The sequence below is a fragment of the Fictibacillus sp. B-59209 genome, from assembly GCF_036216745.1.
GTDB classification, from domain to species: Bacteria; Bacillota; Bacilli; order Bacillales; family Fictibacillaceae; genus Fictibacillus_C; species Fictibacillus_C marinisediminis.
Genome location: NZ_JARMMC010000008.1, coordinates 57,672 through 115,342, shown reverse-complemented (window position 1 = coordinate 115,342; position 57,671 = coordinate 57,672). Strand labels below are relative to the sequence as shown.

General features: G+C 41.3%; 56 protein-coding genes and 3 pseudogenes (1 of these 59 only partly in view). 20 read left to right on the top strand and 39 right to left on the bottom strand.

The features are described from left to right. The 3 genes from P4361_RS05860 to P4361_RS05850 all read right to left on the bottom strand — a co-directional run. A protein-coding gene (locus P4361_RS05860) for a hypothetical protein (protein ID WP_328088596.1) crosses the window boundary here: on the bottom strand, positions 1–404 show its beginning. The gene continues 1,144 nt to the left of window position 1, outside the view; the window shows 404 of its 1,548 coding nt (coding positions 1–404); it begins with the start codon at positions 402–404; its stop codon lies off the left edge, out of view. Between the two features lie 11 nt (positions 405–415). After that, positions 416–2,101, bottom strand: a complete 1,686-nt coding sequence (locus tag P4361_RS05855) for an ATP-binding protein (protein ID WP_328088595.1) — start codon at positions 2,099–2,101, stop codon at positions 416–418. A gap of 207 nt (positions 2,102–2,308) precedes the next feature. Then, positions 2,309–3,910: a hypothetical protein gene (locus P4361_RS05850; RefSeq protein ID WP_328088594.1), complete on the bottom strand. Its 1,602-nt coding sequence runs from the start codon at positions 3,908–3,910 to the stop codon at positions 2,309–2,311. Positions 3,911–4,311: 401 nt separating this feature from the next. Here P4361_RS05850 and P4361_RS05845 point away from each other — a divergent pair, with 401 nt between their 5' ends. Continuing rightward, positions 4,312–4,614: an MBL fold metallo-hydrolase gene (locus P4361_RS05845; protein ID WP_328088593.1), complete on the top strand. Its 303-nt coding sequence runs from the start codon at positions 4,312–4,314 to the stop codon at positions 4,612–4,614. Between the two features lie 118 nt (positions 4,615–4,732). Continuing rightward, positions 4,733–5,674, top strand: a complete 942-nt coding sequence (locus tag P4361_RS05840) for an aldose 1-epimerase (protein ID WP_328088592.1) — start codon at positions 4,733–4,735, stop codon at positions 5,672–5,674. 73 nt (positions 5,675–5,747) lie between these two features. Here P4361_RS05840 and P4361_RS05835 read toward each other — a convergent pair whose 3' ends face one another. Beyond that, the gene (locus tag P4361_RS05835) at positions 5,748–6,431 is read right to left on the bottom strand and encodes a general stress protein (protein WP_328088591.1); all 684 of its coding nucleotides are present in this window, start codon (positions 6,429–6,431) and stop codon (positions 5,748–5,750) included. A 165-nt stretch (positions 6,432–6,596) separates the two neighbouring features. Continuing rightward, positions 6,597–8,405 carry an ABC transporter substrate-binding protein gene (locus P4361_RS05830; protein WP_328088590.1) on the bottom strand — a complete coding sequence of 603 codons (1,809 nt, stop codon included), beginning with the start codon at positions 8,403–8,405 and terminating at the stop codon, positions 6,597–6,599. 104 nt (positions 8,406–8,509) lie between these two features. On the opposite strand from P4361_RS05830, the gene P4361_RS05825 reads away from it, so the two are divergent. Further along, on the top strand, positions 8,510–9,736 hold the full coding sequence (locus tag P4361_RS05825; RefSeq protein WP_328088589.1) for an MFS transporter: 1,227 nt from the start codon (positions 8,510–8,512) through the stop codon (positions 9,734–9,736). Between the two features lie 74 nt (positions 9,737–9,810). Here P4361_RS05825 and P4361_RS05820 read toward each other — a convergent pair whose 3' ends face one another. From P4361_RS05820 to P4361_RS05795, 6 genes are all read right to left on the bottom strand, one after another. Then, positions 9,811–9,966, bottom strand: a complete 156-nt coding sequence (locus P4361_RS05820) for a hypothetical protein (protein ID WP_328088588.1) — start codon at positions 9,964–9,966, stop codon at positions 9,811–9,813. Positions 9,967–10,110: 144 nt separating this feature from the next. Further along, positions 10,111–10,962, bottom strand: coding sequence for a DUF2785 domain-containing protein (locus P4361_RS05815; RefSeq protein ID WP_328088587.1), 852 nt, complete (start codon positions 10,960–10,962; stop codon positions 10,111–10,113). Positions 10,963–11,087: 125 nt separating this feature from the next. After that, the gene (locus tag P4361_RS05810) at positions 11,088–11,771 is read right to left on the bottom strand and encodes an ABC transporter ATP-binding protein (protein ID WP_328088586.1); all 684 of its coding nucleotides are present in this window, start codon (positions 11,769–11,771) and stop codon (positions 11,088–11,090) included. Then, positions 11,768–12,868: an ABC transporter permease gene (locus P4361_RS05805; protein WP_328088585.1), complete on the bottom strand. Its 1,101-nt coding sequence runs from the start codon at positions 12,866–12,868 to the stop codon at positions 11,768–11,770. Before P4361_RS05805 ends, P4361_RS05810 begins: the two co-directional genes overlap by 4 nt. A gap of 105 nt (positions 12,869–12,973) precedes the next feature. Continuing rightward, positions 12,974–14,353 carry a HAMP domain-containing sensor histidine kinase gene (locus tag P4361_RS05800; protein WP_328088584.1) on the bottom strand — a complete coding sequence of 460 codons (1,380 nt, stop codon included), beginning with the start codon at positions 14,351–14,353 and terminating at the stop codon, positions 12,974–12,976. After that, on the bottom strand, positions 14,350–15,027 hold the full coding sequence (locus tag P4361_RS05795) for a response regulator transcription factor (protein WP_328088583.1): 678 nt from the start codon (positions 15,025–15,027) through the stop codon (positions 14,350–14,352). Before P4361_RS05795 ends, P4361_RS05800 begins: the two co-directional genes overlap by 4 nt. Positions 15,028–15,139: 112 nt before the next feature. Here P4361_RS05795 and P4361_RS23205 point away from each other — a divergent pair, with 112 nt between their 5' ends. Further along, complete coding sequence (locus tag P4361_RS23205) at positions 15,140–15,388, top strand: Ger(x)C family spore germination C-terminal domain-containing protein (protein WP_425590231.1); 249 nt, start codon at positions 15,140–15,142, stop codon at positions 15,386–15,388. A gap of 88 nt (positions 15,389–15,476) precedes the next feature. Here the strand turns inward: P4361_RS23205 and P4361_RS05790 are convergent, their stop codons facing one another. The 8 genes from P4361_RS05790 to P4361_RS05755 form a co-directional block, all read right to left on the bottom strand. Then, positions 15,477–15,899, bottom strand: coding sequence for a VOC family protein (locus P4361_RS05790; RefSeq protein WP_328088582.1), 423 nt, complete (start codon positions 15,897–15,899; stop codon positions 15,477–15,479). Between the two features lie 86 nt (positions 15,900–15,985). Beyond that, positions 15,986–16,519, bottom strand: a complete 534-nt coding sequence (locus P4361_RS05785) for a histidine phosphatase family protein (protein ID WP_328088581.1) — start codon at positions 16,517–16,519, stop codon at positions 15,986–15,988. Positions 16,520–16,552: 33 nt separating this feature from the next. Then, positions 16,553–16,717 carry a hypothetical protein gene (locus P4361_RS05780; protein ID WP_328088580.1) on the bottom strand — a complete coding sequence of 55 codons (165 nt, stop codon included), beginning with the start codon at positions 16,715–16,717 and terminating at the stop codon, positions 16,553–16,555. Positions 16,718–16,935: 218 nt separating this feature from the next. After that, a complete protein-coding gene (locus tag P4361_RS05775; RefSeq protein WP_328088579.1) occupies positions 16,936–17,109 on the bottom strand; it encodes a hypothetical protein in 174 nt (57 codons plus the stop codon). 12 nt (positions 17,110–17,121) lie between these two features. Next, positions 17,122–17,331 carry a hypothetical protein gene (locus P4361_RS05770; RefSeq protein ID WP_328088578.1) on the bottom strand — a complete coding sequence of 70 codons (210 nt, stop codon included), beginning with the start codon at positions 17,329–17,331 and terminating at the stop codon, positions 17,122–17,124. A gap of 62 nt (positions 17,332–17,393) precedes the next feature. After that, positions 17,394–17,981: an MFS transporter gene (locus tag P4361_RS05765; RefSeq protein WP_328088577.1), complete on the bottom strand. Its 588-nt coding sequence runs from the start codon at positions 17,979–17,981 to the stop codon at positions 17,394–17,396. 16 nt (positions 17,982–17,997) lie between these two features. Further along, positions 17,998–18,477, bottom strand: coding sequence for an MFS transporter (locus tag P4361_RS05760; protein ID WP_328088576.1), 480 nt, complete (start codon positions 18,475–18,477; stop codon positions 17,998–18,000). Positions 18,478–18,600: 123 nt separating this feature from the next. Next, on the bottom strand, positions 18,601–19,062 hold the full coding sequence (locus tag P4361_RS05755) for a hypothetical protein (protein WP_328088575.1): 462 nt from the start codon (positions 19,060–19,062) through the stop codon (positions 18,601–18,603). Between the two features lie 238 nt (positions 19,063–19,300). On the opposite strand from P4361_RS05755, the gene P4361_RS05750 reads away from it, so the two are divergent. Continuing rightward, entirely contained in the window at positions 19,301–19,726 is a 426-nt protein-coding gene (locus P4361_RS05750; RefSeq protein WP_328088574.1) for a GNAT family N-acetyltransferase, read from the top strand. Between the two features lie 38 nt (positions 19,727–19,764). Continuing rightward, on the top strand, positions 19,765–20,361 hold the full coding sequence (locus tag P4361_RS05745) for a YitT family protein (protein WP_328088573.1): 597 nt from the start codon (positions 19,765–19,767) through the stop codon (positions 20,359–20,361). A 194-nt stretch (positions 20,362–20,555) separates the two neighbouring features. Here the strand turns inward: P4361_RS05745 and P4361_RS05740 are convergent, their stop codons facing one another. The 3 genes and pseudogenes from P4361_RS05740 to P4361_RS05730 form a co-directional block, all read right to left on the bottom strand. Continuing rightward, complete coding sequence (locus tag P4361_RS05740) at positions 20,556–21,506, bottom strand: nucleoside hydrolase (protein ID WP_328088572.1); 951 nt, start codon at positions 21,504–21,506, stop codon at positions 20,556–20,558. A gap of 178 nt (positions 21,507–21,684) precedes the next feature. Then, positions 21,685–21,889 (bottom strand): annotated as a pseudogene (locus P4361_RS05735) (VOC family protein); the annotation flags it as partial. A gap of 142 nt (positions 21,890–22,031) precedes the next feature. After that, positions 22,032–22,298, bottom strand: a complete 267-nt coding sequence (locus tag P4361_RS05730; RefSeq protein WP_265408102.1) for a hypothetical protein — start codon at positions 22,296–22,298, stop codon at positions 22,032–22,034. A 120-nt stretch (positions 22,299–22,418) separates the two neighbouring features. Between P4361_RS05730 and P4361_RS05725 the strand changes: the two genes are divergently transcribed. The 3 genes from P4361_RS05725 (at position 22,419) to P4361_RS05715 (ending at position 25,551) form a co-directional block, all read left to right on the top strand. Next, positions 22,419–23,708 (top strand): phytoene desaturase family protein, encoded by a 1,290-nt coding sequence (locus P4361_RS05725; protein ID WP_328088571.1) that lies wholly within the window; start codon positions 22,419–22,421, stop codon positions 23,706–23,708. A 10-nt stretch (positions 23,709–23,718) separates the two neighbouring features. Beyond that, positions 23,719–24,585, top strand: coding sequence for an RNA polymerase sigma-70 factor (locus P4361_RS05720; RefSeq protein ID WP_328088781.1), 867 nt, complete (start codon positions 23,719–23,721; stop codon positions 24,583–24,585). Positions 24,586–24,807: 222 nt separating this feature from the next. Beyond that, the gene (locus P4361_RS05715; RefSeq protein WP_328088570.1) at positions 24,808–25,551 is read left to right on the top strand and encodes an alpha/beta fold hydrolase; all 744 of its coding nucleotides are present in this window, start codon (positions 24,808–24,810) and stop codon (positions 25,549–25,551) included. Here the strand turns inward: P4361_RS05715 and P4361_RS05710 are convergent, their stop codons facing one another. The 3 genes and pseudogenes from P4361_RS05710 to P4361_RS05705 form a co-directional block, all read right to left on the bottom strand. Then, positions 25,552–26,163 (bottom strand): kinase, encoded by a 612-nt coding sequence (locus tag P4361_RS05710; protein WP_425590230.1) that lies wholly within the window; start codon positions 26,161–26,163, stop codon positions 25,552–25,554. A gap of 11 nt (positions 26,164–26,174) precedes the next feature. Next, positions 26,175–26,342 (bottom strand): annotated as a pseudogene (locus P4361_RS23200) (SMI1/KNR4 family protein); the annotation flags it as partial. Positions 26,343–26,496: 154 nt separating this feature from the next. After that, positions 26,497–26,889: a VOC family protein gene (locus tag P4361_RS05705; protein ID WP_091008916.1), complete on the bottom strand. Its 393-nt coding sequence runs from the start codon at positions 26,887–26,889 to the stop codon at positions 26,497–26,499. 112 nt (positions 26,890–27,001) lie between these two features. Between P4361_RS05705 and P4361_RS05700 the strand changes: the two genes are divergently transcribed. Continuing rightward, positions 27,002–27,526: a YfiT family bacillithiol transferase gene (locus tag P4361_RS05700; protein ID WP_328088568.1), complete on the top strand. Its 525-nt coding sequence runs from the start codon at positions 27,002–27,004 to the stop codon at positions 27,524–27,526. A 112-nt stretch (positions 27,527–27,638) separates the two neighbouring features. Here P4361_RS05700 and P4361_RS05695 read toward each other — a convergent pair whose 3' ends face one another. From P4361_RS05695 to P4361_RS05680, 5 genes are all read right to left on the bottom strand, one after another. After that, on the bottom strand, positions 27,639–28,304 hold the full coding sequence (locus tag P4361_RS05695; protein WP_328088567.1) for an O-methyltransferase: 666 nt from the start codon (positions 28,302–28,304) through the stop codon (positions 27,639–27,641). A 365-nt stretch (positions 28,305–28,669) separates the two neighbouring features. Further along, on the bottom strand, positions 28,670–29,014 hold the full coding sequence (locus P4361_RS05690) for a helix-turn-helix domain-containing protein (RefSeq protein ID WP_062239339.1): 345 nt from the start codon (positions 29,012–29,014) through the stop codon (positions 28,670–28,672). 92 nt (positions 29,015–29,106) lie between these two features. Beyond that, on the bottom strand, positions 29,107–29,223 hold the full coding sequence (locus P4361_RS23195) for an alpha/beta fold hydrolase (protein ID WP_425590226.1): 117 nt from the start codon (positions 29,221–29,223) through the stop codon (positions 29,107–29,109). A 265-nt stretch (positions 29,224–29,488) separates the two neighbouring features. After that, entirely contained in the window at positions 29,489–32,704 is a 3,216-nt protein-coding gene (locus tag P4361_RS05685; RefSeq protein WP_328088566.1) for an SNF2 helicase associated domain-containing protein, read from the bottom strand. Positions 32,705–32,927: 223 nt separating this feature from the next. After that, positions 32,928–33,524: a GNAT family N-acetyltransferase gene (locus P4361_RS05680; RefSeq protein WP_328088565.1), complete on the bottom strand. Its 597-nt coding sequence runs from the start codon at positions 33,522–33,524 to the stop codon at positions 32,928–32,930. A 273-nt stretch (positions 33,525–33,797) separates the two neighbouring features. Here P4361_RS05680 and P4361_RS05675 point away from each other — a divergent pair, with 273 nt between their 5' ends. Both P4361_RS05675 and P4361_RS05670 read left to right on the top strand, forming a co-directional pair. Continuing rightward, on the top strand, positions 33,798–35,324 hold the full coding sequence (locus P4361_RS05675) for an FAD-dependent monooxygenase (protein ID WP_328088564.1): 1,527 nt from the start codon (positions 33,798–33,800) through the stop codon (positions 35,322–35,324). Between the two features lie 169 nt (positions 35,325–35,493). Next, positions 35,494–36,357 carry a phosphotransferase family protein gene (locus tag P4361_RS05670; protein WP_328088563.1) on the top strand — a complete coding sequence of 288 codons (864 nt, stop codon included), beginning with the start codon at positions 35,494–35,496 and terminating at the stop codon, positions 36,355–36,357. 28 nt (positions 36,358–36,385) lie between these two features. On the opposite strand, the gene P4361_RS05665 is transcribed toward P4361_RS05670, so the two are convergent. Further along, a complete protein-coding gene (locus P4361_RS05665) occupies positions 36,386–37,108 on the bottom strand; it encodes an SGNH/GDSL hydrolase family protein (protein WP_328088562.1) in 723 nt (240 codons plus the stop codon). Positions 37,109–37,353: 245 nt separating this feature from the next. Here P4361_RS05665 and P4361_RS05660 point away from each other — a divergent pair, with 245 nt between their 5' ends. Further along, a complete protein-coding gene (locus P4361_RS05660) occupies positions 37,354–38,304 on the top strand; it encodes a nucleoside hydrolase (protein ID WP_328088561.1) in 951 nt (316 codons plus the stop codon). 211 nt (positions 38,305–38,515) lie between these two features. On the opposite strand, the gene P4361_RS05655 is transcribed toward P4361_RS05660, so the two are convergent. Further along, the gene (locus P4361_RS05655) at positions 38,516–40,573 is read right to left on the bottom strand and encodes an Ig-like domain-containing protein (protein WP_328088560.1); all 2,058 of its coding nucleotides are present in this window, start codon (positions 40,571–40,573) and stop codon (positions 38,516–38,518) included. A 372-nt stretch (positions 40,574–40,945) separates the two neighbouring features. Here P4361_RS05655 and P4361_RS05650 point away from each other — a divergent pair, with 372 nt between their 5' ends. The 3 genes from P4361_RS05650 (at position 40,946) to P4361_RS05640 (ending at position 43,957) form a co-directional block, all read left to right on the top strand. Beyond that, complete coding sequence (locus P4361_RS05650; protein ID WP_328088559.1) at positions 40,946–41,710, top strand: MerR family transcriptional regulator; 765 nt, start codon at positions 40,946–40,948, stop codon at positions 41,708–41,710. Positions 41,711–41,919: 209 nt separating this feature from the next. Beyond that, positions 41,920–43,272, top strand: coding sequence for a TrkH family potassium uptake protein (locus P4361_RS05645; protein WP_328088558.1), 1,353 nt, complete (start codon positions 41,920–41,922; stop codon positions 43,270–43,272). A 22-nt stretch (positions 43,273–43,294) separates the two neighbouring features. Further along, positions 43,295–43,957: a potassium channel family protein gene (locus P4361_RS05640; protein WP_256225223.1), complete on the top strand. Its 663-nt coding sequence runs from the start codon at positions 43,295–43,297 to the stop codon at positions 43,955–43,957. 51 nt (positions 43,958–44,008) lie between these two features. Here the strand turns inward: P4361_RS05640 and abc-f are convergent, their stop codons facing one another. Continuing rightward, positions 44,009–45,736, bottom strand: coding sequence for a ribosomal protection-like ABC-F family protein (gene abc-f, locus P4361_RS05635; RefSeq protein ID WP_328088557.1), 1,728 nt, complete (start codon positions 45,734–45,736; stop codon positions 44,009–44,011). Positions 45,737–46,114: 378 nt separating this feature from the next. Then, a complete protein-coding gene (locus P4361_RS05630; protein WP_062235610.1) occupies positions 46,115–47,185 on the bottom strand; it encodes a permease in 1,071 nt (356 codons plus the stop codon). 170 nt (positions 47,186–47,355) lie between these two features. On the opposite strand from P4361_RS05630, the gene mnmH reads away from it, so the two are divergent. After that, a complete protein-coding gene (gene mnmH, locus P4361_RS05625; protein WP_328088556.1) occupies positions 47,356–48,408 on the top strand; it encodes a tRNA 2-selenouridine(34) synthase MnmH in 1,053 nt (350 codons plus the stop codon). Between the two features lie 218 nt (positions 48,409–48,626). Continuing rightward, a complete protein-coding gene (gene pepF / locus P4361_RS05620) occupies positions 48,627–50,414 on the top strand; it encodes an oligoendopeptidase F (protein ID WP_328088555.1) in 1,788 nt (595 codons plus the stop codon). 59 nt (positions 50,415–50,473) lie between these two features. Here the strand turns inward: pepF and P4361_RS05615 are convergent, their stop codons facing one another. The 4 genes from P4361_RS05615 to P4361_RS05600 all read right to left on the bottom strand — a co-directional run bounded on the left by P4361_RS05615 (position 50,474) and on the right by P4361_RS05600 (position 53,759). After that, positions 50,474–52,153 (bottom strand): alpha-keto acid decarboxylase family protein, encoded by a 1,680-nt coding sequence (locus tag P4361_RS05615; RefSeq protein ID WP_328088554.1) that lies wholly within the window; start codon positions 52,151–52,153, stop codon positions 50,474–50,476. A 275-nt stretch (positions 52,154–52,428) separates the two neighbouring features. Further along, on the bottom strand, positions 52,429–53,103 hold the full coding sequence (locus P4361_RS05610; RefSeq protein ID WP_328088553.1) for an AlkZ-related protein: 675 nt from the start codon (positions 53,101–53,103) through the stop codon (positions 52,429–52,431). A gap of 47 nt (positions 53,104–53,150) precedes the next feature. Further along, entirely contained in the window at positions 53,151–53,477 is a 327-nt protein-coding gene (locus tag P4361_RS05605) for a hypothetical protein (RefSeq protein ID WP_328088552.1), read from the bottom strand. A gap of 174 nt (positions 53,478–53,651) precedes the next feature. Further along, a complete protein-coding gene (locus tag P4361_RS05600; RefSeq protein WP_328088551.1) occupies positions 53,652–53,759 on the bottom strand; it encodes a winged helix-turn-helix transcriptional regulator in 108 nt (35 codons plus the stop codon). Positions 53,760–53,873: 114 nt separating this feature from the next. Here P4361_RS05600 and P4361_RS05595 point away from each other — a divergent pair, with 114 nt between their 5' ends. After that, a complete protein-coding gene (locus P4361_RS05595; RefSeq protein ID WP_328088550.1) occupies positions 53,874–54,422 on the top strand; it encodes a GNAT family N-acetyltransferase in 549 nt (182 codons plus the stop codon). 341 nt (positions 54,423–54,763) lie between these two features. Further along, a pseudogene (locus tag P4361_RS05590) lies at positions 54,764–55,143 on the top strand (MerR family transcriptional regulator). 34 nt (positions 55,144–55,177) lie between these two features. On the opposite strand, the gene P4361_RS05585 reads toward P4361_RS05590, so the two are convergent. Next, entirely contained in the window at positions 55,178–57,604 is a 2,427-nt protein-coding gene (locus P4361_RS05585) for a PBP1A family penicillin-binding protein (RefSeq protein ID WP_328088549.1), read from the bottom strand. Positions 57,605–57,671 lie beyond the last annotated feature (67 nt).

Below are 57,671 nucleotides of genomic sequence, written 5' to 3'. Positions count from 1 at the left end.
AAAAGAGATTCGTGAATTGGATATAAGGATTTTGCATACCAAGAGCGATTTGCTTCTTTTCCTCTTCCATCATAAAGCGGAACTTCAAGATTCCGAAAAAATTCCCTTACTACATCTATTTTTTCTTTTTCATTTTCCATAAGTGAATACAAAATCTCTTTTTGTTCGCCATTCAATGAAACAATATCATTCTTGCTGCCCTCTTTATCTCCCTCAAAAACAAATTGTCTGAAATTCGCTGTTTTTTTTCTATAATACCCATCAGAATTCAAATCATAATGTGTACCAACTAATACATTTAAAAATTCAAGCACATATTCAGGACCTTTCTGTCCGTCCATAAATCTATGTCCCCAAACATTTCTTGCTAATTGTGCTGAAAAACTCTCAACTCCTGAAGCCATTATATCCTCTCCTAGGGAATCATAATTGTATCTTCTATAAACAACCCTTTATTTCTATCTAATCTTAAAATATTTAATTCATAGTCGTTTGGATCACTAATTTGAATCAACTCGTTTTTAAAGGTATCAATAAGAATGTCAACTTCTTGCTGTAATATATTAAGTGTCGAACCGCCATTTAGCCTCATTAAAAATTCAAATAAAAACAAATTAACAGTCAGTTCTACTTCATCATCTACTATTAACTTAAAAATCGAAGGTCTTCTATCTAGATCTTTTCTTTCTGCCTCTTCGATAAAACTGATTCTTTTATTTTGGAAACTTTCGTGAATAAGCAAATTTTCACTAGTTGCTAATATTTGGGCGGTTTTATTGTTCTCTACTAATTTTTTGGAAAAAGCTCGATTTAAACCATTGGATAAATCTTTTCGGATTAGATTTTGTTTTTGTCTATCATTAAAGAGCTTTTCATAATCTTCAACATATTCAAATGGCAATAAAGCCTTTATATTTATTTGTTCTAAATCTCCAAGTTCAAAAAATAACTTACGTCTTAATTGTGGGATCCATTTGGCGATCAGACTATGATCGCTTGTTTTATTATGGTCCCTATAAAGTTTAAGTTGTTTTAAAAAGTAACCAAATTGGAGATCAATTGAATTATCAAATATCTCCTTATGTTTTGCTTCTAATTGATCATTACCTGATATATCACCATTAATAATAAAATCATCTACAACTGAATGAGAGTATTCACCAGGATCAAGTGACTTAAAAACCTTCATTGCCTTCATTTCAGAAAAAGCTTCATGACTCACACCATGGCCATAAAAGTTTTGGTAATAAACTTTTTTCGTCTGCTCTGCTAATTCTTTATAATCTGCATCATATATATCTGAACAAGTATACCCACCAGTCAAAACATAGCTATTATGTATTAACATTTCTCTCATTGTTATATGAGTATTCAAGTAATCCAAAGTTCGATATTGGTTCACCATTGAATTTTGCACGGTATCTTCTGAAGACTTCCTATGATTATGATAGATAATACATCTTTTATTCATAGGACATTCCTTACAAATGTCCCAGTTCTCTTCTTTGTTCCATTCTTTTAAAACCTTCTCTACATATACAGAGGAGGTAACATCAAGCAGGTTAATAATACTAAGGTTATTATCATTATTCTCAAATGACTGGAACCTGCTTTTTACCATTTCTCTAAGATTCCCCAATTCATCATATTGGCTCAGAAATTTTGTTAGTTTTCCTTCATTAGCAGCAATAAGATAATATATTTTTTCTTTATGGGTTGAACCAATATATTTGTCCAACTCTTTTAATTCTTGATAAATAACTTCATCCTTTAGTTCTGATAAATCTTTTACAATTCGGACTACACCCTTTGAAAAGGTTAAATTTATAATCCCTGATTCAGGCCATTCCATTAAATTTTCCTTCCCAAGTGAATTATAAATCTGACGACAAAGTCTAGTTTTACCGTCTCCGGCATTTCCCGTTAAAATTACACTGCGAGGATTTTCCAAAAAGATTCGTTCTAAATAATCTTCTACTTTTGTATCTATTGTAAAAGCAAATTTTTCTGCTGAATTAGTATATTCATCATAAATTTTCGCATGATTAGGTGATAAAACATTAAATTGATCTAGATAATAAACAAAATCATTTTTTATCACAGTATCTCTCCTTAACATAAAGTCCATTAGTTATTTTACTATAATCTGGAGGTACTTGGTATTTTTTTTAATACATAACCCATTTAATTTATCGAAACCGACCGAATAATATAGTTTTTCTCTTAAAAAAACCTTATAAATTCAAATACACTATCAGGGTTATATCAAAACATTAATTTAGCTAGATATTTTTTTAAAAATAAATTGTTAATTTAATCTCGGCCATACAAAGTCATTTTTATAGTACTTTTTCTTTAATCTATCTAAATCAAATTCCCATTCCCCAATACTGTATGAATTTTTAATTAATCCATTTTTTTGTTTTTTTCGCAGTCTAACATTATAGGCAATAATATTAGCAACCCTTTTAAGTCCTAATTTAGGCACTGCATTTTGAAGAATATACCATCTTTTTTCGCGATTGAGTCCTGTTATTTTATACCCTAATTTCGCCAATTCACTTGTTGTATTTAGAAATTCATTTGAACTATTTTGCTCTACAACAGGATCAAGTTTAACATCCGTGGTTGGCCATTTAAATGAAGACGCACTAACATTTTTATTTTTTAAATTTGAATTCATGATGTTTACTTGTTTTCTATTTATTAGTTTTGATAATGGATATTCCTCAATAATTGCCCATCCGCCCATTCTAAGTTTCTTGATTTTCTGAACCTGTCCTCTATTAACGTAGGCCTTAGAATCACCATTTTTTATAAATACATTTGTTTTAAAAAATTCCTTTCTTGCGTTTCGATCAGGCTTATGATAAATAGCCAGTAGAATCTCTTTCTCTCTATAACCATCGTTGAGATTAATATTTTCGAGGAAATACACGCTATGGTATTGAGGTGTTTTACAGATCAAATTTGTATTAATTTCAAATTGGTTAATTTGAGTTTGACTTGAAAGTTTATCAATTAAAAAGCTAAAAATGATTTCCTTTTCTATCGGATCTAGAACAGTTATTTCTTTAATAAGATTTTGAACTCTAATTTTATTGCTTAAAAATGACTCTTTATTATTAAGAATGTTTCTAGTCAATTGATATAATTGAAATTCTGATTTGTGTTCATTTAGGTATTCTGAAATAAATTCAAAACGCTCTATAAAATCGATTTCATTTTCCACGAAAACTCCATACCATAATAATTTCGCGAAAATTTCACGATCAATTTCATCTAAATTAAAATACTCAAAATCTGTAATTGAATCAGAATATATGTCTACTAATTCATTCTTTTTTCCAAATAAAATATAGGATTTAAATAGCTCTAAAGATAATTTTAAAGAAAACCTTTCATAAATATTTCCTTCAAACGAACTATGTTTATATCTAAAAAACTCTTCAACTTGTGATTTTACATTAGAGTTATAAAAAGAATTGATAATTTTTAAAGATAAAAAATAGCATTCATCCGTAACAAATCCTTTTCCCGTCTCTAATATTTCATTTATTAGCTCTAACACTGAACTGATGGTAACCTCGTTTATCTTATTTAAGTTAGGATTATGAGCTAATAATCTAAGTGCTTGCTCTAGTTGAATAACACTACCATTTCTAAAAAAACGGTAAATTTCCGTTATATTATAATTAATTTGATCGCCTTTATCATTTATTAATTCAGTTAAAAACTTGTTATGCTCCTTTTGAATTTTTAATTCCTTATTTATTTTATCTAGTTCAATTTGTTTATTTTCAAGTATTAATTTACATTCAACTAAATCTGCATGATATTTATCAATTTCTTTATACAATTTATCTATCTCGGTAGAAAAATTCTTCAGAAAAAGCTCCTTCGTCATCATATTTTTGTCACTCCTGTAAATAAATAGAACTAATATATAAAGATTATATTACTTTTCTAAGAGACATAATAGGTAATTTTCCCTTTCCTTATAGTTAATATAGTTAATCATGATGAACGCGTTATTCTCGTAATTTACTGATCTGGACTATTTATACAACTGTGAGTATGTCCATTGCAGTTGTGAGTATATAATAGAAGGATTATTGCCTTCGCTGAAAGGATTTACCAATTTACTTAAAGAATTTAACAGATTCCAGTTTTAAAAGAAAAGATAACCTCCATGCGCTATACCTTTTTTAAATTAAACGAATAGCAGAAGGAATTTACATAGCCATTTCCAAAGAAGGAACCGGCTCACTCGGCAACGCCGGCTTTGCAGATTTAGGCTGAGAGACCGTGGTGTTTGATACGTTTTTACCTCCTGCTGCAGGTGAGGAATTGAAGCAGGCGGCTGAAGCATTGACAGACAACAAGGTGAAATATGTGATGAACTCGCACTGGCATGAAGATCATGTGTATGGCAACCAGGCTTTTGAGGATGCTGTGTTTATTGGAACGGAAAAGCTGTGCAGTGGTTTTTGGGAGAAGCATTCCATTGATGTGGAAAAGGATCTGGAAGGTTTCACCGGTTATCTTAACAGCCAAAAGGAGCTGTTAGCTGCTGAACTGTTATCCCAAACGAAAGCAGCACAATCGGTTTAATTTTTAAAGCATCGGCTTCTGCTGATGCCTTTTCATTCGCAACCAAAATTACAAGGCTTGCATTGAACAACGTAAGGGAATACTTATAACCGACACTGAACGCGATGGAGGTTTTGAAATGAGCGTAAAAAAGATTCAATTCTTGGATGAAGAGGCGTATGCCATTGAAAACGATGAGATAAAGGCCATTGTCCTCCCGTCTCAAGGGAGCAATTTGATTTCTATTGTGGATAAAAAAACAAACACTGAAATACTGAGAACGCCTAAAACCAGGGTAGAGTATGAAACGCGAAGGATGGTGTTCGGGACACCTGTACTGTTCCCGCCCAACCGCATAGAAGATGCAACATTTGAGTATAATAGCCGGAAATACGAATTGGAGATGAACCGGCCGAAAGAGAATGTTCATATCCATGGGTTTGTTCATGATAAGGAATGGAGCGTTCTTGAGATCGAAGAAACCATCCCTAGAATGAAAACACAGCTCCGATCGGCTGAACATCCAGACATCCTCAATCAATTCCCTCATGATTTTACAATCACGATGACGATTGAGATTGAGGGAAACGAAGTGATACAAACCACTGAAATCACAAATAACGGCGAATCCCCTATGCCCTGTGGAATCGGCTACCATACCACCTTTCAATTTCCCAGTGAAGCCAAATTATTTCTTGATGTTCAGGAAAAATGGCTGTTAAATGAACGGCATCTTCCTACAGGGGAGCTTGAAAATATCGCAAACAGGAAAGAGTTTTCAGGTGGAACTTCCTTGTCTGGCATGGCAATAGATGATGTTTTCTTAATGACCGAAAATAAAACGGCAGCCATCGAACGTCCCGAACAAGGCATCAAAATTTCCTACTCCCTTTCTGATGATTTTACCCAATGGGTTTTATTCACAGCCAGCGGTAATGAAAACCTGCTTGCTGTTGAACCATATTCCTGGGTGACCAATGCGCCGAATTTGAAGCTCCCAAGAACTTTAACGGGGTTTGACGACATTAAGCCGAAAGACACAAAAGAATATGTCTCAAGATTTAAAGTCGAGCGTGACTAAGGCACAACAAAGGGAGTCCTTCATTAAAGAAGGGCTCTCTTTGTTGTCCATTAGGGGTGCCTTTACTCTTTACTTAAAACAATTTATCTTCGTCCGAGTTTCTTGGTGTCCGTCTTGTCCGGTCTCTAAAGTCGCGGTCTGCCTCATTCCTTACATCTTCATCTGGGTATAACTCCCGGTCTGTATCATCCGTAAGATCCGAGTTTGCCCGGAGAGGCCGCTCAGTGTTATCCATTACATCAGCATCTCTTCGAAAGTCTCTGTCACGATGGTTATTGTCAGTAGTGTTCCCTGCAGTGTATCCATCTCTGGTATCTTCCACATCCGTAGCTATCCTAAATGTTCCATAATCGATCCCAGCATTCGTAGGATTTAAGGCATCTGATTCATCCGTTGCAAGATCACGGTCTGAATCAACCATCAACAAAATTTTGCCTGATTCTACGTCAGAAGCATAGGATGCAGCTTCCCGGTCGGGTATCCCATAATCCGATAGTCTTTCGCCCAGGCTATTCTTGCTGTTCGTGTACTCATCATCCATAAATGCAGCTTTCAGTTTATCCAAGAAAGATTCTTTATTAGGTTCTTCCACATTGTCGACCGTTGCACCGGTTATCGTTTCGACGGTATCCGTATAATGATCATGATTCGTTACTACGGAGATCTCATCTGTGTCATATCCTCTCAATTGCAATTGCTGTACAGCACTTACGACCGCTTCTTCAGATTCATATACACCTATGACATGCTTGCCCATAATGAATTCCTCCTTTATAAATGGTCTTTCTACTGTGGTTAAGTACCCGGATCTACACTTTGCAAACAAAAATAAGGAAAATATACAGGTTTCATTTTTTGAAGCATGAAAAAGCCCGTTTATCCCAGTTTCGATAAACAGGCTTTTATTCGAACCTTGCAGATACTATACTTTTACTCTCTCAATCCATAGATCTTTATAATCCGCCCAACCCAATGTGTTGAGCGTTACACCCTGCAATGATTGATGGTGGAGAATGCTCTGTTTTGAATGGTAGAGGAATAGGAGAGCATGGCGCTGTTTCAGCAAATCTTCCAATTCGTAAAATCGCTGCATTCTTTCATCCATTGTAGTGGCTTTAAATACTTGCTGGATCATCTGGTCCTTTTCTGCACGAAGGTCGTCATCCATCAAAGAGCTGATAAAGGAATTGCCCACTTCATACATATCGAGCAGAGCTAATTCCACAGGATCGGCAAGGACCTCACCTGACAGGATAAGATCGGCCTCCCGCATCACTACTTCTTTTTTCAATTCCTCGATGGGTACAACCACAATCTCTATCTCCACTCCCACACTGGCAAGCTGCTCTTTTACCCACTCTGCGTTTAATTCGTTGGTTCTCATTTCATAGGTATATAGCTTTAAAGGTTCACCTTTGTATTCGGTATCAATAAGGAGGCGTTTCGCTTCAGACTCTGAATGTGTTCTCTGCGATTCTATTGAACGTGCTGGGAGAAAACCTGCTGCCGGCAGCATCCTCTTCCCACCCAGTTTTTCAATCAAGTCTTGGGAATCAACAGCTTGCTCGATCGCTTTACGGAAAAGAAACGAAGACTGCGGCCCTCCTTTTTTCAGGTTGAACATCAGGTAGGTCGCTCCTTTTTCAATATGATCGAGTGCCTTGTAGTGCGCTTCTACTTCATTAGCGACTATAGGATGCGGCACATATTTCATCTCACCTGGAGGAACGAACAACATCCTCTCCCCGTCATAATCTGGCCATACCCAAATTTCAATCCGGTCTAAAAACGGCCGTTCCTTAAAGTAGTGCGTATGTGCAGTAAGCTGAAGCTGTGACTCGTCATTGCTCTCCACCTTAAATGGACCACTCCCAACCGGCTCTCGTTTATAGTTAGACAACAATTCAAAATCACAAGGCACGATGGAAAGCCGTTCCGTACTAAAATAATAATCAAAAAGGCCATTCGGCTCGGACAGTTCAATTCTTAGTTCACAATCGTGAACAACCGTGATAGATTGAATCTTCTCCATCATCCATCGATGTGGGGAACCGTTAATAGGATCGTGAATTCGCTCGATGGTGTATTTAACGTCTTCAGCTGTTAGCAGCTTCCCGTGATGAAACAGAATTCCTTTCCGCAGGAAGAACGTCCAGACCATCAGCGACTCATCACTGCGCCAATGATGACAAAGGTGTGGTTCGAGTTTACCTGAAGTACCGCTATAGACAAGAAGGGTATCAAATATCTGCTGAATCATATGTGCTTCTGTCCGCCGGTTCACATACGCCGGATCAATGTCTTTGATCTCCCTATAGAACGGGAACCGCAGCACGTCAATCGCGATGTTCTCCTTCTGTTCCAGATGATAGCCTAACTGCTGCTGTACCCACACATTGAATTCCTGCTGATACGCTGCATCCAGTTCATAGTTATGTAAAAGTTGCTGAGCCTGGCTTAAGTCACCCTTCACTACCTTCTCTTTTGCCAGCTCCATCAGAAAGGAATTCTGCTCTATTAAAAAAGCGAGAGACGAACGATTCCCCCGCCCCCTGCCTGGCGACCAGCTCACCCACTCCTGATCCACCATCTTGTTCAGGAGAAAGTTTGCATTTCGCTTGGAGCAAAAAAGTACCGAACTGATCTCCTCCAGTGTGACCGAAAGCGGCAGATGGATCCCCGTATCTCTGTAATGTTGTCTTAAAGTGAGGTAATGCTCCTGCAGCTGCATCCGGTCACTCTCCTTTTTGATAAAAGATGAAAGGTTTTGATTTTAATTTACACTTTTTTTCATATTTACGGAAGATACACTGGTAATAGAAGGGAGCGTTTCTGATGGAGATGGAAAAGGTCGTTCAGATGCCGGCTGCAGAAAAGCCGGTGTTATGGAAAAATAAGAATTTTATGCTGTTGTTTATTACAGGACTCATCTTTTCGGTCGGAGGGAAGATCTATGAGCTTGCTCTTCCCCTCATTTTATATGATTTCACCCATTCATCGGTGGCTATGTCGAACATGAGGGCCATCGAATTTTTGCCAAATCTGCTGCTGGCCATGTTCATCGGAGTGCTCGTCGACCGGGTGAACAAGAAACATTGGTCTCTTTGGACGATCGGCATCCAGAGTGTCGTTTTATTCGGATTGTTCTTGGCCCTGCAGATGGGATATCATTCTTTACCGCTCTTTTATGTATGTGGTTTCCTGCTTATGACATGCAGCTACGCGTTCTTTAATGCCCGCTACAGTATGGTCAAACAGGTGCTTCCGAACGAACTGCTCACACCGGCCAATGCCTCGTTTTCGTTCGTGACAACACTGATCGGTATTATGGGGCCAGCGATTACAGGGTTTATCTTGATGCTGTCGAGTCTTCATGATGGACTGCTGCTTACATCTGTTGCCTTTTTCGTCACTTTTATATTATTGTTGAAGCTTGATCATAAGGAAGTGGTTGTTCGAAAAAAGCAGCACTTTCTCGAGGATTTAAAAGAAGGGTGGATAGCTCTCCGCGAAAACCGGCCGCTTTGGCTCATTACTATTCTTGTTGTTTTTATCAATTCTACCTCTGGTATGGTCGACACGATGATTGTCTTTTTTGCCAAGGATGAATTGAGGCTGAGCACATCAGAGCTTGGATTAACCCTTTCCTTTGCAGGGGTGGGCGGCTTGGCGGGCAGCAGTATGGTCAGTATTTTGAGGAGAAAAGTGAAGCTCGGCAAACTGCTTGGTTTGACGACATTTGGCTCAGGTTTGGGGTACTTTATCTTATTTCTTGCTCATACCCCTCTTCTGCTTGCGACAGGTTTGTTTTTTGAAGGGTTGTTTGGAACGGTATCCTCGGTATGCATCTGGACGTTCAGGCAGGAGACGACACCACAGCACCTCATCGGCCGGATCGGCGGCCTTACCGGATCCATCTTTAAGCTCGGGATGCCGATTGCCATTGTTGCCGCCGGCTGGATCGCGAAGTTTTCGCATCCCGGTACCGTCTTTTGGATTGCTGCACTGGCAAATGTTCTTATCTTTTTAGCATATTGGAGATCGTCCTTATGGCGGGTATAATCATCTACAAAAAAAAAACAGTTGTAATCAATGAATGATTAACAACTGTTTTTACCTTTTATTTCGTATATTCCCTAACCAACACGGCGTTGTTGAAGTTTAGCTAATTCAGCCATTACCTCTTCTGATACACCAGCGTGATGCAGAAGCAAAGCCAAATGTTCAGCAGTAAGATGAGCGGAGCCCAGTTCCATCTCTTTAATGCGAATGCCGTTCTTTTCTTTTTCCACCTCTAGAATGGCACCATGGAATCCAGAGCTTAAACGAGCCGTCTTTACTCCATCTTTAGATTCTCTAATTACAATTCTGTACCAAGATGTAAATTCCCATTAAGACGCTCGATGTAATATTAACGGCCGTTTTCATTCTTATCTCTATATTTGTTTTAAATGTTGTAGAACGGACTCCTGAAGAGCAGATAAACTTTCATGATCCGCCAGTTGAACGTAAAAGCTTTTCAAGAAATTCTTGCTATTCGCTCTTAAAACATAATAATCCTTTTCAGCCAGTTGTTCTTTTTGCTCGATTAGGTGCTGTGGCATTTGTTCCACTCGTGTTTTAACCTCTTCAACGGTTAGGCCGTTCTCCAATAATGCCAGGATCGGTGTGATGATCCGCTCGTCTTCATTGTGGATGTAGACATAGTTAGAGATTAGTACTTTACCCCATAATGCATCCAGGATTTCAGGAAAAACTTCTTTGCTGCATTTTGAGTTCTTCACAACCTCATCCACTGCGTCCGCGATGTGTGCAATGCTATGTGCCCACCCTTTTCCATCGACCAATCCGCGATAGTCCTTCTCCTCTTTAAGGCATTTCAATAAGCCTTTAGCACCTTCATGGACCGTTTCAAAAGACAAAAAGCTTTCCTGGTTATCCTTATACAGGATAAGGGCGGTCACTAATGCAGAAAAGGACCTTTTAAAGACGGTATCTGTTCCCTCTTCACCCAATCCTTTAAATAAATAGGACTCACTTAAACATTGTGTTAGGAGACCGCTCAGCACTTCATGTTCCAGCTGGTTATCTATGATCAATTTGCAAAACATGTCATAGATGAGCTCATCCCTTAAATCTGAGTCAACTGAACCGAGATGCTCCATCATGGATTGTACGATATAACTCTTATCTTCCTCTTCCCATGATTTCTCACCATTTTTTAATTCGGCCAGCTTGTTCTTTAGCTCTTCCTCGTTCATGAAAGCGGTGTTCGCAACACTTTCCATTTAAAAACCTCCATAAATTACAAAAATTTCTATTTATATCGTACTACAAAACTCTCATATCACAACAACCAAAAATAAAAAAAGAACTGACGCAGCAGTTCTTTCGTGAAGGTTATTTCTTAAATTTAAGGACGTGGTAAAAGGTTCCCGTCCTCCATATAGACGACCCTGTCGCATAAATCCAGCATCCGCTGATCATGCGTCACCATTATCGCCGCTTTATCTCTTAGCTTCACCTCATCCGCCAGCATTTGAACAACGGTGCGGCCACGCTCGGAATCCAGGCTCGCCGTCGGTTCATCTGCCAAGATGATCTCTGGATCGTTCATCCATGCCCGGGCAATGGCCACACGCTGGCGTTCTCCGCCGGACAGCTGCTCTGGAAAATGATTTCTTCGATGAAGCAGACCGAGCCGTTCAAGAAGCTCATCCGCTTTTTTCCCTGCCTCTTTTGACGATTTATTTTCCAGTTCCGGAATCAACAAGAGCTGGTCTCTAACTTTTAAATAGGGGATAAGGTTGGCGGACTGAAACACGAAGCCAATCTTATGCAGCCGGATATCGTTCAATTGTTTGACCGGCAAAGTGCTTATGTCCTCATCCCCAATCACGATGCGTCCGCTCGTAGGCGCCAATAGGGCTCCGGCGATGGACAGGAACGTGCTTTTACCCGAACCGGAAGGCCCGACCACTGCGACAAATTCTCCCGCCTTTACTTCTAATGATATCTCTTTTAAGACATTGACCTGTTTATCTCCATCTCCAAATGTTTTACTGATGTTTTCCAATACCAGTTTGTTTTCCATCATGCTGCCCTCCCTATGGCTTCTACGGCATCAATTTTAATGACCTGATAAAGTGAGATAAGGGAGCCGATAACGGAGACGGTTAAAAAGAGAATCGAGCAGCCTGTGATCAGCGGAATACTCAGTACAAACGGCATACCGGCGGGTAATAGGTTAGCCACCGTAAACGTAAGAATGATGCTTATGATGAGACTTACCATCGTAAGAGATAGCACTTGATAAACCACGGTACGTGAAAGATATCCGGATTTTGCGCCAATCGCTTTTAGAACCCCAAACTGATTTACTTTTTGAAGCGTGATGACATAAAAGAACACGCTCAGCACAAAAGCTGCGATTACAAATAGGAAGATGATCATCATGAGCAGAGAGCCTTGTTCTTCCTTATACCCAGGGATGCTTTTTAAAACTTGCCCTTTCGAGATCACTTCTGTTCCTTGAACATGGTTCTCGATTTGTTTTGCCACGGTCTTGTTGCCGTTCAATGCCGCTGCATTATATATGTGCTGTGAATCTTGCTTGCCTGTATGCATAGCTTTCCAGGTTTTTAACGAGAGGTGAAGTACCGGAGAGTGGCTATATGACTGATCCTTCGTAAACCCGATAAGAGTTACTACTCTTCCGGAAGTTTCCTCTGTTATTCGATCACCGATTTGAAATCCATCCTCTTTTAATGACAAATCGCCTACAGCTTCGTTGATTTGGGCCTGCTGCAGCGGTTTTCCTTCAACTGCTGAAGGAGCGAGAAAGCTCGTTGGATCAACTGCAAAAACCGTACTATCTAATTTTTGGGAGGATCCCTCTTTCTTTACGGTGGTCATTTGTATAGTGAGTGGAGTCACCTGATTTCGATCAGCATAGCTTGCAATAACCCTCAGTTTCTTTTCCGAAAGCTGCGAACGGTTCAGACGCAGATCTGACTCCTTATCCAGAACGATATAATTTGCGTTCATCCTTTGAATGGATGAGGCGTTATCTGATGACAGCCCCTTTGCGAGTCCTGAGACAAAAAGGACAAGAAAGGAGATCAGCACCATAATCAGACCGATTAACAAATAACGTATTTTCGCATGCTTTATCTCTCTTAGTGCGAGAAACATGGTGATTCAGCTCCATTTCTATCTTGTTTTGGACTGAAGAAATCATTCTTTCTCAGTACAAAATCAATCATAGAAGTGGTTTATGAACAGGAGATGAACAGCGGGTTACATTCTTGGAATCCGGACATGAAAGGTCGTACCCTTGCCAGGTTCGCTTTCTGCTTTAATCTCACCGTTATGCAGATCGATGATCTTTTTAACGATCGATAACCCTAATCCGCTGCTTCCTTCTTTCCTCTCTCTCGACTTGTCCGCTTTATAAAAACGGTTGAAAATGCTGAGCAGGTCCTTCTCTGAAATACCGATCCCTGTATCAGAAATCGAGATGCGGCAATTTCGATCTTGCTTTTTGAGGCGAATGGAGATCGCTCCGCCTGGCTCGGTAAATTTAATGCTGTTGGTAATCAAGTTCGTCCATACTTGATGCAGAAGCTTTTTATCTCCATAGATAAAGGTCGAAGGCAGTTCCAGCTCAATCGCTAACTCCTTCTCGCGCCAGCTCCATTCCGTCATGACCAAGATCTCCTTGATCTGAGCAGCCACATCAAACGTGCTTTTCTCAATGATGGCTTCTTCTTTTTCAAGGGAAGCGAGCATGAGGAGCTGTTTGCTCAACTGTGACAGCCGGGTACTCTCTTTTTCAATAATGGATAAATATCGATTTCGTTGATCCAATGCCAGTTCATCGTTTTGGAGAGTCTGGGCAAAACCTTTGATCGACGCAAGCGGTGACTGGATCTCATGGGAAACGTTTGAAACAAACTCCTGCCTCATCTCTTCCAGCTGTTCAAGACTCTTCGCCATCTCGGAGAAATTGGTCGCTAAACTGCCGATTTCATCCTTCCGCTTTTCATTTAATTTGATGTTGTAGTTGCCGGTTGCAATCTTTTTGGTTGCCTTGGTTAGCTTGATGATCGGTTTTACCAGATAGCGTGTGCTGATTCCGACGAGGATAATACTGAGCAGGATCGTCAGCAATAAGATCACGGAAAAAAAGATCCTCATCTCGCCGAATTGGAGCTCAATGTTTGGCCGGATGAACAGAGCGTATTGTTTTCCGGAAGCTTCCAGCGGCATGCCGATCGTATTTTTCAGGACATTATCGAAAAAGCCTGTCACAAATGGCGTGGAAGGAAATTGTGCAATCCCGTGATAGACTGTTCCATTCAGCACACGTTTTACGATGGCTGGATCCATTTCCTTTTTCCTAAAGGTTCCTCCAAAAAACGATTCATGATGCTGCTGATCTACCAAGTAAATCTGGTACCCGGTATGACCGATGTGATCCAGATAATCATTGAGTTTCAACTGTGGATTTTTTTCGTAATAGTCTACAGTTTCTTCTGCAATCCTGGTCACTTTTTTATCATTATAGGGCTTTAAGCTTTTCTGATAATAAGCGTTGGAGATCACAAAAGCAAGGAGACTGCTGATCATCATAACCGCGATGGTGGTCACTACGATTCGTACGTAAAGGGTCTTCATTTCTTAGCAGCCTCCAATTTATAGCCTACACCCCGAACCGTTTTGATCGTAAAGTCGTCAGTTCTTGAAGCAAAACGTTCGCGCAGCCGTTTAATATGGACATCGACCGTTCGGTCATCCCCTGCAAAATCAGAACCCCAGATCAGGTGGATCAGTTCCTCTCTCGTAAAAATACGTCCCGGATAATTTGCCAGCTGTGACAGGAGTTCAAATTCTTTCATGGGCAGCATGAGCAGCATTCCACTGCAATACACTTCATAACTTTTCCGGTCTATGATCGTTTGGTTTAAGGTTATCTTTTCGGCATTGACCATTTGATAACGGCGCAGAAGGGCTTTCATACGGAAGATCAATTCTTTGGGTTCAAAGGGCTTTGTCATATAGTCGTCCGTACCCACCGTAAATCCTTTTTCTTTATCGAGAAGCTGGTCTTTGGCCGTCAGCAATATGACCGGGAAGTCGTAATATCTTCTTATCTCCTCACACAACTGGTACCCATCTTTATGGGGCATCATCACGTCCACAACAGCCAGGTGCATCTGTTTGGATTGAAGCAATAAAGAAGCTTCTTCCCCATCCTGTGCCAGATGGACGGCGTACCCTTCAAGCTGCAGGTGGTGCTGCAGCAGTTCGCGAATATGAGGATCATCATCCACAATTAGAATATGTATCATGGAAAGGAACTTCTCCTTCTTTCATCATTTAAAAACACCGACAATCATATCATACACAATTTGAGGCAAAATACGGTTAGCAGTTTACTAAAGCAGGGGGTGATTCCGGTTAATCAAAAATCAGATTCCATTTCAGTATTTAAAACAAGAAGTAATGGAAACCTATCGAACGGCCTTAAAAATGAATAGTGATATATATCGTTTATCAGAAGTCGTCTATAAAAAAGACATAAACACCTGGAAACAAATCGAGAAAAAAGGAAAGATACCATTAAATAAACATTCAATTACGGTAAAAGTAGACGTAAAGGTCATACACGGAAATAAGCAACGGTTAAAGCCTACATGGATTAAAATATAGTAAAACCCCTGACTTATTCACGATTAGGTGGAAGGACAGTTTCAAAAACAAAAAAAGCTGCCGCAGCAGCTTTTTTGGATGAGTTAACTTATTTTCCTAATGTTGAAATTTGCCACGTTACACCGAATTTATCTTTCAGCTGGCCATAAGATGGGCTCCAGAAGGTTTCTTGCAGCTCCATGATTACTTGGCCGCCTTCTTTTAATTTGTCAAAAACTTCTTTTGATGTTTCAACACTGTCAAGCGTGATTGCTACTGTTACTTGGTCTCCAGTTTCATAGGGCATCCCTGGGAATGTATCAGAAAGCATTAAGTCATGATCTCCCACTTTTAAATGAGCATTCATTACACGGTCTTTAGCTTCTGCTGGAACAGGATATTCCGGATTCTCCGGCTGGTCGCCAAAAGTTTGTACAGATAAAACCTTTGCATTCAATGCCTTTTCATAAAACTTAACAGCTTCTTGTCCATTTCCATTCGTTACTAAATAAGGATACAGCCCTACGATCATACTAGACACCTCGTTTTTTTATTTTGAATTCCCTCGAACAAACGTTCTTATTTATTTTACTATATGTGACATTAAGACGCAATATATTATTCACTCAACTGCTCATTATTTTTTAAGTGAGCAGTACAATTTGTGAATCGGATGAGCTGACCATTGCGAGTGTATTCAAGCAGATGGATGCCTGTATTGTCAGTGTGAAACCAAACGGTGTTGAACTGAGGCAGCTTTAGGAAACCTTCAATGATCTGGGTGATCATACCTCCATGAGAAACAACCGCCACTCTGTTAATATCCTTGCCAAGTTCCCTAATTGAAGATAAGACCTTTTCCCCTCTCAGCCTGAAGTCTGTTTTACTTTCATCTTCCTGTTTTTCTTTAAGATCATCAATGTAAGTTACTGAGCAGCCAGTCGTCTTGGATAAAAGATCTGCAGCCTGTCTGGCTCTGATCAGTGTACTGCTCAAAATCAGATCGGGCGGAAGTTCAGCGCAAACACGCTGTGCCATCCTTTCCACCTGTTCAACCCCTCTGCTTGTCAGCGGCAAATCAGTTGAGCCAGTGTAGTCTTCATCTAAAAAGTCATCTTCTGATTCACCATGCCGAATCAATAAGATCTGCATATGCACCTGCCTTTCCTGAAAAAAGAACCGATATTACATCGGTCCTCCATTATATGAACTATTATTTTTCGCATTCTCTGATTCTAGAAATTTAACCGGTTCATCCTCTTGGAGTATGGTCCTCGTTGCTTTGCTGGAGTTTACAAAAAATCCAATCATAACGGCAGCTGCAATCAACAGCAGCAATAACCAAGCCACCAGACATAACCTCCCCTTTTTTATACCATCTCTCTGCTCTACCCTATGAATAGAATTCGCAAATGATGAAGAAAAAGGCTGGAATGGTATAAAACCATCACTGCCCTATTAAACTTCTCTGTTAAAATGCACAATCCTCCTGATCCATGAGAAATTTTTCTCTGGTCTTCATGCTATTTTACCTCAATGGCCAGCGCGTAGCTTGCGTCTCCTTTTTCCTAATGAGCAGAGATGTCATAGATGTAGATCCCTTTTTGTTTAGGTGCTTTGAATGCATTTCCAAGTACCTTCACGGCTTTTGTTTCTTTGTTGTTCAGCCAGCGAGTCACATCCAGGGATTTTTTCAACGGCTTTTTCTTAAAGGAGATGTTTACCATTTCTCCGGATGACACTTCTACTGGCTTTTACTTATGAATGTCAATCATTTCAGGAGGAGAAATAGTATCCACACAACCTTTACTCCAGCAATACGTACCCAGAATGGTTGGAACGTCCTTTCCTTCCGCTGTTACTTTTGGCTCTGGAGGCTTGCCATCAAAATCCACAAACAAAAAGATAAGAAAACCGATGACACAGGCTATTCCAATATAGAACCCTAGCCTATACTTACTCACCCTCATCACCCCCTACTTACTATATAATTATAGCATTTATTGGAATAAATGATGACAAGTATTTATTTCACCACAGCTACAGGCCTTCTTTTATTTCGATTCATTTTTGACCGATACTGCAGCAGAATTATGGAAGCTATGACAAATGAGCTGATACCAAAGCCGATGACCATTTTTTTAAAACCAATGGTGTCCAGGAATAACCCGGTTAACAGCATGAGAATTTGAAAGATAATGTTGTCTGTCATGCCTTTGATGGAGAAGAACCGTCCATGATAGTCAGAAGGAATATCGGTTTGGAAGATGGTCGTTGTCACCGGAAAAAGCATGCCCGCTGACAGACCAAACAAACCGAACGAAACGACAGACATCACGGGATGATTGGCTAAAAATAGTGATGTATGAGCGGCCGCGATGAGAAATGTGATTGCAAACAAATACGGCAATCGCGGACGTTCACGAAAGAACCTTCTTGCTAAAAAGGTGCCAAGAAACACACACAGTCCCTCTGTTGTATAGAGAATTCCTTTGATTCCGGGATTGTGCTGAATCTGGCTGATCTCGATGACCATCAAGTTAAAGCCGGAAAGAAACAAATACGGCGGTATAAGAAGAAAGATACCGTAGACGACCTTAGATTGATTTTTCACGATAGGATAAAGTTCTTTACATGCCGACGAGCATCGCCCCTCCAAGTGCTGTCCCAGCAATTCTTGCACCGGTAAAAATGTTCATGTATACACCGTTTGCCTGCAGCAGATTTTCTTTTTTCACGATTAACGGAATAAGTGTCTGCATGGCCGGATTGGAAAACGTCCCTGCAATTCCGATGATAAACGTGTAGATTAGCATCCACCAGACATTATCGTTGGCAATGGCTAGGTACATGAAAACGATCGCGAAAGACCGCGCAAGACCCGCATAGATGAGTATTTTTTTCTTATCTCCCCGATCAATAATTCTCCCAGCCATTGGAGCCAGGAATACTCCGACCAAAAACCCCGATAATAGAAGCAATGCTTGTAAAAAGGATGACTCCACGTTCTTTTGCAAAAATTCCAGGTTGCCGATGATCCCGACCCATAGGCCGGTACTCGAAACCGCTACACCAAACATGAGTAATAAAAAGTTTCGGTTCTTCCACATTCTATTGTTTAACCCCTCTCCTGATCCACCCGCACAATATTTAACGTACCCACCATATTTTAACATGACATGCATTGTACAGGATGGCTTTCACGACATAAAAAATAGACTGCGGAGGCAGCCTTACAAACATTTTTTCCGTAATAAAAAGAATGCCATATAAAAACATGTAATCATGGTGTTGAACGCCAAAAAGGTATACGCATTGACAAACATTGTGTTGGTTCCTTGATTGAGCCAGTTAAATCTGTAGATCTCCGAGCTTTCAACCGTAGGCGGCCCACCCAAGTCCTTTACTAGATTGGTAACAAATCTGATTTCTAATACGGTTGATAACAAGAGGAATAGGAGAGAAACGGTCAGGATGATGACGCACGTTCTTCTGTTCAAGTCTAGTTTTTTTAACTGTTTGAGCAGGGCAACCCCAAACAGTATGAACATTATGATGGAGATGCCTAGCGGGATGATTCCCAGGTTTCCATTTCCGCTGACTGCCCCTGGTCTTTGCGTGAATAAATCTACTAGAAAAATAAAGATAAGACATAATAGAAAGAGAATGATAGGGTTGCTGGAAAACTTGGTCATACACTTTCCCCCTCACCGATTGTCATTTATTTACTTTTATTATACTTATTTCGAACCGGTAAAAAAAGAAAGGTATAGTTGATCTTGGAATTAATTAGGTTTACTCCGGGAAGCGAAATTCGTGCCGCCCGAATAAGAGTCTCAGCCGCCCGAACACGTAAAATCTGCTCTCCGAATCATCCCTTTTGCCACAAAAACGAACATTATTTATGATGTAAATAGAAAGGATGATGAAAGAATGGAAGCTAAACACGTAAAAACAGCAGAAGAACGAGAAGATGCCTTTAAGATTCGGAAAAAGGTGTTCGTCGAAGAACAAGGCGTTCCTCTTGAGGATGAATTTGATCAGCACGAGGATGCGGCTGAGCATATTCTTGTAATGGACGGAGATCACCCCGTCGGTACTGGCAGATGGCAGATTGTTGATGGCGTGGCAAAATTTGAACGGATCTGCGTCCTTCCCAGCCATCGCAAGTTCGGTGTTGGTAAAATCATCATCAGCACGCTTGAGGAAAGTGCGAGAGAAAAGGGGCTAACGGCTGCCAAACTGCACGGCCAGACCCAAGCAGAGCCCTTTTACGAAAAATTGGGTTATAAATCCGCATCCGGTGTATTTATCGAAGATGGCATCCCGCATATAGTAATGAAGAAAAACCTTGGATAATCTTTTCCAAGGTTTTAATTTGTTAAAGGGGCTGCTCCATGACTTTCAGAAAATCATCATTCTTTTCTTTAGGAATCATTGTTCTAACGCTTGGCATTTCCTTAACCATTCTTTCAAACTCCGGCACTTCTCCATATGACGCGCTTCTCGTTGGATCGTTTAGAACCATCGGCCTCACGGTAGGCTCGTGGGAGATTATTATTGCCCTGTTGATGATCTTCTTAAATGCAGCTGCTAGCCGGACCCGGCCTGAATACTTGGCTTTACTGACTGCCTCAATTACTGGTGCTGGCATCGATTTCTGGCTTTTCACTCTCGAAGGGTGGCTGAAACCCGTAACGTACTTCTCTCAATTTTCACTGCTCGCTTTGGGTATGGTGTTCATTGGTATCGGAACATCACTCTATTTACAAGCTGAATTTGCACCCATTCCTCTTGACCGGCTCATGCTCATCCTTCAAAAACAGGCCGGCTGGACGATCGCTGTCTCCCGGCTGGTCATCAGTGTTGTGATTCTCTCGCTCGCCTTTCTACTCCACGGACCCATCGGCATCGGAACGTTTTTAACCGCTTTCCTTAATGGAACCATACTCTCCTTTTTCATGCCCTATGCCATCAGACTGTATCAGACATAAATACCGCTTATTCTTGTTCAACTAACCAGATGCTTTAGTTCAAAAAAGAAAAGCTGCCAGTTGAAAATCTTCTCTTAATAATCCCATCACGCACAAATTGTAAGACTCAGACGATAGCTACGCTCTTTATTTAACTTATTCCCCTTAACATAGGTGAATGGATTGGAGTTCAAAAGTTAGTTAGAGAAAACCTTCTATCTCCATATTAAAAGAGTATCCATAATGCTTTTTTTAAATGCCTCATAATTAAAGTGAACAGCCACACTATGTATTTTATACTCTGGGTTTGTTGTAAAACGCAAGTCGGCAATGCTTTGACCAAATCCCTCCCCCCGATCTGGTATTACTTTTATAGGAATTTTTGTAAGGCTAACAAAATTAGGATTTAACAGATACCAAATGGTCATAAAATCATGCATCGGACTTCCTTTTATGCCTGGATTAGATTTAGAGTAAAAATTGTAGTAGTAGTCCAACATCGGTTTAATGATGAGTCCTGCGGGGTCCTTTGTGTTTTGGTGAAATCTGTGGATGGTTTGAACCATTTCGGGAGTAACAAGTGCATACTGAGTGACGTTTAATGGGATAAGCGTCAAATTTTTTGCATGTTGCAAGACGAGGTTCGCTGCATAAGGATCAGAGTAAAAATTGGCTTCAGCTACGGCCGTTACATTTCCAGGAACAAAGAAGGCTCCTCCCATGCAGATATATTCCTTAACGTTTCTCATCTTTTCTAAATTAAGAACAAATGCGGTTGCTAATGAAGAAAGTCTTCCAAGGTTGATGATTGATAGATCCTCAATATTTGCATCAATGATCTTGTAGATATCATTAAAAGGGAATACAGGATAAGGAATCTCGGGGGGAATGATTGGTCCTAATCCAACTTTGCCGTGTACTTCAGGAAAATACTGTACCGAAATACCCGTTAAAGGGACAGAAGCACCAAGAAATACAGGTACTTTTTCTTGTCCCATAATGAACTTTATATAATTAATATTCCTAATAACATCAACTCTGGATACATTACCATAGTCAGCTACGATACCCAATATTTGCACTTCTTCTTTGCGGAAGAAAGCATATATGAGAGCAAAAGCATCGTCTATTCCCAAATCCGTAAAAAGAAGAACCTTTTTGGGCATACACATTCCTCCATTTCTCTAAATGTATATGACACCAAAGATCACCCATATGCTCCGTGGATAAAAGTTTCCACAATAAATACCTTCAGGATTTCCTTCCTCTCTAAATAACTTTCCTTTTAGTTCAATTAGAAAAAAACCGTAAAAAGGCGTCGATTAATTTGGGAGCCCATTTTTATTAAGAACTCACATATGCATTAGCATTCACTTCGGATATTTCAAACAGGATTCCCTGGTTATCTAAACAATAAGCAAAGTAACCCATATTTGGAATAGCGGTTTTAGGTACAACCACTTGTCCGCCATTTTTCTGTAACCTTTTTTATGTATTCGTCGCCTGAAGATACTTCGATTGAATTCGTGATTCTGGTTGCCCCGTCAGGAAAAAAGCTTTTAAAGAAATGGTTTGTCCTTGCCCCTATGATCAATAAAAACACATAGTAGATTGCCGTCATAACAGCAAGTGCCATTTCAGTTTTTCCCCCTCCTAAATCTTAGTTATTTTATCTCTTCCAAAAAAGTTGCTTACTGCTGATATAGAGATTGAATGTTCCCTAAGTCCTGCAGCAGCAGGCCAATTTCCTCCTGGCTCAGTCTGATCGGCATTGCATCATAAAGGGTGATCACCTGGCCATCCAAATCACTTTGATGTTTTTGCAGATAACCGTAAAGTTTATTTAACTGGCTGACTGACAGTGTAGATTGTGTTGTAAGATGCTTCACTTGCTGAAGCGAAAACTCGTTCATTCCCTCATCAAATTCACCAGAGATAATGTTCCCGTTCATTTGCATGTATTCCACTCCCTTGCTTCATTTTTGTTAGTTTACCCTTTGTCATAAAATTTTCTCTTCTTTTTGTCACAGATGATGGCCTTTTCTCGTCTTGTTTGTAAAAGAGAAAGTGGTGATCTTATGAGAACATTTGAAACAGCGATCATTGGCGGAGGAATTGCAGGGTTAACGGCTGCTGTTTATTTAGCCAAAGACGGAATTTCAACCGTGGTCATTGAAAAAGGAAAACAACTGGGCGGCCGGGCGCAAACGGTCCAAAAAAATGGAGCCTATCTTAACCTTGGCGGGCATGCTCTCTATAAAGGTGGTGAGGCGGAAGCGATACTAAACGAGCTTGGGATTAAACCACCAGGAAGTGTGCCGGAAACGAAAGGGAGTGCCATCTGGAATCAATCTTTATATACGCTTCCGGGCAGCTTAAGCTCTCTGCTTTCCACCAGGCTTCTTTCTTGGCCAGGGAAAATGGAATTAGGAAAGCTTTTGGTCAAACTGAAAAAAATCAATGCTAAAACAATGGGAGATATGAGTTTGAGACAATGGGCAGAAGCTGAAATTAAAGATCCCATGGTCAGACACGTTTTTTACGCGTTATGCCGAACATCAACCTATTGCATTGGCCCGGATGAACAAAGAGCCGATGCGGTAATCCAGCAGGTATTGAGAGGCCTGAACGGTGTCGTTTATGTAGATGGCGGCTGGCAAACCATAATTGAAGCATTAAAAGAGATAGCGATAAAAGCAGGCGTAACAATCCTCACTCATCAATCCGCCTCTTCTGTCCTAAAGAACGATTCTTTTACCCTCTCATTGTCTAACGGTGAAACGATTAATGCGCATTCTGTACTATCTACTGCAAGCCCGGAGCAAACGTTCAGACTGATAGAAGGAGCTGAAAATACTTCTCTCTCAGCCTGGAGGGAAAGGGCAAAACCGGTGTTTGCTGCTTGTCTTGATGTCTCGCTGCACGCTCTTCCGAATCCGAACCAGCAGTTTGCGATTGGAGTGGATCAACACATTTTATTTTCCAATCATTCTAGAGCTGCCCGTTTAAGTGAAGACGGTTCAGTAGTCTGTCAGCTCATTAAATACTTGGGGACAGAACAGGTGAATAATGCAATAGAATGTAAACAGGAGCTGGAACATGTATTAGAGATGCTGCAGCCCGGCTGGAGAAAGGAACTGAAAGCCTATCAATTCCTTCCGCACATTGCCGTGATGCAAGATTCCTGTGCGATGAACCATCACCTTTCCTATGGTCCATCCGTCCCGGAAATTCCTGGATTTTATATTGCAGGAGATGGCGCTGGCCATGGCGAAATGCTCGTAGATGCGGCATTTGCAAGTGCAAAAAGAGCCGCATCAGCCATTGTTCAGGAAGCTTTGAACCGTGGAATTCAAAAGGAGGCATAACGTGAGTCCGATCGATACAGAAATGCTTTATACCACACATCGCCCACTTCTTTTTTCCTTGGCGTACCGAATGCTGGGCAGTGTACAGGACGCCGAGGACATCATCCAGGATACATTTATCGCATTAAATGGAACAGAGGCCGAGCACATTCAGAATATTAAAGCCTATCTATGCAAAATGGTAACCAACCGCTGTATCGATCGGCTGAAGTCTTCTCGAAAGAAAAGAGAACAGTATGTTGGAGAGTGGCTGCCTGAGCCGCTGCTTACAGAGAACACCCAAAGTGAAGATCCGGCCCATCAAATGTTTATGAAAGAATCAGTATCCATGGCTTACTTGCTTCTGCTTCAGCAGTTGTCAGAAACAGAGCGAGCGGTGTTTCTCCTTAAGGAAGTCTTACAGTACAATTATGAGGTTATTGCTGAAATGGTTGGCAAAAGCAGCACGAATTGCCGGCAGATCTTTCATCGGGCGAAGAAAAGCATCGGAAGTCCTTCTGAAGAAAAGAAAATAACGAAAAAAGGAGCGTCACTCACCGAACAGTTCTTTCGTGCACTCACTTCCGGAGATACCGATACATTGCTCAGCCTGTTGTCAGTTGACGCTACCCTGGTCACAGACGGAGGCGGAAAAATAAAAGCAGCTATCTTCCCGATCCTTGGAGCAGACCGCATTTCACGCTTTTACCAAGGCATTTTGCCAAAGCTTCCGAAAGACGTCAGCTATACCTTTACTACGGTAAACAGCGAACCTGGAATGATTTTAGCGGTTGGCGGGCGTGTCTATGCTGTCATGTCCCTTCATATTGAGAATAATAGAATTCAAAACATCTACTCGGTCATGAATCCCGATAAACTTACTCATATCTCTGCCTAAAAAAAAGACTGCTTTCTCACAAGAGAGCAATCTTTTTATCTTTGCTTATGAATCCCCCGTTCGAGCCACAGCTATGACCTGACCCATTCTGCAGGAGCATTTTGATTTTTGATGAGGACCTATAATGAGGTCCTCTTTTGTTGTCAGGATTACAATTTATGTTCATACTAACAAGGTATACTAGAACAACTTCCGAATCTGGAGAACACGTGGAGGATTTACTTGAATAAGAAACTGAAGCTTGTCCTTATCATTTTGTTAATCTTGCTTGTTGTCTATGCCGGCGGCTTTTTCATCTGGACGCAGAAGACCTTTAAACCAACGGCTCAATTGAACCAATTAGTGGACGTTAAAAATGAGGTCCAGCATAAAGACGGCCTGTATATTTTCAAACCGAAAAACAAGGAACCAAGGGATGGTGTGATTTTTTACCCTGGAGCTAAAGTAGAGCCAACCGCCTATTCCTACTGGGCGAAAAAGGTAGCTGATGCCGGGTATCTCGTTGTCATACCGGAAATGCCGCTGAACCTGGCTCTACTCGGCAAAAACAAAGCCGAAGAGGCGATGAAAGCTAATCCTGATATTAAGAAGTGGTATATTGCCGGCCATTCACTGGGCGGATCAGCAGCTTCCGCTTATGCCTTGAAACACCCAAATAAGATTAAAGGGTTGATCTTCCTTGGTTCCTATACAACGGAAGGTTCAAATTTATCGAATGCCCACTTCCCTCTTCTTTCTATCTATGGAGAACGAGACGGCTTGAGCACAAAAGCAAAGATCAACGGCAACAAATCGTTTAATCCGGCTGATACCACCTACTTTGAAATCAAAGGCGGGAATAATGCCCAGTTTGGCATGTACGGTCCTCAAGCCGGTGACAAAAAAGCACGTATCTCCAACAAGAAACAGCAGGATCAGGTGAGCAAAGAAATCCTATCCTGGCTCAATAAAGAAAACCAGCACTAGTCACAGTGCTGGTTTTTTCATGTGGTTATTGTACAGAACAAGATCCGCCTGTTGATTCGGCCTTACGGTTTTAAGATAATAATCTTCCGCCGGCCAATATCGATTTTGGAATTTCATAATGTTTTGCTGCGTTCTTTCACTTTCCCGCAGAAATCTTGTCTCTTTCGGGCAATCCAGATATACGAGATAATCTAAGAACGGTCTCCATTCTTCCCTTTGAAGAAATACGCCTTCGATGATGATGAGACAGGTTTCTGGAAGTTGAACTTCCTGAAGGCTGAGGGTATCGGAATCGTTATTATAAAATGAGACCTCAAGCGAGCTGCCGTTTTTTAGTCGGCTAAACATGCTTCGAGTAAGCTCTTTTACATCCCACTGAAGATGATAATACTCGGCCCACTCCTCCCGGCCGGTGTGATAGCGCTTTTCCCTTTCCACGATATGATTGTCAATATGAATCAAAAAGTGTGGAATTTCATTTTGAATGAGATGGTGTTGTAAATCTTTTGCCAAGGTGCTTTTTCCTGAGCGGCTTAGGCCATCGATTCCAAGGATGAAGCGCTGGCCTGTTTTTAGCTTTGGGATTTTTTTGATGATAGAAGATATATTTATCTGCATGCTTTTTACACTCTTTCACTATTACCTTTGTTATAAAAATTTTCAGCTGTAAAAATCGGCCACTCCCAAAAAGCTGCTCCTTGAGATAGGATATAACGATTAAGAAAGATCTCAAAGTTTGAATTTAACGGAATAAGCTCTAAAAAATCAAGAAGCATTAAATAATTTGGTTCTCATCTTTAAGTTTTTCAAGGTCAATCATTTGATCCAGCAATAGTCTCTTGTACAAATGGCTCCATAAACTCTCCGTAATCGTCTTCGATTCAACTCTAGGTGCCAGGCACCTGAATTACACACTTGTGTAATTGGGGTGCCTGGCACCATGTGTCACGCTAGGGTCACCTGCCATGAGACACCGAACTTGTCCGAGGTCCAGCCAAACTTCCTGCTAAATGGATAGGAGCCTAGCGGCATTAAGACTTGTCCGTCCTCTGACAATTTCTGAAAGACTCTATCAATCTCTTCTTCTGTATCACAGGTTACATACATAGAGATGGAAGGTGTAAAGGTAAATTCATGCTTCACACTGCTGTCGATACAGAGAAACCGCTGCCCGTTTAAGCTGAACTCCGCCTTCATCACTGAACCTTCTGCTCCTCCCTCATTTGCACCGTATCGAGTAATCTTTGTAATCTCTGAATCATCAAAGAGTGAAACATAAAAGTTCATCGCTTCCTCTGCTTGGCCTTCGAACATTAAAAAAGGTGTTACTTTGGACATTTCCACTCAACTCCCTGCATATTTAAATTAACGAACACTTTAATCCACAACCTGCATGCTTATGTATAATAGTAATAGATGACTTTCTACTAAGTTAAGTGAGGTGTAACGAATGAAGATAGATTTACGCTATCCGGTTGGGTTATTTGCACTAGACCAAAACATCACTGCAAAAAAGATTGAAGAATGGATACATGACATTGAGTCAGCGCCGAATCAGCTGAAAGAAGCAGTTAACGATCTTACAGAAGAACAATTGGATACTCCTTATCGTCCTGGAGGCTGGACTGTACGGCAGGTTGTCCACCACTTGCCTGATAGCCACCTTAACAGCTATACACGCTTTAAACTGGCGCTCACAGAAGAGAATCCAGTCATCAGGCCTTACATGGAAAATCAATGGGCCGAGCTTCCAGATTCTAAACTTCCGATTGCGGTTTCTATTCAATTGCTGGAAGCTCTCCATGAACGCTGGATTGTACTGCTTAAATCGCTAACCACTGCTGAACTTGAAAAGACCTTCACTCATCCCGATTCCGGAGTAGTAACACTAGCGCAGAACATCGGGTTGTATTCCTGGCACAGCCGTCATCATATCGCTCATATCACGTCGCTCCGCCAGCGGTCAGGCTGGTAAATAAAACAGCCAATGATTTATTCGTTGGCTTTTTCTTCTATACTACAGAACTCTCTCCTCTTTCTATTGTTTGTCAGTGGTAATTTCCGAAGTTCGATCATATGTGTTTTCCTCACTCTTTTACAATGCCAAAAACAAACCCATCGTAGCCTTTGCTTCCTACCGTCTGCATCGCTGTCGCTTCGATCCTCGGCTCATTGGCCAAAAGATCCATCAATACTCGTGAACCCTGAACACTGGAATCCTGACTGTTGCCATCCACTACTTTTCCATCACGCACTACGTTGTCTCCAATGATTACTGTACCTGGCTTAGAAAGCATCAGCGCCCACTTTAAGTAGTTAGGGTTGTTTGGCTTATCAGCATCAATAAAAATAAATTCAAAAGAAGAGAATCCTTTTTCCTTCAGCGTTGGCAAAGATTCAAGGGCAGGACCTACAAGCACTTCAATTTTGTGGTCCAGTCCTGCTTTCCTGATGTTCTCCCTCGCTACATCTGCATGCTTTTGGCTGTATTCCAAGGTAATGAGACGTCCGTCTTCCGGCAGCGCACGTGCCATCCAAATACTGCTGTAGCCGCCAAGCGTACCAATTTCAAGGATGTGTTTTGCTCCTTTTAACTTGGTCAGCAGATAAAGAAACTTCCCTTGACTGGGTGAGACATCTATTGACGGTAAACCAGCCTTACTGTTGGCTTTCAGAACATAATCCAAATCCGGATCAGCTCCATGAAGCTTTGAGCTGAAATAAGCATCGACATTACTCCACGTTTCCTCCATTGCGCTCTCTCCTTTTATCCCATTCTATATCTACAAATCTTTACTTTCGCTGTCATCCTTGCTTTTCCTTCTGCAGGAGCGATATGTTACCAGCCATTGCTGCGGAATCACTTTTCCATTAAAAAGAAGACTGCTTCATGCAGCCTTCTTAATTGTAATTCTTGGATTCTATCACTTTGACCAGCCGGATCAGCCAATAGAGGGCAATCCAGGGAAGAATATAGGCCGTTAAAAAGGGAACAAAATTATAAAAAGCAAAATGAGCATCTATCCCCATTCTCTGAAGAGAAAAATCACAATGACAAAACCTAAAATAACAAGAATTATGGTCTTAGCATTTCTGCTCACTGCCATGCATCCACTTCCTATTGCTTAATTGATTCTATTTCAATGATCAAAGATTGCGTTTCTCGCAGCCATTTATCAACTGCTTTTTTGGGGAAATACACCGTGCTCCCCACTTTAATAAATGGAAGCTCACTCTCAAGGTCATCTCCGCTATCTAGTTGAGGACCCAGTTTCTTAACTTCTTCTGCAGTTAACCCTAGATATTCCGCTAACTCCGACTGTGTTAATAGTTGCTTTTGAGCAGTTTCCCCGGTAGTTGTATGGATTGCTTTGGGGCTAAGTGCGTCAGATATAAACCAGCTTCCCGCTGTGATTCCTATGGCTAAACAAATAATAGAAAATGCAACTGAATGATTTTTCATGCCCGCCCATAACCTCCAACTTTAAAAACTTTATGCATCCTTTCATTTTAACTATACAATTTTTTGGAAAATTTTTCTATAAAAGTTGAGGATTAAGATCTTAAAAAGTTATTGATTACTTCTGTATAACGTTTCGTCTCTTCCACGCTCGGCGCATGCCCGGATTTCTCAAACTCCACGAAGGCTGCTTTCTGGATCAGACTGGCCACTTCTTTTCCATCCTTTGGAGGAATAAGAGTGATCTAGACGGGCTACGGTGGGCGGTTTTGGTCGTTACTTGCGGGTTTGACTGGTTTACTTGCGGCTTTGGCTCGTTTACTTGCGGTTCGACAGAGTTTACTTGCGATTTCACACCCGTTACTTGCGATTCGACAAGGATTACTTGCATATCACGTCATTTTCATAAAAGAACATACAATAAAGCACCGCTGGAATCAATCCAGCAGTGCCTCGCTATTAGCAACAATCATATTTCTATAGCATCAAAATTTCCCGAATATCTTCTTCAGTAAGGGACGAAGCCGGCTTCTCCCCAACGCCAATAATCTCTTCAATGAGATCTTTCTTTTTCTCTTGCAGTTCATTCATTTTTTCTTCGATTGTACCTTGGGTAACCAGTTTGATGACCTGGACGGCATTGGTCTGCCCCATCCGATGGGCACGGTCAGCTGCCTGGTCCTCGACAGCAGGGTTCCACCATATATCATACAGAATGACCGTATCAGCACCCGTCAAGTTAAGGCCTGTCCCTCCCGCTTTCAAGGAAATGAGAAATAGATCACGTTCACCTGAATTGAATCGATTGCATAGCTCCACCCGTTCCATGGAGGGAGTTTGTCCATCCAAATAGAAAAAAGGAAGGCCTTGGTTCGCTAATTCCCTTCCTATGAGCTCCAGCATTTTCGTAAATTGAGAGAAGATCAGCACCCTTCTTCCAGATAGCTTGGATTCCTCTACAATCTGCATGAGCTGCTTAAATTTCCCTGATGTCCCTTTGTAACTGTCTACGAATAAAGCGGGATGGCAGCAAATCTGCCGTAAACGCGTCAAACCAGCAAGAATTTTGATGCGATTTTTCCGAAGTGTATCTTTGTCCAGATGCTTTAATGTGTCGTGCCGCAGCTTCGCCAAATAGGCTGTATACAGTTTCTTCTGTTCAGGAAGCAATTCAACTGATTCCATGGACTCCGTTTTTTCAGGAAGTTCCATCAGGACATCCTCTTTTAACCGTCGCATCAAGAATGGAGAGATTCTTCGTGTAATGGTTTTCTTTGGAAGATTACTAAATTCCTTTAATCCGCGCAATAGCTCAGGAAAGACAACATGAAAGATCGACCACAGTTCTTCCAGCGAATTCTCCACTGGTGTACCTGTAAGCGCGAATCGATGATCAGCCTTGATCTTCTTCACAGCTCGTGCCGTTTGCGTCACAGGATTTTTAAAAGCCTGTGCCTCATCAAAAAATACCGTGTGAAAGGCTTGTTTCTCATACCACCCGATGTCCTTGCGCAACAAGGGATAAGAGGTGATGATAACATCATGAGCCAATGCTTCCTTAATGAATGCTAATCTCTCTGCTTTACCGCCATCAACCACAACAGATTGTATGTCTGGAGCGAATTTTTTCATTTCACTCAGCCAGTTGTACGTCAAAGAAGACGGGCAGACAATTAGGACCGGAGACTTCTTTTCACGAATATCCTGAAGCACCGATACGATGAATGTGATGCTTTGCAGCGTTTTTCCCAATCCCATATCATCAGCAAGGATCCCGCCAAATCCATACCTGGCAAGTGTTTTCATCCATTGGTACCCTTGTTTTTGATAATCTCGCAAGATCGGTTCCAAGTCTCCAGGGACCTCGAATGCCAAGCCGCCCGGATTTCGCAGGTTTTCCAAAAATTGAAGGAAAGATTTCTCCAAATCAAACGTACGATCCTCAGCAGTATCAAGCATTTGCATTCCCTGAATGAAGGGTAGATCGAGGCCTTGTTCCAGATCATGATTTGGAACAGGCAAGGCATACAGAAAACGTTGAATTTCTTCAAATTCCCTAGTTTCTAATGAAAGCAGCGAGCCGTTTCTCAAACGGTAATATTTTCTTTTCTCCTCTAGTGCTAAAAGAACATCTCGTATTTGTCCTTCAGGAATGCCATCGATATCAAATTTGAATTCCAGCCAATTGGTCCGTTCTTTTTTGAGCTTTACTCTAATCTGCGGCCGTGCATTCTCTCTGAAAATACGATTTCTCACAGAAGTGGTTGCATAGATTTGGGCGATCTTTTGGAGTTTAGGAACAACATGATATAAAAACTCATATTCCAGCTCTTCATTATGCAAAAAATATCCGCCATCTGTCTTGGCAAACGAGCTTTCTTCCATTAGCCTGAGTATCATTTCCTCTTTCTCCACATCTCTGATAAGTTTGGAGTTTTCCTGAAGATCACGCCTGACCAATGGATCAATGACGATATTTTCATAATGAAACTCCAGCCCGGCAAGGAGTCGATTCTTCACGCGATCCAAGTATAGTTTGGCTGTTAACGGTATCTTGGCAAATTGCTCGGTGATCGCACGAGATACGTGAACTTCCCCGAGGCGTTTCAAACCTGGAATGACTTTTTCTAAAAAAATCCCCATCTGCTTCTGAGAAATCGGTATGACATTCGTTCTTGATGCATCCAGCATTCGTTTCAGTTCTGAAAGGCGTGAGCAGTCATCACTTTTTAACTGAAACAGTTTTCCAACTGAAAGGACAGAGCGATAGGAATGTAACACGACCATCTGACTTAGTCCTTCAATCTTCAAATGATAGTTCTCCCCTTGCGACTCTCCAAAGTCAAACTGTAGAGACAGCGGTTCTTTCGATGTCCGAAACCTTCTATACGTGTTGCCATACTCCAGCTTTACAATTGGTGCTTTCTCAAGCAAAGGCAACAGCATGTCCCAAGAAGAAGGAGTGATAAATAAGGTGTTGTTATGAGTAACCTCGTTCGGCCGGTCTAACAGTTCATCGATATATATCTGTTCATCATGCATGGCTTTTATAAGCTGTTGAAGTACCGCATCGTTTTCCATTTGAAAGCAATGGAGGCTCGGATCAAATGTGAATGAAAGGGAAAGCGGGCTGATACTCCCTTCTTTCACACGTTGAAGAAAGTCCCGGATGTGCTGCACTTTAACCGGACCGATTTTCACCTCTAGGCCTAAAACGGTTTGTCCTTTGCTTACTTCCACGGGTTTGCAGGTAAACTCGACATCAAGCACTTGCCTTTTTTCAAAATGAAGCTGATGCCTGCTTGATCGCTTGTGCTGATCATTAAAAAGTGTCAGAAAATCTTCTGTCAGTTCTTGATTTTCCAGAGATACAGAAAGATGTCGACCGGAAATCAGAGGAACTGTCCCTTGTTGCTGGTGATGGTAAATCGCAAGTAAAACGGCTGCAACGTGCTGACAATCCTTTTGAAAAGAAGCCAGTGTCGGACAACTGCATTCAGACCGAAAGCCTCCGTTCATTTCCCGTTCAATGGTGACATGAAAATCCTGTGTTCCTGTAACTGCTGCTTTACAAGCATCCATACTGTAACTTTCAAAGTACACTTTATCCGCTCGATAAAAAGAGTCTCCTTTTTTGAAGGAGACCGTACCGCACTTTTCTTTGATGATGCTATGGTTGAGTTTGATGTTCAAATGTTTTGGCCCCTTCCTCAGGATGTTTCGACTCTGCTAGTTATATGATAGTAAAAATCCCGAAAATATGCGAGGTTTTATCAATCAATGACTCCACCTATACGGCTTTACTATGAGATGATAAAATGGTTTTTTGTGTGTATCATCAGCCTGTCCTTTGATACAATAAAAAAGAGCTAATCAATCTAGCTCCTCTCCTGCAACACTGCTATTCACCCATAGCTCAATAAAGATAACCTAATAAATCAAGATTCCCTTCACTCCAATTGGTCATGCCGACTTGCTTAATCATTAATTCATCAATTTGTTCAGTACCTATACCATTTGTAAATTGGGTTTCATGATTAATTTGCATCCATTTGCATTTATTTCTAACTGATTGATATCCATTTCTTAAATATAAGTCCATGTTATCTGCAAATAAGAGTATAAAATCAATATCGCGTCCCTGAGAAAACCTTTCAATTTCTAAAAGCAGCCTCGAACCAATACCCTGTGAGCGGGCGTTTTGCGAAACACACAAATCAATTACACCGAGTATTTTTAGTGGCTTTCCGTTTAAATTCATCACTCTGTAATCCAGTCCTACATGTCCTATGAGTTGACTTTCCTCGTTAAAAGCTAGAAATCTAAAATGCGGTAACTGCTTAAAGTAAATTCTATTCGTTGGATAGACATCTGGAAAACTGCCATTTAATAATTCTTGTATACGCACCGAAAGATCATTAGTAATATCATATTCAAATACTTTATCTATTTTCAAGTTACCTCTCCCATACCAATATTTTCGTAATAACAATTCTACAAATTGCGCCCTCATACCTTCTTCTCCTAAGCAGCCGGTTAATGATAGGTACTTCTCATCGTATATGGGGGAATCCGTCAACTCTTACGGCATATGGGCTAAAAACGACAGAAAGTATTATGCAGCCCTTGTCATCCCAAGGGATTTTAGTCAAAAATAGATCTCTATGCAGATTCCTTCCCCTTCTTCATCCACGAATCAAATCTTAAATCAATCAGGGGAGGAACAGTTCTGCTTCCCCTAAAGTGAACGAAAAATCAAACAGTAATTCTGAAAGGAGACGATGATATGAATCCTCAAGTCTTGATTGTCGGGGCAGGTCCAACAGGGCTTGTCCTGGCCCTTCAGCTCTCAAAAATGGGGATTCCATTCCGCATTATTGAAAAACATTCCGGACCTGGTGAAGCATCTCGAGCATTGGTCGTCCATGCAAGGATTTTAGAGTTTTACCGTCAATTAGGCATTGCGGACGAAGTGGTAAGCCTCGGCATCCCGATGAAATCTGTTCATCTTCGTGAAGGAACGAAAGAAAAAGCAGAATTCAAGTTCAGCGATCTTGGCAAGGACATCAGCCCTTTTCCTTTTGCCTTAAGTTTTCCTCAGGATGTCCACGAACAATTTCTAGTGGAACAGCTTAAAAAGGCTGGTGTCACCATTGAGTGGAACACCGAGCTGGGTTCTTTTACGGATGACAGCGAAGGAGTCCGCACCGTTTTGAAGAAAGACGGTATGGAGGAAACCGCTGAATTCCACTATTTATGCGGATGTGACGGCGCCCACAGTACCGTACGAAAAGGGTTGGGCTTCGACTTTGCCGGAGGAACGTACGAACAGCTTTTTTATGTGGCTGATGTGGAGTCATCAAATAAAGAAACACATGACCGCTCACTAAAAGTACATCTCAGTGAAAGGGGGTTCTGTTTGTATATGCCGGTCAGAAGTACGGCAATGATCCGACTGATCGGCATCATCCCCCGTGAGCTTGAGCAGTCCACGTCGATTACATTCGATGAGATCCAGCCTTACGCTGAAAATCAGATTGGTTTAAAAGTTAATAAAGTCAATTGGTTCTCAACCTATCATGTTCATCATCGGGTCAGTGAGCATTTTAGAAAGGGCCGCTGCTTTATAGCTGGAGATGCCGGCCATATTCATAGTCCTGCAGGCGGACAGGGGATGAACACCGGTATTGGGGATGCGGTTAATCTATCGTGGAAGCTTGCATGGGTTCTGAAAGGCAAGGCAGAACCTGAGATCCTTGAGACGTATGAAACAGAACGGATCGCCTTTGCCCGCACACTCGTTTCAACAACCGACCGTGCCTTTCAAATGATAGTAGGACGCAATACTCGTAACCGGCTGTTCCGTACGGTGTTGATTCCCTATGTCGCTCCATTGCTGCTTGGTTTCACTGCCGCACGCAGGGCTGCCTTTAATACCGTATCACAAACACGGATCGAATACCGTGACAGCGCACTGAGCATGGGAAAAGCAGGAAAAATCCACGGAGGCGACCGCTTGCCCTGGATTCAGACAAAGAGCGGCAACAATTTCGATCCGTTGAAAACAATGGACTGGCAGATTCATGTATACGGTGAAATTCATGCGGATATTCGGGAATATGGTAAAAGCGCAGGCTTTGCGATTCATACCTTTGTGTGGCAGCCTGGAATGGAGGATGTTGGCCTTAAAAAGGATTCCTTATATGCTGTCCGGCCGGATGGATACGTCGCTCTTGCGGATGATACCCAAAACATAGAGAAACTGAAGCAGTTTTTTGAGAAGTTCAGGATTCGTCCCTTAATGTCGATATAAAAACAAAGAGTGTATCACATTTACTTATGTAATACACTCTAATTTTTGATAGGCAGAAGGCTAAAAATGGATGCCGCCCGATTGATCTTTAAACTTAAAAATTATGAAACATTTGGCCTAGCATCTGCTACTCTTTAAATAGATACAAACAAAAAAAGGAGTTCGGATCATGGATACGGATAGGATTGTGAAAGATTTATACACCCAAGGGATCATAGAATCAAAAGATGCCGTCTACGAACCTTTGAGCGGAGGAACGACCAGTACGATCGGATTACTGCGTGATGGAAGCGGAAAACAATGGGTGCTTAAGTTCAACGAACCGAATGTTATTAATGCAGAGGCGGAATTCTTGAATGAATACGAGAATATTCCTTTCCTGCCCCGTCTCGTATACAAAGACCCTGCGAACCGATTCATCGTCTATCCCTTTCTTGCAGGAACGACAGACAGTTCCGGGACGCACAAAACAAACATCCTGTCCTCCCTCGTCCAGCATGTGCTCAATTACTATCAACCTTTTTCTGAAGCAAATGGATGGGGATACAGGGACGACCTTAAGCATTCCAGAGAACAATTTTTGGAGGACGAAATATGTTCAGTCAAAGAAATTATTCATTCTGGGCTGCTTGAAAAAGAAGATTACAAGCTTATCGCTGAACTTGCTAAACTTAGGTCCCAAAGCAAGGAATCTGAACTCACTTATTTACTGCATGGAGACTGCGGGTATCATAATTTCCTGTTCTCAGAGCAGGAGCTCTCTGGTTTAATTGATCCTCAAACCTTTATCGGCCACCCGCTCCACGATCTTGTCTTTGCTTTTTGTTCTACCGCAAACGAACTTACACAAGAAACGATTATTCCTGCTGCAAAGCAATTAAAGATGTGGAATTACGATGAACAAGTCCTCAATGAGGAAGTGCTGCTCGGTCTTTTCACACGGCTGGCCAGAAGCTCTCAGCATCACCCTGCAGACTTGCCCGAATATTTGAAGGCATGGGAGAAATGGAAAGTACTCGTCTCACCTGCATAAAAAAGAGGACCTCGGTCCTCTTTTCCCCTTACTTCACATCCTTTTTTATCACCCTCCAAAACTCTTTAGCGATCACTTTATATCCTTTGATGTTGAGGTGGTTATCTTCCGGATTGGGCATGTATTTCTGGAAATGGGGATCGATGGCTCCACCTGTCGGGACATATGAATCGCTATTTGATACAGCTGCCTCCTTAATAGCAGAATTCAATGCGTTATTCAAAGGAACTAAGAACGCTTGGCTATCCTGATCATAATAAAAGAAAGGATTGTAATACCCCATCACATATACATGCACATTTGGATTTAGCTTATCGATTGCCTGAAGGATGGTCTCAAGGTTAGCACTGGCCGTCGCAATTCCTTCAGAAGCATGTGCTGGATCGGTCATCAGTTTGCGAAAAAGATCATTTGCCCCAATATTGATCGTAATATGGGTTGCTTCTTTAATCTCCTTCATCACGTCTGAATTGTTTAAAACATCCTCTTTCAGCTGTTCTGAAGTATAGCCTGGCACACCAAAATTATCATAATCTAATAGCTTCACGTGGGATCTTTTAAAATAGCTTTGAATAAAATCCGGATAGCTCTTGTTAATGTCACCATAAGGCGTCATACCTGCGGCTATTGAATCTCCTAAAGCGATATACTCAACTTTCTTTTGTTCTTCCTGATGGTCGGCATAGGCGGTCAATGGGGCAAAAGAGAACAGCGTACTCGCCGCCAGCAAAGCGGCAACAGATTTTTTCATCAAATCCTCTCCTCTTTAAGGGTTACCCATTCTTTATGAAGCGATTAAATGGAAGTAAGCCCGCAGGATCCGTTGTCATTCCTAAAATGAATCAGGCATTTAAACTTTAGAACAGGCACCTAGGACACATTCTCTCCTATCAGACTTTTTCCCTTTAAATATAAGCCTAAAGTCCTCCTCCAATTCCCATTCTTTTACATACCCTCTAGTCATATGTTGTAAAAAACATTTAATTAGGTGATACCATGGCCAAAAAGGTTTTGCTTTTTGCGGATGTTGGCATCGATGACACGATTGCCTTAATTTACGGGTATTTAAGTAAACAAGTGGATATCATTGGAGTGGTTGCGGACTACGGAAATGTTTCTAGGGTAATGGGATTGCGCAATATTACGTATTTGGTTAATTTATTTAATCTCTCCCAGCATACAAAGGTCATACTCGGTGCTGAAAAACCGATGACAGGAGAAGATCCCATCTTTTATCCGGAAGTGCACGGAGAGTACGGCTTGGGATACATCAAACCTCCCCAACAGCTCCCCCCTCAAGGGTTCACTGAGAACTTTTGTGAAGTTGTCTCACTCATCAACCAGCACCCGGGTGAACTGACGATTGTAAACACAGGCAGACTAACTTCCCTTGCAAGCATGTACATCTTATATAATGACTTGATTAATAAAGTAAAAGAAGTGTACATCATGGGCGGTGCATTCTGGGTGCCAGGCAATGTTACCGCTGTATCGGAAGCGAACTTTCACGGAGATCCTATTGCTGCAAAAATCGTACTTCGCTATGCCAATAATGTAACGATTATTCCCCTGAATGTAACAGACCGGGCCATCGTCACTCCCCAGATGGTCGATTACATTCAGTCTAAAGGAAAAGCTAAAATTATTAAGCCTCTGCTCGATTTTTATTATGAGTTTAATAAGAAGCGCAATCCGAGTATTAAAGGAAGCCCTGTTCATGATGCACTCACACTGATGGCTACATTGCATCAGAACATGTTCTCGTTTCGTCATCTTCCCGTATACATTGATACGAACAGCGGGGTGACAAAGGGACAGAGCATCGCTGATATCCGTCCATATGCCGATTTGAACAATGGTGAAAAGAAACATCGTATTGCGTTCGATTTTATTTATTACTGGTTCTATCATGACTTCATGTCTGTCATGACAGGAGAACTCATGTAATTCTGCTCACCCTGTACTTGTTCTATGAGCAGGTTTATATTTTTAGCTTTGATAAATTAAAATGTTGATTTTAAAATTGAAAAACTTATTTTAATTTGTTGAACTAAACCACCTATATATTTGAACAATCATGGATAAGTCTTTTAATTTGTAGATTATATATCGTATTAAAATAAAAAAAAGTCATTCTAAATAGAATGACTACACAAAGTTAACCTACTTTTATATTCTTTGATTTGCTCTTATTTCCCGCTTTATCTACTGCATAAACTGTTAGTATGACACCTTTTCTTTGTTTTGAAATTTTTAAACTGTATGTCCCTTTCGAATTCACACTTGTATGACCAAACCTAACTTTACCTTTATATGCATAGATTTCCGAACCTTTTTCTCCTTTTCCTGATAAAGAACGGGAACTTGACTTTATTTTATTTACGGTTGGTGTTAAAGGTGCGGTTTTGTCGATCGTGAATAAAAGGGTTGTGCTATTTCCCGCATTATCTTTTACTATGAACTTATGATGGCCTTCTTTGGTTATTTTTGTTCCTTTAACATACGTTTTTCCATCAATAGTTGCTTTTCCTTCATGAAAGACTGGAATGACATTTACTTTATATAGACCATTATTTTTGATACCTGAGATCACTGGTGCAGTTTTATCAATCCTGAATACAATTGTTGTCGTATTTCCCACACTATCTTTGACAATGAACTTATGGTGGCCTTCTTTGGTTATTTTTGTTCCCTTGACATAAATTTTCCCGTCAATTATTGCGTCTCCTTCATTAAATAACGGGATGACATCTGCTTTATATAGACCATTGTTTTTGACACCTGAAATCACAGGTGCCGTTTTATCTTTTACTATTTTGGTAGGAAGAGAGAGTGACATCCCATTTTCTCTTAATTCGACTTGAATGATGGAGTTCGCTTTTTGTTTACCGATATATAATTTAAACATCGAACCTTTATTTAATGTGAATTTCCCGATACTTTTCTTCGAGATTTTCGTAGTTGCTCCATTCACACTCAAACTTTTTATCATCGAATTCGAATCTAAGAGAAAAACCTCTGCTTCTTTCCCAAATGAACTTTGTCCAGTAATATAATCATTGTTATCTGAAAGATCATCAACATACACTTCCTCAACAGAAGTATAACTATAATCATATTTATCGGTATTCGGTATTCTTGTTTCTACTTTTATAATGGAGTCAGGTTCTAATTTATTTACTGGTACTGCAAATCTTCCATTCTCATTAGTCAAACTTTCACCTAACTTGGTATTTTGTTCATCCAAAACGGTGATCAGACTATTTTCGGTTGCAAATCCAGTAACTTCTTTAGAAATTTGTGAAACCGGTTCAATGTCTGGCTTAGGTGAAGTGGATAATTTTATAGATCTATTATAAATGACATTTTCAAATTCTCCATCATATAAAGTTAATGGGAATATCGTTGTGTTTCCATCATACGATTGTTTAATAACGCCCGATGGTAAAAGATTCTTAGTATTAGTTAGCAGACCACTAAATTTTAAATTTGACGGAAGATAAAACCTAATTGAATCTGACCAACTCGTAACTTTAGAAGTAGAAATAGGATAAACATACATAAACTTATCATATATATCATAGCTTGTTGCCAACAGTTCATAGGTTTTTATTACATTCCCCTTCGAAACCCTTATCTGGACAAAATCTCCTAAATGAATTTCGGGACATTCAAGTAATCGATAACCTCCTCCAGCTTTATCCGTTTTTATAATCTTGTCATTGACCATAATCTCAATTTTTGAATCTTGACTTGCTGTATAGTAAACGGAAGGCATAGGTCTTTTAATTGGAGTTTCTCCGATTTCGCCTTGATCTTCAACCATTTTATTGCCAAAACCAATTGAAAAATAAGCGTCAAGTGATGCTTTTAACACAAATACTTCATCAGAATCAATTAGATCCCCAGTCGAATCATACGTATAAATTGTAAAAGTAGTATTTGCTTGATGATTTCCTACATACATTTTAAAAATTCCATCACTATTGGATACAGCACTGAAAACTCCGTACGTCTCACCATAGTTGTTTTTCCCAACATATTTAACCCTTGTGTTAGGAGTTGTTGTACCAGAAACAACTGTGTCAGCAGAGTAAAAATGATTAACCTTAGTCACATTGTCTTGAGCATGAACTTTCCACGTAGAAAAATTGAATGTGCTAGAAAATAGAAATACGAGCAAAAATGTAATGATAAAATTCCTTAGTTTTTTCATAAATCCCCCAAAATGTCTATTTGATTAATATTAATCACCTTATTTAAGTATAGTTTATTTTTATATAAAATTGGATTTTATTCCAAAAAATATTATACTAACCTGCTTTTTATTAAATAAGGGACTAAAGTATTCATAATCAATTGATTAACCTTAACTAACGAATTTTTTCATTTGTTGGTTGCTGTTAGCAAAGACTGGTACGCACATATACCTCTTAAATAATATTGGGTGTCGTGGCATTTTGAAACCATGACTTTGAGCAACAACTTTAAATAAGTCCGCCACTCAAAATATATCCACATTTTTTAACATGGGTTTGACCTTGACGCTGCGTCAAGGTGTACAGTTAAGGTGTCAGGAGGTGATCACTTGGAATATACAGTTCAAAAACTCGGAAGACTGGCCGGAATCAGTACGAGAACACTAAGGTATTATGATGAGATTGGCATCCTTAAGCCGGCAAGGATTAATTCTTCAGGTTACCGGATCTATGGCCAGCCGGAAGTCGACCATCTGCAGCAGATTTTGTTCTACCGGGAGCTCGGACTCAGTCTGGAAAAGATTAAGGAGATCACGACTGACCCTTCCTTTAACGGGACAGAGGCTCTTAAAGAACACCGTGAGAAGCTCCTTGACAAGAAAAAGCAATTGGAATTGCTTATTAATAATGTGGAAAAAACGATTGCTTCATCTGAAGGGAAAATGACGATGACAGATCAAGAAAAATTCGAAGGCTTTAAAAAGAAGCTCATTGATGATAACGAGAAACAATATGGAAAAGAGATTCGTGAAAAATACGGTGATGATACGATTAATCAATCCAATGAAAAGCTGAAAAACATGACGAAGGAAGATCATGAGGAAGTAAATCATTTGGCGGACGAACTAAAGACCTCGTTGGCTGAAGCCTTTAAAACTGGGGATCCTGCGGGAGACCTAGCCCAAAAAGCAGCAGATCTTCATAAGCAATGGCTGTGTTTTTACTGGAGTGAATACAGCAAAGTAGCCCATGCGGGTCTGGCGCAAATGTATGTAGACGATGAACGCTTCAAACAGCACTATGACAAAGACCAGCCAGGAACTGCTGAGTTCTTAAGAGATGCGATTCACATTTATACGGGAGTAAAAAAATAAGGAAACAGCCCATCTGCACGGTTCAGGTGGGCTGTTTTTTATATGCCTGAATGGCCTTGGAGGAGTTCCATATTCTTGATGTAAAGTATTTATATCCTTTAACAATTAAACAAAAACAAATGCAATAACTACTGCCGTTATAATTAAGCATTAAAATCGGATAATAAAGGGTAATACATAATCACCATTTGCTGAAAGGAAGGCCAAATATGACAGATCGAAATCGCAGGAAGCGCTTTGCATTGACTCCTCCTAAAATACTGGTATTAGGCTTTGCCGCTATCATTTTGGCCGGAGCTTTTCTCCTTTGCTTGCCTGAAGCAACTCGTAGCGGACAGGGAATGTCTTTTCTTAACGCCTTTTTCACCTCAACTTCAGCAACGTGTGTCACGGGACTGATCGTCGTGGATACCGGAGATACCTTTACCGTTTTCGGACAAATGGTTATACTCTCTCTCATTCAAATTGGCGGTCTTGGATTTATGACGTTCTCCACCTTTTTCGCATTAATAGTCGGCCGGAGAATTTCGTTTCGTGAACGTCTTCTTCTGCAGGAGGCGTTAAATAATTCCTCCACCCAAGGCATTGTAAAAATGGCGAAAACCATTGTTCTGTTTACGTTTGTTTCGGAACTGCTTGGCTCCATCTTGCTTTCATTCCGCTTTGCCATGGACATGCCAGTTAAGAAAGCCATTTATTTTGGCATCTTTCATTCCGTTTCAAATTTTAATAATGCAGGCTTTGATATTATGGGAGGATTTAAGAGTTTGACGGATTATAAAGAAGACCCCGTCATTACGCTGACAATCGGGATCCTTATAATTCTAGGAGGAATTGGATTTATAGTTGTCAGTGACCTTATCGAACATCGAAAAAAACTAAAAAATATTTCTTTACATACAAAGGTCGTGCTTTCCACGACCGCTATCCTGCTTGTGGCCGGCACCGTTCTTGTCTTCCTGTTGGAGATGCATAACAGCAAGACCCTTCAGCCTCTATCTCCTTCTGGTAAGCTCCTGGCTTCTTTTTATCAAGCAGTAACTCCAAGGACGGCCGGTTCCAATACTCTGAACATTCCGGACCTGGCTCATCCTACTCTGTTGCTAACGATTATTCTTATGTTTATCGGGGCTTCACCAGGATCAACCGGCGGCGGGATTAAGACAACGACATTTGTGACATTGTTTGGAGCGGCCTGGTCACAGATCAAAGGAAAAGAGGATGTGGTGTTCTTTAAACAGCGGATTATTCCGACCATGATCTATAAAGCATTGACCGTTATTTTAAGTGCATTGATTCTTGTTATTGTGGTGACGATGTTGCTCTCGATCACAGAACAGGAAAACAACTTTTTGAAAATCCTGTTTGAGGCGGTCTCTGCATTCGGAACGGTGGGATTGTCCATGGGACTTACACCCGATCTTTCTCCGTTCGGCAAAATTATTATTGCACTAACGATGTTTATCGGTAGGCTGGGACCTCTGACCGTGGCCATCGCTTTGGCTAAACAAAATGAAAAAGAACTCTATCGCTATCCAAAAGGAAAATATTTGATCGGCTAAAATGAAGGAGAGGAAACAGAGCATGAAGAAACAATATGCAGTAATCGGACTCGGAAGGTTTGGATCACATTTAGCAAGAGCACTCTATGAGGAAGACAACGAGGTTATTGGTATTGATATTAACGAAGAAAAGGTGGAAGATCTACAGAATGGCCTGAGTCAGGCATTTATCGCTGACAGTACAGATGAGGACAGTATGAAAGGCCTTGGTGTCCGAAACTTTGATGTTGTGATCGTGGCAATCGGGGATGACATGGAAGCCAGTATTTTAACTGTCGTTCTGTTAAAAGAATTAGGAGTTCCCTATATTGTCGCCAAAGCACTCAGTAAACGCCACGGGTTGGTACTGACCAAAATCGGCGCAGATCAGGTGGTTTTCCCTGAACGTGATATGGGGCTTCGTCTCGCTCAAAACCTGATGCATCCGAACATCATCGATCATCTTAAATTATCGGACGATTACAGTATAGAAGAAATTAAGATTCCTCCAGACTTGGTCGGACAAACCATACAAGCCCTCGACATCAGAGCCAGATACCAGCTGAACGTCATTGCAATCCGGCATACGGACGAAGAGGTTACGGTTGCTCCTGGTCCGGATTATTCTTTGAAAAACGGCGATCTTCTCGTCATTATTGGAAAAAACAAAGACTTAAAGGAGTTATCTAAAAAGCTGGAAGAATGACAGAAGCCGTCCGGGATTTAGGGACGGCTTTTGTCTGGTTATTCCGTATTGCTAAGAAAGCTTTCTCTTCTCCTCCATCAGCCGCTTAAACTCCTGGTCCAGCCTCGTGTATTCCTTATCACCAGGAGACAGGAGGCTAAGCTCTCCCAAAACAGCACTGATTCGGTTCTCAATAATCATCCTTTTTTCAAGAAGATCCGTTTTTTTATAATTTTGCGGCTGTACCGGTTTTTGTTTGGCTTCAGCAAACTCTTTAAAGCCCTTTTGCGTTTTTCTTATGTTTCCATCTTCAAAAACCAGCAGCTTTTCACACGTTTTTTCCAGGAAATAGCGGTCATGGGAAACGATAAGCAGTGTACCGCTGAACGACAGCAATGCTTCCTCAAGCTGCTCCCTGCTTGCCAGATCAAGGTGATTCGTCGGCTCATCCAGAATCAGAAGATCATGTTTCTGCATGATGAGCAAGGCGAGCTTCACCCTCATCCGTTCACCAAGACTCAATTGATGAATCTGCTTCTTCAGCATTCTTTCATCAAACCCCATATTGGCGAGCAGTGTCCGGGCCGTAGAGGCTTCTGACCGGACTTCAAAAACATCGTGTATCAAGTTTACTACCGTTTGTTCCGATGGGAGGTCTGTAACATCCTGTGTCAGATAGGCCATTTTTGCGCTTGAACTGATCCAAAGCTCACCCGAATCGACGGTCTCCCTACCTGTCAGCATTTTAAGGAGCGTCGTCTTGCCGCACCCGTTCGGACCTGTCAATCCCAGTCTTTCACCTCGTTTAATATAAAACGAGCTTTTCTGAAAGAGCGGTCGAGAACTAAAAGATTTGGAGATTTCCTTCGCATCCACCAGCCGCTTTCCCCGTTTCTCCGGATTGTCCCAGCCAAACTGTATTTTTGTTTCCTCCTTTGGCTTTTCCACACCTTCCAATTCAATCTTTTTCAGGCGTTTGATCCGGGAACTGATCTGTTTATCCATGCTCTTTGCTTTGCTTCTGTAAAATTCTTTTGTGCCGCGCATATCTGCCATCTTACCGACCTTTCCTGCTTCTCTATGTGCTCTCGACGACCAGTTGTCCAGCCTTTCAATCTCAGACTGTATTTTTTGCTCGTACTTTTTCTGTGTTTCATACTGATGCAGCTGTGCATGGTGCCTTCTCTCCTTCTCTTCCCGATAAAATGAATAATTCCCCGGAAAATCAACAGACTTGCCATCATCCAGTTCAATGATTCGATTCACGGTTTGATCAAGAAAATACCGGTCATGCGAGATGATCAGTGTGGTACCTGTAAATGATCTCAGCTCCTGAATCAGCCATTCGACTCCTTTAAAATCAAGGTGGTTGGTCGGCTCATCCAGTATAAGAAGGTCGGGCCTTGTTGACCAGATATGTGCGATAGCCAGCTTCGTCCTCTCCCCTCCGCTTAATCCTGAGAAACGGCTCTCATCCCAATTCTGTACTTTCTTTAAACCGAGACGGCTGGTCATCTGCAGAAAATCCTCTTCTTCACTCTGCATATGCGAAAAAGTATTAGTCGTATAGGAGGTGGACTGCTGAAGATAACCGATCTTCAGTGGATTTTTATGTTTAACGATAGAACCTTTATCGGGCTGAAGTGTTCCGAAAATCAGGTTAGCCAAAGTTGTCTTTCCCGCTCCATTAACGCCAACCAAACCTATCCTTTCATTACTGTCTATATTCAAAGAAACCTCTTTTAAAATCAGGCGCTCGCCAAATTCTTTACTTAATTCGTGACAGCTTAATAGAGTCATCAAAAATCACCGCTTTGCGTTTCGTTCAAGGGCAATAGGGACTCATGATAATCTGAAGACGAAAAAAAACCGCATTCCTGCGGTTTTTGGGTAAGCGAAAAAAGATACGAAAAAAACACCTCAAAGTGCATAGACCGTTAGACCAGCTTCAGCACACTGATACATTGAATTTAACCGTTGAGGGTCTCCTATAGACATACGTATCCCATCCCGCTCCAAAGCCGCAGAGCATCACTTGCCGTGCAATCAGATTTCATGATCGACAAGGGGATTAGTTCCACATAATGTCTAATTGGATACCTCCTTCACATTGTTGGTATTAGTATAACACGATTATGGTAAAATTGTGCAACCCATTCTGTCAGAGAGAAGTAAGCCTTAAAGAAACAGCATTCCCACCATTCCACTAAACACACCTAAAACGACGACCGATAAGGTGACAAACGACAGAACACGTTTGGGATAGGACCTGGAAACGATGAGTAAGGACGGCAAGCTTAGCGCCGGCAGTGTAATGAGCAAGGCAGCCGCAGGTCCTGCACCAAGACCAACGAGCATAAACGTCTGGATAATTGGAATTTCGGCAGCAGTCGGAATAACGAACAGCATGCCGGCAAGAGCAAATCCGATAACAGCAAACAAGCTGTTGGACGCTGTTTCACTTAGCTGCGGAAACAGCCAGACACGTGCTGCACCAAGTAAAAGCACCGAAAAAATGTAAGCTGGTCCAATATGGAGCAGCATGGTGCCCAGGCTCTTCATCCATCTGATGAAAAACGGTCCTTCCTCTTCCTCAAAGTTCTTGCTTTCCGGCACTTTCTCCATATCTACTGGCTCAGCGTTTTTGGCAAAACGATTGGCAAAGTAACTGACACCAAACACGAGTATTATTCCAAAGAATAATCGCAGTACCGTAAATTTCCATGATAATACAAATGTCATAAAAATCAGGGTTGCCGGGTTTATGGTCGGATTACCTAGCCAAAAAGCAAGGCTTGCTCCAATCGACACTTTCTTCTTGCGCATCCCCACGGCCATTGGCGCCGCACAGCAAGTACACATCATGCCTGGAATGGACGCCAATCCTCCTGCTGCTGTACTGCCAAACGATGTTTTTCCAAGCACTTTAAGCAGCCATCGTGACGGAAGCAGCACTTGAATCAACGAACCGAGTAAGACCCCCAGTAATGCAGCTTTCCATACAGACTGAAAATAAACTTTTGCATAGTCCCAAGCAGTTACCCATGGTGACGCCGAAGCTGCTTGATCACCAAGGATCGATGGACCGATAGAATGAGTAGCTGAAACTGAGATCACCTTTTGAAAATACGGCCACCATTTTACATACAGCAAACCAGCCGCAGCAACCGCCATGAATATAACAATGACCCAGATTGCCTCTTTGCTGGTGGATTTTCCATTTTGAACACTATGATTGATTTGAGACATATATCCCCCACCCCAGTTTTTTTCCGACCTTAAGATTGGATAGTAAATTATATCACAGTTTCTGCAAAAACATATTTTTAAGCCTTCCAAAATTCGGCTAAAATGAAATTAGAGAAGAAGTATTTTATAATAGGATATAGACGTGCAGTACAGAAGGGCGGAAAAAACCAGTGTTTCAGGATATTGCCATTGAAAAGCTTATGTCATCCTACAATAAAAAAGAGATTACACTCATTGATGTACGGTCACCCTCCGAATTTAAGGATTCTACGATTCCGGGAAGCTTGAACATCCCTCTTTTTAATGATGAAGAACGTGCTGAAGTTGGGACTCTATATAAACAGCAAAGTGTGGAAGCCGCTAAGGAACGAGGACTCGAGATTGTTTCTGCCAAGCTTCCTGCTTTTATTAAAGAATTCTCGAAGATCGCTGGACCCAAAGCTGTTTTTTGCTGGAGAGGCGGAATGAGGAGCAGAACCACTGCGACTGTACTCGACCTTATGGGAATTCGTGCTTACCGGCTGCAGGGCGGTTTCCGTGTGTACCGGCAGTGGATTATAAAAAACCTAGAGGAGATGGAGTTTGCTCCCAAAACCTGCGTTCTCCATGGAAATACCGGCATCGGTAAAACATTAATCCTTCAAGAGCTTGCCAAGCAAGGATTTCCCGTTCTTGATCTTGAGCAATTGGCCGGCCACCGCGGTTCCATTTTTGGAGAAATCGGTCTTCAGCCAAACAACCAGAAAATGTTTGAATCTCTCCTTTTTCATCATTTGTTTGCACTGAAAGATACACCTTTTGTTCTGATGGAGGCTGAGAGCAAACGAATCGGAAAAGTCGTGCTTCCGGGTTTTGTAACGGATAAAAAGCAGCAAGGTCTCCATATTTTCCTGGACATGCCGATTGAGGAACGGGTCAATCATATCCTTGAAGACTATCTTCCGTGGGAGCATCACGAGGAATGTCTTGCCGCGTTTCAAAAGATCAAACGGCGCATTCATACACCAATAGCTGCTCAGATTGAACATGATCTGAGTGAGGGAAACTATCATTCAGCTGTCCGCCTGCTGCTTGAGCACTATTATGATCCACGTTACGAGCATCATGATGTCGAATATCCAGAAGACCAGCGAATTACCTTAAAAGTTAATAATATTGCGGAAGCCATTGACCAAATTAAAGAAATTCTTCAAAAAAGAAAGCCGGCACATCAAGTTCTGTGAGTTTTCACAGCCTTTGCCGGCTTTTTATTATTGATAATCCTGATATATAATCGAAAAAGCGAATTTATTATCGATACGGCCCCAACTCCATCTTCCTCTTATTTCCTTTGAAAGAAGGAGAATCCACCCTATAAGTCTAATAAATTCAATAATCATATTATGGGACCTATAATACACATAAGAGAATAAAGATATTTCATGCAGAAGGAGTTACGTATATGACCACATACCAATCAAGAAATGACGTTCCTGAACAAGAGAAATGGAACCTGACCGATATTTATCCTTCACTGGCTGAATGGGAAAAGGATTATGAACAGGTGAAGGTAATGGCTGAAGAATTAAAGGCGTTTGATGGAAACATTGATTCAGGTAAGTCACTGCTTGAATATCTCACTAAACAAGAAGAGCTCTCCTGCACCTTCAATCTCGTTTATGTTTATGCCATGCTGAATGTGGACGTGGATACTCGAAACTCAGATTCTCAATCCTTATTGGATCGTGCAAAGCATGCCGGAGTGAAAATCAGCTCTGCCACTTCATTCTTTATGCCTTTCCTGTTAAGTTTGGACGAAGCACAGCTGAAGGAATATATCGCAGAGGATGAAGGGCTGAACTACTTTGAAGAAGATCTGTTTGATTCCTTTCGCTACAAGTCCCATGTCCTGAGTAAAGAACAGGAGAAGATTGTTTCCCGCCTGGGTGAAGCGCTCTCCTCTCCAAGCGGCACATTCAGCATGATTAATAATGCGGATATTAAGTTCGGCGAAGTCACTGATAAAGATGGTAAAAAGGTAGAAATGACCCGCGGCATGTATTCCAAATTGATTGAGGATGAAGACCGTGAAGTAAGAAAAGAAGCATACAAAGCTTATTATGAACCCTACGTGGCATTAAAAAATACGATTGCTTCCACCCTTTCATCAGCGGTTAAAAACAATGTCTCGCTTGCTGAAATCCGCAACTATCCTTCTGCTCTTGAAAAAGGTTTATTTGGTGATAACGTACCAAAAGAAGTCTATGAAAATCTCATAGCCACCACAAAAGAAAACATTAAGTCCATGCACCGATACACAGAGATCAGAAAAGAGAAACTGGGACTTGATGAGCTGCGCCAATACGATCTTAGCGCTCCCCTTGTAAAAGGAGTTAAGCTGGACATTCCCTATGAAGAAGCCTATGAAACGATGGTTAAAGCACTCGCGCCGCTTGGCGATGATTATGTTGAACGATTGAAAGAGTTTAAAAATGCACGTTATATCGACGTTAGGGAAACACGCGGAAAACGTTCTGGAGCTTATAATCTTGGGTTGTACGGCGTTCATCCTTTCGTGCTTCTGAACCATCAGGATGATCTAGACAGCCTCTTTACGCTGGCACACGAAATGGGACATGCGATGCACAGCCATTATTCCAATAAGCAGCAGCCAAAAATCACAGCCGGCTACAGCATTTTTGTCGCAGAGGTTGCTTCTACCGTTAACGAAGTACTTCTGATCAATTACCTGCTGAACAAGGAAACCAACAAAGATATTAAAAAACATTTGCTGAATCATTTTATCGATCAGTTCAAAGGAACATTGTTTACGCAAGTGATGTTTGCCGAGTTTGAGATGAAAACACACGCACTCGCAGAAGAAGGCCAGCCGCTGAATGCTGAGGTCTTCAACCAAATCTATGAAAATCTGTTTAGAGAGTACAACGGCGATACCGTGATATTTGATGAAGAAGTGAAATATGGCTGGTCCAGAATCCCTCATTTCTACCGTCCATTTTATGTTTACAAATATGCTACAGGGTTTGCGTCAGCTATCCACCTGGCTACAAAAATCTTAGACGGCGACCAACAGACTCTTGACTCCTACTTGGATTTCTTAAAAAGCGGAAGCTCTGATTATCCGCTCGATCTTTTGAAAAAGACAGGTGTCGACTTAACAACCCCAGAGCCGATCGTCAATGCGCTGAAACGGTTTGAGGAACTGGTAGAGGAATTTGCACAATTATAAGAAATTAAAAGGGGCTGTCCAGAAAGTCGAAAATTGACCTTCCGGCAGCCCCTCCTTCATTACTTCTCGTTCTCTTGTTTCTCCAAAAAATCGCGCATCTTCTGCAAATATTCCGGCGCGTCCATCAGATCTTCAACGACCAGTTCGATCATACAAAGTTTTTCTCCCTGTAATCGTTCAGCCTCAGTGATGGCATCGTCCAGTTCCTGGTTTGTCCTCACCTGTTTCGTAAACGCCTCTCTTCCGAACGCTTCCGCCAGCTTGGTATAATTCCAGGAAGGGATCTCGTTATACTTCTGTTTCTCAATCTCCACTTTAACGTTCAGGTACTTTTCAATGGTATATCCATTGTTATTTAAAATAAAGATAATGGGTTTACATCCCTTCTCGAGCATCGAACTGATTTCCTGTACGGTCAGCTGCAAAGAGCCATCACCGGTAAAAAGAAGAACACGCCGGTCCTTCGCCGCCATACATGCCCCGAACGCCGCAGGAGTAGCAAACCCGATGCTTTGCCAGCCACCCTGTGCAATATAAGTCGCTCCTTTCGGCAGCCTGATTTGTGACATTCCATAAGATAACGAACCTGTCTCAACAACGACCACATCATTTTCCCTGAGCATGTGCTGAAATCTTGGATAGTAAGATGCAGCCTTGATTGGTTCCTCTCCCCCGCCGCTCACCGTACCGTAAGGAAATGCGATGTCACCGATTGAACTCTCCTGTTTAAATCCAATTTTTGTTAACTCATGTAAAAGGTCCTCCGCTCTTACGTTCAAATAACTTGCTGCTCCGACCTTTACAGATTCAGGCTGGATCTCAACAATTTTTAAGGGATTCAGTTTAATCGTATGTTTTGACGTATTCACATCGGTCCATTGTACGCCAATCGCAAAAATGCAGTCGGCTTCTTCAACCGTTTTAGTTACATCTTCCTGTCCAAAAGCTCCACCGTATACACCGATGTACTGTGGATGGCTTTCATCAAACCCGCTCTTCCCTTGCATGAGTGAAGCGACAGGAACTTTGAGTTGTTCTGCTAGATGCTGCACTTGATCCTGCAGCCGGTAGCGAATGGCTTTCATATCAACAAGAATGACTGCTTTCTTTGCCTCTTCCACCATTCCAGTAATCTGTTTTAGCGCAGCCTGAAGTGCGATTTGACTGCTCTTCGTCTGTGTTACTTCCGTTTCATGAAAGATGACCGGCTGAGTCACCAAGTCGATCGCAACACTTAAATAAACCGGCTTTTTCTTTTGCTTTGCTGCTTGAATGGCAGCCGGGATTTCCCGAGCTGCGTTTTCCGGTGTCAGAACAGCCGTATATGCGGTGATGTTTTCGTACACTTTTCGAAAAACATCATAATCACCATCCATTAATGTGTGATGAGCCAGCTCTTTATCCTTCTGCATTTTTGATTTTGGCGAGCCAACGATCTGTATCACAGGCACGTCTTCACTGAATGCGCCGGCAATTGCGTTCGTCGCACTCATTTCGCCGACCCCAAATGTTGTAATGAGCGCCGATATACCGTTAATCCGTGCGTATGCATCTGCTGCATATCCTGCATTCAGCTCATTTCTATTCGTAATAAAAGAAAGGCCGTTATCGCTTTCAAGCGTATCAAGCAATGAAAAGTTATAATCACCCGGCACCCCGAAGACCTCTGATATTCCTTCTCTTTTTAAACAATCCAATAAATATTGTCCCACCGTTCTGCTTTCTGCCAAACTACTCACTCCTTCAATGGTTCATCTCCTACTCCTATTTATATACCCAAACCCTTCCATGCTAATCGCTGATCCAATATGTGAGGCATGAAAAAAACTCCTGAATTACTTCAGGAGTTTTTCTGTCTATCGTCTATCATTGTTCTCTCCTTCATTACAAAAGAAAGGTGATGGCAACATCATTTGTTTCAAGAAAGTATAGGACACAATAAAACAGAATGACTGCAAATACAAAAGTAAAAACCAACTGGGATAATTCTCGTTTCATTGCCCCACTCCTATTTTTACAGAAATAGTTTCTGGAATTTTTTCATAGACTCTGGACTGCTGATTACTGAAAAATGCTGTAACAGCTTCTGAAGTGCTTCCTCTCGATCAATCTCTATATTTTCTATCTTATTTTTTTCTATCCAATGCTCAATCGTCTCATAGGAAGTGCTGTTCCAGCCATTTTTTTCACCGATCGCATTTTGTTTCTCCTTTGTACCGGAGACGACAATATCAAGAGAGGCCTGAAGTTCGAGCAATCCGTTGTCGAAGGCTTTCTTTTTCTCTTTTGCTTTCATATCAGCCTTTGCCTTTAAAAGCCTCGTATCAATTCCTTCTTCCTGCAGGATGTGTAAGTGAAGATCGAAGGCATCTTTTGACAGCATGCCATTATAATAACGGTCCTTCACAGACATTGGATTCCCCAGAACCGTTCTTATATAAGGAAGGAGTTCGCGGGAGATGAGAACAGATTTTTTCTTAACAAATTTTCCGTACGCGGCTATTCCATCTGCAGCAAACCGCGTTCTCCAGCCCCAAGGATCAAATTCGGTCTCCGTATACCAATTTTCCTTCACCGTAATACTGCTAAGTGAGGGATAATCGGGAAACAAAGGAGCAAGCGGCACAAACCCTACTTCATTCACAATATCAATGGCTTCTTCGTACGTTTTAATTTTATAATCAAGCACTCACTCATTCCCCTTTGCTCTTTCCTTATTATGTATCCATCTTTCCCCTAAGCTTCCAAGTGCCTTTCATACGCCAGATAAGAGTACAATCGGTATATAATCGGGATAAGAACGAGAAGGGAAACAAACCTTAAGGACCCTTCCGTAAAAAAGACCAACCATAACCCAAATAAAATGGAGATCACCATAGAAATGTTGCCTGAGAGACCATTGAGCGGCCGGTTGTTAAGAAAGAAAGATATCGTTCCTTTTAGATCGTGCGCATAGCACTCCTCGTGATAAGGGATCACCTCAAAAAACATCGTTACCGTAACTAAATCTTCTTTAAGTGTAATTTCTTTTGTACATCTATCGCAGATAATGGTTTTAGACACCCTTTCCCCCCTTGGATCTTGAGGTTAATTTCGTCTTTTGTCTTCTGTAATGGCGTTTCGTCACACACCACCCAAAATCAAAAACATGCCTGAAAAGATCCACGTAATTCCATTATATACCATAATTAATCAAGACGTATTTTAATTTTGCATGGACTTTCCCCATTCAGCCAGTCATTTTAAAGATGGGATCAAGTCCTCTTCTGCTTTTGTTAGTGAGTATTCTACTCTTGGTGGTATTTCCATAAACTGCTTTCGTATGATAAGTCCTTGGTTCTCCATTAATCAGTTTTTTCTGACTTAGAAATAAAATACTGCATACTTGTTTTACTTTGATTATGTAATAAAATTATATCGTAGTTGATTATTTGTAGGATAAATAAAGGAGTGATAGTTTTGAAGTTAAAATATGAAGTTTTACCTGATGAAAAAATTGAATGCTGCAGAGAAATTTGCAATGAACTCATGGCCTTTCAAAAATCAAAATCCTACATAACACCTGAATTGTTTGACAACATGAATTTTGAAACAAGGCTGATTCCATCAATAAATAATGCCGTTCACAATTATACAGTGGTAGTTAAAGATGATGATCAAATTGTAGGTTATGTATATTCCAATATCTCTCCTAAAGAAGCCTATTCCAATGAATTTGCCACTTTTTTTGATCTTTCTTCTGTTAATAGAGATTATGTAGGCTGTTTATCTCAATTTTATATTAAAGAAGAGTACAGGCATTATGGGATTGGATCCAAACTTTTTCATATGTCCATGGATTGGATCAAGCAATTTGACGATGTGGAAGATTATTTTATTTATGTCTCAAATGGCAATACTAACGCACTGGAATTCTATAAACGTAAAGGATTTACTGTGAGTCATGATATATTGGATGGTTTTATAACCGTTTTACGAAGCAAAAGAGAGATTGGATGTAACCATTAAAAAGGGGCTGTCCTGAAAGTCGAAAATTGACCTTCAGGCAGCTCCTTTGACGTGAAAAATCTTCAATGAAAAGTTGATTGGAGTGCAAGGTGCGAGACTCCTCGAAAATGAACTTCACATTTTCTTCGTGCGATATAACGCTGCCGAAGCTTTCCTTGTCCTGCGGGANNCGCACGCCCCGCGGAAAGCGAGCAGCCTGGAGCGGAGATCAACAGCTATCAGACTTCTTGGACAGCCCCTTTCAGTAATGATATTTATCTTGTTCTTGATACATACGGATAAATCGACTACAACTTCTAATTCTGATACTTTCTTGAAGAATGAATCAATAGGAGGATAAAATGTACAGCATTAGTGAGGCAGCAAAGTTACTGGAGTCAGTTCTCACACATTGCGTTATTATGAGAAAGAACAAATTATTTTACCCGAACGCAATGATCATGGTGAACGGGAATATGGCGACTCCCACATTGCCTGGCTGCGGTTCTTCATTAAATTAAAACAGACGCAAATGCCGTTGGCTAAAATAAGGGAATACTCAAGGCTGTATCAAGAAGAAGGAGAACATACGCAGGAAGCACGTCTCCGTCTTCTCGAAGAGCATCGAAACTCGGTGAGGGAGCAAATCAGCACCCTTCAGGAAACTGAAAAGATGCTGGATCATAAAATCCGATCCTATAAAGAATTGATTCAATCAGAGCATTTAAAAACCAGCACCTAGTTCTGATTTCAGAACCTAGGTGCTGGTTTTCACGTTACTGGTCTGTTTCAACGGTATTCTTTTCCACGGAACTTGGCTTTGTTTCCGCTGGTTTTTTACTATCATCCTGTTCTTTCGGCGGCTCGGTTCCAGGATCCGTTGGTTTATCACCTGTACCCGGTTTGGTGGTTCCGTCTCCTGGCTTATCTTTAGGCGGGGTTGTTGGATCTGTCGGCTTATCCTGATTGCCTCCGCCTTGATCATTCCCACCCTGATCTGTTCCGCCATTTCCGCCTTGGCCATTGCCACCCTGATCGTTGCCGCCTTGATCATCTTTAGGCGGTGTGACAGGAGTATCCGGTTTTGTTTTACCGTCATCATTAGGTTTTTCTTTATCATCTTTATTCTTTTGGTCTTCTTCTTTTTTCTCTTTTTCTTTATCTTGCTTTTCTTTTTCAGCATCAGCTGATGAATCTTCTTTTTTGTCTTCCTTATGGCTTGGCTGTGCTATAGCAGGCATCGAAGTTCCTTGCACGTAAAGCTCAGAGCCTCGTGAAACGACAGACCCCGGTTTTTGGAAATCGGCAGTGAGCTTATTTGCTGAAACATGGGATACCAGTTCTTTAAAGATCAGCTTAGCGATCACTTGGTCTTCTTTCTTTACATAAGCATCCTGGCCCGGGTGATCATATCCTGTCCAGACAGCTGCTGTATAGCGTGTGGTATAACCGACAAACCATGAATCGGTCGAGCCGTTGCCATAGACATTGGCTGGAAGGTTCGTCGTTCCTGTCTTACCGGCTACATCCAATCCTGGAATCTGAGCCATGCGGCCAGTTCCGTTATTGACAACACTCTTTAGCATATCCGTTACCATGTAAGCTGTGTAATCGCTCATGGCAGTTTTTGGCTGATGGCTAAACTGCTTCACTTCTCCATTCGGATATTCAATCTTTCTTAATGTTGTTGGCTGATGATAGACGCCCTTGTTTCCAAAAGCAGAATACGCACCGGCCATCGTTAATGGAGAAACCCCTTTATTGAATCCGCCGATCGCATAGGACGGATAGATCGTATCCAGCTTAATTCCAAGGTTTCCTGCAAACTGTTTCGCGTTCGCTTCTCCTACTGCCTGGAACGTTTTTATGGCAGGAATGTTATACGATTGGACGAGTGCTTCTCTCATAGAAAGCGTACCATGATAGGTTTTATCCCAGTTCTGGAACTGCTTGCCGTTGATTTCGAGCGGCTCATCCTTGATCGGGGTACTCGTAGACCATTTCAAGTATTCAATCGCCGGGCCGTAGTCAAGAATCGGTTTAATCGTCGATCCCGGCTGTCTTTCTGTATCGGTCGCATAGTTAAATCCTCTGATGGCCTGTTTGTTGTCGTCCAGCCTGTTGCCGCCTATAGCACGAATCTGGCCGGTTTCAGTATCAAGGAGAACGACCCCCGCCTGAAATTTATTGTCTGGGTAACGGACATAATCCTCCGTTGATAAGATTTTTTCTGCTTGAGATTGGGCATCCTGGTCAAGCGTCGTGTAGATTTTCAATCCGCCTTCAAACAGTTCTTTTTCAGAAATGCCTTCTTTTCGTGCGTCTTTAATGACCTGCTGTAAAAACGCTTCGTATCTCGGCTGAGACTTCTTAGGTTTCACAAGCATTTTCTTAATTGGCTGATGCTGCGCTTTTACTTTTTCCTGCTCAGAAATATATCCGTTTTTGTGCAGTAGCGACAAGACCACATTCCTTCGCTGTTCCGCTAACTCTGGATGTACGAATGGATCATACCCGCTCGGACGCTGTGGCAGTCCGGCAAGCAATGCAGCCTCGCCGATGGTCAGCTGGTCCAGAGGCTTATTAAAATACGTTTTTGCTGCTGTTTTTACTCCATAGGCACTATTTCCGAAATAGATTTTATTTAAATAGAATTCAAGAATCTGATCCTTGGAATATTTCCGTTCAAGCTGGATCGCCAAATAGGCTTCTTGTACCTTCCTAGTTACTGTCTTTTCTGGTGATAAGAACGAGTTTTTTACAACCTGCTGTGTGATTGTACTGGCACCTTCTGAACCAAATCCGTGAGTTATATTGGAAAGAATGGCTCCTGCGACCCTTTTCGTATCAATTCCGTTATGTTTGTAGAATCGAACGTCTTCTGTCGCAATAAAAGCGTTCCGAACGAGCGGCGGAATATCTTTAATGTGAGCATAATCTCTCTTTTCCTTCCCGCTGATTGAAACGACTTTCTCATTGTTCATGTCATAGACGGTGGAAGTACGTGAATACTTCAGGTTTTCGGGGTTCAATTCAGGAGCGCCTTTTGCAACTGAAAATACGGTTGCCCCCCCGCCAATAACCACTAAAAGAAAGAGAACAAGAAAAGTTAGTGTACTGTATGTAAGGAATTTTCGAAAACGTTTAGGCCTTTTGTTCTGTTTTCTTCTTTCCAATCGTGAAGCTGAATTTTTCTTTTCCATCATTAACTCTCCTTAAATTGTTCCATGCTGTTCCCTATGCTGAAATAGTTTATTTTTCCTGAACACC

Coding starts and splice junctions, on each gene's coding strand:
- P4361_RS05850 (WP_328088594.1), bottom strand. CDS start 3,910: ATGATGACGAAGGAGCTTTTTCTGAAGAATTTTTCTACCGAGATAGAT.
- P4361_RS05840 (WP_328088592.1), top strand. CDS start 4,733: ATGAGCGTAAAAAAGATTCAATTCTTGGATGAAGAGGCGTATGCCATT.
- P4361_RS05835 (WP_328088591.1), bottom strand. CDS start 6,431: ATGGGCAAGCATGTCATAGGTGTATATGAATCTGAAGAAGCGGTCGTA.
- P4361_RS05830 (WP_328088590.1), bottom strand. CDS start 8,405: ATGCAGCTGCAGGAGCATTACCTCACTTTAAGACAACATTACAGAGAT.
- P4361_RS05825 (WP_328088589.1), top strand. CDS start 8,510: ATGGAGATGGAAAAGGTCGTTCAGATGCCGGCTGCAGAAAAGCCGGTG.
- P4361_RS05815 (WP_328088587.1), bottom strand. CDS start 10,962: ATGGAAAGTGTTGCGAACACCGCTTTCATGAACGAGGAAGAGCTAAAG.
- P4361_RS05810 (WP_328088586.1), bottom strand. CDS start 11,771: ATGATGGAAAACAAACTGGTATTGGAAAACATCAGTAAAACATTTGGA.
- P4361_RS05805 (WP_328088585.1), bottom strand. CDS start 12,868: ATGTTTCTCGCACTAAGAGAGATAAAGCATGCGAAAATACGTTATTTG.
- P4361_RS05800 (WP_328088584.1), bottom strand. CDS start 14,353: ATGAAGACCCTTTACGTACGAATCGTAGTGACCACCATCGCGGTTATG.
- P4361_RS05795 (WP_328088583.1), bottom strand. CDS start 15,027: ATGATACATATTCTAATTGTGGATGATGATCCTCATATTCGCGAACTG.
- P4361_RS05790 (WP_328088582.1), bottom strand. CDS start 15,899: ATGATCGTAGGGCTGTATCCTTATTTAGTAACGAATGGAAATGGACAA.
- P4361_RS05785 (WP_328088581.1), bottom strand. CDS start 16,519: ATGCAGATCTTATTGATTCGGCATGGTGAATCAGAAGATGACTTTTTA.
- P4361_RS05760 (WP_328088576.1), bottom strand. CDS start 18,477: ATGTGGAAGAACCGAAACTTTTTATTACTCATGTTTGGTGTAGCGGTT.
- P4361_RS05755 (WP_328088575.1), bottom strand. CDS start 19,062: ATGACCAAGTTTTCCAGCAACCCTATCATTCTCTTTCTATTATGTCTT.
- P4361_RS05750 (WP_328088574.1), top strand. CDS start 19,301: ATGGAAGCTAAACACGTAAAAACAGCAGAAGAACGAGAAGATGCCTTT.
- P4361_RS05745 (WP_328088573.1), top strand. CDS start 19,765: ATGACTTTCAGAAAATCATCATTCTTTTCTTTAGGAATCATTGTTCTA.
- P4361_RS05740 (WP_328088572.1), bottom strand. CDS start 21,506: ATGCCCAAAAAGGTTCTTCTTTTTACGGATTTGGGAATAGACGATGCT.
- P4361_RS05730 (WP_265408102.1), bottom strand. CDS start 22,298: ATGCAAATGAACGGGAACATTATCTCTGGTGAATTTGATGAGGGAATG.
- P4361_RS05725 (WP_328088571.1), top strand. CDS start 22,419: ATGAGAACATTTGAAACAGCGATCATTGGCGGAGGAATTGCAGGGTTA.
- P4361_RS05705 (WP_091008916.1), bottom strand. CDS start 26,889: ATGTCCAAAGTAACACCTTTTTTAATGTTCGAAGGCCAAGCAGAGGAA.
- P4361_RS05700 (WP_328088568.1), top strand. CDS start 27,002: ATGAAGATAGATTTACGCTATCCGGTTGGGTTATTTGCACTAGACCAA.
- P4361_RS05695 (WP_328088567.1), bottom strand. CDS start 28,304: ATGGAGGAAACGTGGAGTAATGTCGATGCTTATTTCAGCTCAAAGCTT.
- P4361_RS05690 (WP_062239339.1), bottom strand. CDS start 29,014: ATGAAAAATCATTCAGTTGCATTTTCTATTATTTGTTTAGCCATAGGA.
- P4361_RS05680 (WP_328088565.1), bottom strand. CDS start 33,524: ATGAGGGCGCAATTTGTAGAATTGTTATTACGAAAATATTGGTATGGG.
- P4361_RS05675 (WP_328088564.1), top strand. CDS start 33,798: ATGAATCCTCAAGTCTTGATTGTCGGGGCAGGTCCAACAGGGCTTGTC.
- P4361_RS05670 (WP_328088563.1), top strand. CDS start 35,494: ATGGATACGGATAGGATTGTGAAAGATTTATACACCCAAGGGATCATA.
- P4361_RS05665 (WP_328088562.1), bottom strand. CDS start 37,108: ATGAAAAAATCTGTTGCCGCTTTGCTGGCGGCGAGTACGCTGTTCTCT.
- P4361_RS05660 (WP_328088561.1), top strand. CDS start 37,354: ATGGCCAAAAAGGTTTTGCTTTTTGCGGATGTTGGCATCGATGACACG.
- P4361_RS05655 (WP_328088560.1), bottom strand. CDS start 40,573: ATGAAAAAACTAAGGAATTTTATCATTACATTTTTGCTCGTATTTCTA.
- P4361_RS05645 (WP_328088558.1), top strand. CDS start 41,920: ATGACAGATCGAAATCGCAGGAAGCGCTTTGCATTGACTCCTCCTAAA.
- P4361_RS05640 (WP_256225223.1), top strand. CDS start 43,295: ATGAAGAAACAATATGCAGTAATCGGACTCGGAAGGTTTGGATCACAT.
- abc-f (WP_328088557.1), bottom strand. CDS start 45,736: ATGACTCTATTAAGCTGTCACGAATTAAGTAAAGAATTTGGCGAGCGC.
- P4361_RS05630 (WP_062235610.1), bottom strand. CDS start 47,185: ATGTCTCAAATCAATCATAGTGTTCAAAATGGAAAATCCACCAGCAAA.
- pepF (WP_328088555.1), top strand. CDS start 48,627: ATGACCACATACCAATCAAGAAATGACGTTCCTGAACAAGAGAAATGG.
- P4361_RS05600 (WP_328088551.1), bottom strand. CDS start 53,759: ATGGAGAACCAAGGACTTATCATACGAAAGCAGTTTATGGAAATACCA.
- P4361_RS05585 (WP_328088549.1), bottom strand. CDS start 57,604: ATGGAAAAGAAAAATTCAGCTTCACGATTGGAAAGAAGAAAACAGAAC.